Annotated in this window: 45 protein-coding genes, 1 pseudogene and 1 riboswitch; of the genes and pseudogenes, 17 read left to right on the top strand and 29 right to left on the bottom strand. The window is 70.8% G+C overall.

All coding sequences use genetic code 11. The features are described 5' to 3' along the window. The coding region (locus AB3X52_RS15835; RefSeq protein WP_367995062.1) for an FAD-dependent oxidoreductase at positions 1 to 351 on the bottom strand (351 nt) is incomplete at its 3' end. Next, on the bottom strand, positions 351 to 941 hold the full coding sequence (gene thiE / locus AB3X52_RS15830; RefSeq protein WP_367995061.1) for a thiamine phosphate synthase: 591 nt from the start codon (positions 939 to 941) through the stop codon (positions 351 to 353). The genes AB3X52_RS15835 and thiE, both read right to left, overlap by 1 nt. Beyond that, positions 935 to 1,044, bottom strand: a riboswitch (TPP riboswitch). Its footprint overlaps the gene before it by 7 nt. Before the next feature lie 64 nt (positions 1,045 to 1,108). Here thiE and AB3X52_RS15825 point away from each other — a divergent pair. Then, positions 1,109 to 2,806, top strand: coding sequence for a fumarate hydratase (locus AB3X52_RS15825; protein ID WP_367995060.1), 1,698 nt, complete (start codon positions 1,109 to 1,111; stop codon positions 2,804 to 2,806). Positions 2,807 to 2,825: 19 nt separating this feature from the next. Here AB3X52_RS15825 and AB3X52_RS15820 read toward each other — a convergent pair whose 3' ends face one another. Next, positions 2,826 to 3,098 carry a hypothetical protein gene (locus AB3X52_RS15820; protein ID WP_367995059.1) on the bottom strand — a complete coding sequence of 91 codons (273 nt, stop codon included), beginning with the start codon at positions 3,096 to 3,098 and terminating at the stop codon, positions 2,826 to 2,828. 52 nt (positions 3,099 to 3,150) lie between these two features. Here AB3X52_RS15820 and AB3X52_RS15815 point away from each other — a divergent pair, with 52 nt between their 5' ends. After that, the gene (locus AB3X52_RS15815) at positions 3,151 to 3,801 is read left to right on the top strand and encodes a spermine/spermidine synthase domain-containing protein (protein WP_367995058.1); all 651 of its coding nucleotides are present in this window, start codon (positions 3,151 to 3,153) and stop codon (positions 3,799 to 3,801) included. A 14-nt stretch (positions 3,802 to 3,815) separates the two neighbouring features. Further along, positions 3,816 to 5,207, top strand: coding sequence for a class II fumarate hydratase (locus AB3X52_RS15810; RefSeq protein WP_367995057.1), 1,392 nt, complete (start codon positions 3,816 to 3,818; stop codon positions 5,205 to 5,207). Between the two features lie 57 nt (positions 5,208 to 5,264). On the opposite strand, the gene AB3X52_RS15805 is transcribed toward AB3X52_RS15810, so the two are convergent. Beyond that, positions 5,265 to 5,675, bottom strand: a complete 411-nt coding sequence (locus tag AB3X52_RS15805; protein ID WP_367995056.1) for a MarR family winged helix-turn-helix transcriptional regulator — start codon at positions 5,673 to 5,675, stop codon at positions 5,265 to 5,267. A gap of 88 nt (positions 5,676 to 5,763) precedes the next feature. Between AB3X52_RS15805 and AB3X52_RS15800 the strand changes: the two genes are divergently transcribed. Beyond that, positions 5,764 to 6,813, top strand: coding sequence for an ABC-2 transporter permease (locus tag AB3X52_RS15800; RefSeq protein ID WP_367995055.1), 1,050 nt, complete (start codon positions 5,764 to 5,766; stop codon positions 6,811 to 6,813). Positions 6,814 to 6,935: 122 nt separating this feature from the next. Here the strand turns inward: AB3X52_RS15800 and AB3X52_RS15795 are convergent, their stop codons facing one another. The 3 genes from AB3X52_RS15795 to AB3X52_RS15785 form a co-directional block, all read right to left on the bottom strand. Then, positions 6,936 to 7,655, bottom strand: coding sequence for an aggregation-promoting factor C-terminal-like domain-containing protein (locus tag AB3X52_RS15795; protein ID WP_367995054.1), 720 nt, complete (start codon positions 7,653 to 7,655; stop codon positions 6,936 to 6,938). A gap of 198 nt (positions 7,656 to 7,853) precedes the next feature. After that, positions 7,854 to 9,158: an RNA 5'-3' helicase PhoH2 gene (gene phoH2 / locus AB3X52_RS15790; RefSeq protein ID WP_367995066.1), complete on the bottom strand. Its 1,305-nt coding sequence runs from the start codon at positions 9,156 to 9,158 to the stop codon at positions 7,854 to 7,856. A 386-nt stretch (positions 9,159 to 9,544) separates the two neighbouring features. Continuing rightward, positions 9,545 to 10,360 (bottom strand): isoprenyl transferase, encoded by an 816-nt coding sequence (locus AB3X52_RS15785; RefSeq protein ID WP_437440564.1) that lies wholly within the window; start codon positions 10,358 to 10,360, stop codon positions 9,545 to 9,547. A gap of 40 nt (positions 10,361 to 10,400) precedes the next feature. Here AB3X52_RS15785 and trhA point away from each other — a divergent pair, with 40 nt between their 5' ends. Further along, positions 10,401 to 11,147, top strand: coding sequence for a PAQR family membrane homeostasis protein TrhA (trhA, locus tag AB3X52_RS15780; RefSeq protein ID WP_367995052.1), 747 nt, complete (start codon positions 10,401 to 10,403; stop codon positions 11,145 to 11,147). A gap of 42 nt (positions 11,148 to 11,189) precedes the next feature. Here trhA and AB3X52_RS15775 read toward each other — a convergent pair whose 3' ends face one another. After that, positions 11,190 to 13,184 carry a thioredoxin domain-containing protein gene (locus AB3X52_RS15775; protein WP_367995051.1) on the bottom strand — a complete coding sequence of 665 codons (1,995 nt, stop codon included), beginning with the start codon at positions 13,182 to 13,184 and terminating at the stop codon, positions 11,190 to 11,192. Positions 13,185 to 13,311: 127 nt separating this feature from the next. Here AB3X52_RS15775 and AB3X52_RS15770 point away from each other — a divergent pair, with 127 nt between their 5' ends. From AB3X52_RS15770 to AB3X52_RS15745, 6 genes are all read left to right on the top strand, one after another. Then, a complete protein-coding gene (locus AB3X52_RS15770) occupies positions 13,312 to 13,767 on the top strand; it encodes a hypothetical protein (RefSeq protein WP_367995050.1) in 456 nt (151 codons plus the stop codon). A gap of 100 nt (positions 13,768 to 13,867) precedes the next feature. Continuing rightward, on the top strand, positions 13,868 to 14,149 hold the full coding sequence (locus AB3X52_RS15765) for a hypothetical protein (RefSeq protein WP_367995065.1): 282 nt from the start codon (positions 13,868 to 13,870) through the stop codon (positions 14,147 to 14,149). 131 nt (positions 14,150 to 14,280) lie between these two features. Further along, positions 14,281 to 15,531, top strand: a complete 1,251-nt coding sequence (locus tag AB3X52_RS15760) for an ATP-binding protein (RefSeq protein ID WP_367995049.1) — start codon at positions 14,281 to 14,283, stop codon at positions 15,529 to 15,531. Positions 15,532 to 15,553: 22 nt separating this feature from the next. Continuing rightward, positions 15,554 to 16,396 carry a TOTE conflict system archaeo-eukaryotic primase domain-containing protein gene (locus AB3X52_RS15755; protein WP_367995048.1) on the top strand — a complete coding sequence of 281 codons (843 nt, stop codon included), beginning with the start codon at positions 15,554 to 15,556 and terminating at the stop codon, positions 16,394 to 16,396. 373 nt (positions 16,397 to 16,769) lie between these two features. Beyond that, on the top strand, positions 16,770 to 17,498 hold the full coding sequence (locus tag AB3X52_RS15750) for a hypothetical protein (protein ID WP_367995047.1): 729 nt from the start codon (positions 16,770 to 16,772) through the stop codon (positions 17,496 to 17,498). A gap of 12 nt (positions 17,499 to 17,510) precedes the next feature. Further along, complete coding sequence (locus AB3X52_RS15745; protein ID WP_367995046.1) at positions 17,511 to 17,906, top strand: PIN-like domain-containing protein; 396 nt, start codon at positions 17,511 to 17,513, stop codon at positions 17,904 to 17,906. A gap of 16 nt (positions 17,907 to 17,922) precedes the next feature. Here AB3X52_RS15745 and AB3X52_RS15740 read toward each other — a convergent pair whose 3' ends face one another. After that, the gene (locus tag AB3X52_RS15740; RefSeq protein ID WP_367995064.1) at positions 17,923 to 18,537 is read right to left on the bottom strand and encodes a helix-turn-helix domain-containing protein; all 615 of its coding nucleotides are present in this window, start codon (positions 18,535 to 18,537) and stop codon (positions 17,923 to 17,925) included. A gap of 168 nt (positions 18,538 to 18,705) precedes the next feature. On the opposite strand from AB3X52_RS15740, the gene AB3X52_RS15735 reads away from it, so the two are divergent. Beyond that, positions 18,706 to 18,951 (top strand): helix-turn-helix domain-containing protein, encoded by a 246-nt coding sequence (locus AB3X52_RS15735; protein ID WP_367995045.1) that lies wholly within the window; start codon positions 18,706 to 18,708, stop codon positions 18,949 to 18,951. Between the two features lie 3 nt (positions 18,952 to 18,954). Then, positions 18,955 to 19,257 (top strand): hypothetical protein, encoded by a 303-nt coding sequence (locus AB3X52_RS15730; RefSeq protein WP_367995044.1) that lies wholly within the window; start codon positions 18,955 to 18,957, stop codon positions 19,255 to 19,257. Between the two features lie 68 nt (positions 19,258 to 19,325). On the opposite strand, the gene AB3X52_RS15725 is transcribed toward AB3X52_RS15730, so the two are convergent. The 4 genes and pseudogenes from AB3X52_RS15725 to AB3X52_RS15710 form a co-directional block, all read right to left on the bottom strand. Then, positions 19,326 to 20,408 carry a Fic family protein gene (locus tag AB3X52_RS15725; protein ID WP_367995043.1) on the bottom strand — a complete coding sequence of 361 codons (1,083 nt, stop codon included), beginning with the start codon at positions 20,406 to 20,408 and terminating at the stop codon, positions 19,326 to 19,328. Positions 20,409 to 20,481: 73 nt separating this feature from the next. Then, positions 20,482 to 20,622, bottom strand: coding sequence for a hypothetical protein (locus AB3X52_RS15720; RefSeq protein ID WP_367995042.1), 141 nt, complete (start codon positions 20,620 to 20,622; stop codon positions 20,482 to 20,484). Positions 20,623 to 20,762: 140 nt separating this feature from the next. Further along, a complete protein-coding gene (locus AB3X52_RS15715; RefSeq protein WP_367995041.1) occupies positions 20,763 to 20,960 on the bottom strand; it encodes a hypothetical protein in 198 nt (65 codons plus the stop codon). 225 nt (positions 20,961 to 21,185) lie between these two features. After that, a pseudogene (locus tag AB3X52_RS15710) lies at positions 21,186 to 21,308 on the bottom strand (type IV toxin-antitoxin system AbiEi family antitoxin domain-containing protein); the annotation flags it as partial. Between the two features lie 134 nt (positions 21,309 to 21,442). On the opposite strand from AB3X52_RS15710, the gene AB3X52_RS15705 reads away from it, so the two are divergent. After that, positions 21,443 to 21,724, top strand: coding sequence for a hypothetical protein (locus tag AB3X52_RS15705; RefSeq protein WP_367995040.1), 282 nt, complete (start codon positions 21,443 to 21,445; stop codon positions 21,722 to 21,724). Positions 21,725 to 21,731: 7 nt separating this feature from the next. Here the strand turns inward: AB3X52_RS15705 and AB3X52_RS15700 are convergent, their stop codons facing one another. The 8 genes from AB3X52_RS15700 to AB3X52_RS15665 all read right to left on the bottom strand — a co-directional run bounded on the left by AB3X52_RS15700 (position 21,732) and on the right by AB3X52_RS15665 (position 30,829). Next, positions 21,732 to 23,783 (bottom strand): 2OG-Fe(II) oxygenase, encoded by a 2,052-nt coding sequence (locus tag AB3X52_RS15700; RefSeq protein WP_367995063.1) that lies wholly within the window; start codon positions 23,781 to 23,783, stop codon positions 21,732 to 21,734. Positions 23,784 to 24,276: 493 nt separating this feature from the next. After that, positions 24,277 to 24,711 (bottom strand): universal stress protein, encoded by a 435-nt coding sequence (locus tag AB3X52_RS15695; protein WP_367995039.1) that lies wholly within the window; start codon positions 24,709 to 24,711, stop codon positions 24,277 to 24,279. Between the two features lie 201 nt (positions 24,712 to 24,912). Next, positions 24,913 to 26,061: an alpha-hydroxy acid oxidase gene (locus tag AB3X52_RS15690; RefSeq protein ID WP_367995038.1), complete on the bottom strand. Its 1,149-nt coding sequence runs from the start codon at positions 26,059 to 26,061 to the stop codon at positions 24,913 to 24,915. Between the two features lie 126 nt (positions 26,062 to 26,187). After that, entirely contained in the window at positions 26,188 to 26,388 is a 201-nt protein-coding gene (locus AB3X52_RS15685) for a GNAT family N-acetyltransferase (RefSeq protein ID WP_367995037.1), read from the bottom strand. A gap of 59 nt (positions 26,389 to 26,447) precedes the next feature. Beyond that, positions 26,448 to 26,777: a hypothetical protein gene (locus tag AB3X52_RS15680; protein ID WP_367995036.1), complete on the bottom strand. Its 330-nt coding sequence runs from the start codon at positions 26,775 to 26,777 to the stop codon at positions 26,448 to 26,450. A 151-nt stretch (positions 26,778 to 26,928) separates the two neighbouring features. Next, a complete protein-coding gene (locus tag AB3X52_RS15675; RefSeq protein WP_367995035.1) occupies positions 26,929 to 27,390 on the bottom strand; it encodes a hypothetical protein in 462 nt (153 codons plus the stop codon). A gap of 80 nt (positions 27,391 to 27,470) precedes the next feature. Further along, on the bottom strand, positions 27,471 to 28,289 hold the full coding sequence (locus AB3X52_RS15670; protein ID WP_367995034.1) for an HAD family hydrolase: 819 nt from the start codon (positions 28,287 to 28,289) through the stop codon (positions 27,471 to 27,473). Then, a complete protein-coding gene (locus tag AB3X52_RS15665; RefSeq protein ID WP_367995033.1) occupies positions 28,286 to 30,829 on the bottom strand; it encodes a phosphoribosyltransferase in 2,544 nt (847 codons plus the stop codon). Before AB3X52_RS15665 ends, AB3X52_RS15670 begins: the two co-directional genes overlap by 4 nt. Before the next feature lie 135 nt (positions 30,830 to 30,964). Here AB3X52_RS15665 and AB3X52_RS15660 point away from each other — a divergent pair, with 135 nt between their 5' ends. Then, on the top strand, positions 30,965 to 32,209 hold the full coding sequence (locus AB3X52_RS15660; RefSeq protein WP_367995032.1) for a hypothetical protein: 1,245 nt from the start codon (positions 30,965 to 30,967) through the stop codon (positions 32,207 to 32,209). A gap of 13 nt (positions 32,210 to 32,222) precedes the next feature. Here the strand turns inward: AB3X52_RS15660 and AB3X52_RS15655 are convergent, their stop codons facing one another. Continuing rightward, positions 32,223 to 33,401 (bottom strand): HpcH/HpaI aldolase/citrate lyase family protein, encoded by a 1,179-nt coding sequence (locus tag AB3X52_RS15655; RefSeq protein WP_367995031.1) that lies wholly within the window; start codon positions 33,399 to 33,401, stop codon positions 32,223 to 32,225. A gap of 154 nt (positions 33,402 to 33,555) precedes the next feature. Between AB3X52_RS15655 and AB3X52_RS15650 the strand changes: the two genes are divergently transcribed. Beyond that, positions 33,556 to 34,839 carry a TerD family protein gene (locus AB3X52_RS15650; RefSeq protein WP_367995030.1) on the top strand — a complete coding sequence of 428 codons (1,284 nt, stop codon included), beginning with the start codon at positions 33,556 to 33,558 and terminating at the stop codon, positions 34,837 to 34,839. 63 nt (positions 34,840 to 34,902) lie between these two features. Here AB3X52_RS15650 and AB3X52_RS15645 read toward each other — a convergent pair whose 3' ends face one another. From AB3X52_RS15645 to AB3X52_RS15635, 3 genes are all read right to left on the bottom strand, one after another. After that, on the bottom strand, positions 34,903 to 35,982 hold the full coding sequence (locus AB3X52_RS15645; protein ID WP_367995029.1) for a DUF475 domain-containing protein: 1,080 nt from the start codon (positions 35,980 to 35,982) through the stop codon (positions 34,903 to 34,905). Between the two features lie 75 nt (positions 35,983 to 36,057). Continuing rightward, on the bottom strand, positions 36,058 to 36,636 hold the full coding sequence (locus AB3X52_RS15640) for a TerD family protein (RefSeq protein ID WP_367995028.1): 579 nt from the start codon (positions 36,634 to 36,636) through the stop codon (positions 36,058 to 36,060). Between the two features lie 44 nt (positions 36,637 to 36,680). Beyond that, a complete protein-coding gene (locus AB3X52_RS15635) occupies positions 36,681 to 37,262 on the bottom strand; it encodes a TerD family protein (protein WP_367995027.1) in 582 nt (193 codons plus the stop codon). A gap of 168 nt (positions 37,263 to 37,430) precedes the next feature. On the opposite strand from AB3X52_RS15635, the gene AB3X52_RS15630 reads away from it, so the two are divergent. Continuing rightward, on the top strand, positions 37,431 to 38,006 hold the full coding sequence (locus AB3X52_RS15630) for a TerD family protein (protein WP_367995026.1): 576 nt from the start codon (positions 37,431 to 37,433) through the stop codon (positions 38,004 to 38,006). Positions 38,007 to 38,024: 18 nt separating this feature from the next. On the opposite strand, the gene AB3X52_RS15625 is transcribed toward AB3X52_RS15630, so the two are convergent. The 4 genes from AB3X52_RS15625 to AB3X52_RS15610 all read right to left on the bottom strand — a co-directional run. Beyond that, entirely contained in the window at positions 38,025 to 38,720 is a 696-nt protein-coding gene (locus tag AB3X52_RS15625) for a DUF4396 domain-containing protein (protein ID WP_367995025.1), read from the bottom strand. 42 nt (positions 38,721 to 38,762) lie between these two features. Next, the gene (locus AB3X52_RS15620) at positions 38,763 to 39,914 is read right to left on the bottom strand and encodes an enolase C-terminal domain-like protein (RefSeq protein WP_367995024.1); all 1,152 of its coding nucleotides are present in this window, start codon (positions 39,912 to 39,914) and stop codon (positions 38,763 to 38,765) included. After that, complete coding sequence (locus AB3X52_RS15615) at positions 39,904 to 41,694, bottom strand: thiamine pyrophosphate-requiring protein (RefSeq protein ID WP_367995023.1); 1,791 nt, start codon at positions 41,692 to 41,694, stop codon at positions 39,904 to 39,906. Before AB3X52_RS15615 ends, AB3X52_RS15620 begins: the two co-directional genes overlap by 11 nt. Continuing rightward, on the bottom strand, positions 41,691 to 43,430 hold a 1,740-nt coding region (locus AB3X52_RS15610), incomplete at its 5' end, for an FAD-linked oxidase C-terminal domain-containing protein (protein WP_367995022.1). The genes AB3X52_RS15610 and AB3X52_RS15615, both read right to left, overlap by 4 nt.

Below are 43,430 nucleotides of genomic sequence, written 5' to 3'. Positions count from 1 at the left end.
TTTCTCGCCGTGCCGCTCGAGCAGCGCGAGCTGCCGCTCGACCTGCTGCAGGTCGCCGTGGTCGGCGGCGGCGAGGAGGGTGCCGCCGGTGCGGAGCGGGACGCGGAGTCGGGTGGCGAAGCCCGGCCACAGATCGGCCGAGCGCCGACCGAGGGTGAGCACGTCGGTCTCGCCGTGCCAGAGCTCGCCGGCCGGGCTGAGCATCCCGGCTGCGGCGTGGGAGGCCCCCGAGCCGGGAGCCGGGTCGACGACCTCGACCGGGTGGCCGCGCCCGACCAGCTCGTCCGCGACGGCGAGCCCGACGATCCCGGCACCGAGCACACGGACGAGCCCCCGGACCTGGCCCGCCATCAGGCCACCGCCGTGACGAGCTCCTTCGCTGCCACCAGCGGATCGGGTTGTCGCCACAGCCCGCCGATGACGGCGACGCCGTGGGCGCCTGCCGCCCGCGCACCCCCGGCCCGCACGGCGTCGATGCCGCCGATGCCGATGAGCGGGAGGACGCCGTGGGCGGCGGCGAGCGCGCCGAGGCCGAACGGGTCGGGCAGGCCGCTCTTCGACTGCGTCGCGAAGAGCGGTCCGAAGCCGGCGTAGTCGGCGCCGTCGTGGGCGGCCGCGGCGACCTGCTCGCGGTCGCGGCAGGTCGCGCCGATCAGCAGTCGCGGCGCGATCCGGCGCGCCTCGCGGACCGGCAGGTCGTCGGCGCCGAGGTGGACCCCGGCCGCGCCGGCCGCGAGGGCGACGTCGACGCGGTCGTTGACGACCACGGTGGCGTCGTACATCTCCACCGACCCGCGCACCACCCGGGTCAGCTCGACCAGCTCGCGCGTGGTCGCGCTCTTGTCGCGGACCTGGAACCCGTCGACGCCGGCCTCGGCCAGCGCAGGCAGCAGCGCGAGGTCGTCGCTGGACGAGACCAGACAGAACAGCTTGGGCACCACGGAGGCTCACTTCCTTCGCCGGCATGACCCGGATCAGGTTCGACGGTCGGAGCGGCTCCAGCTCCCTCTCAGTCCGCTGCCGCGGACTCCCGTGTGGGTTGACGTCTCGACCATAGCGACCGACCTCCGGTCGGTCCAGCCCCGGGGGCGGCGTACGATGCGGGCTCGTGGCCGACGCTGTGACTCCTGGGTTCCGTTATTCCGATCTCCTTCCTGCCCACCACGACGACACGCCCTACCGGCTGATCACGACCGAGGGCGTCTCGACGTTCGAGGTGGACGGGCAGACGTTCCTCAAGGTGGACCCGGAGGCGATCCGCCGCCTCACCTACGAGGCCGTCCACGACATCCAGCACTACCTGCGCCCGGCCCACCTCGCCCAGCTGCGCAAGATCATCGACGACCCGGAGTCCTCGGGCAACGACCGCTTCGTCGCCCTCGACCTGCTCAAGAACGTCAACATCTCCGCCGGCGGCGTGCTGCCGATGTGCCAGGACACCGGCACGGCGATCGTGATGGGCAAGAAGTCCGAGGGCGTCATCACCGGTGTCGACGACGCCGAGCTCGTCGCCAAGGGCGTGTACGACGCCTACACGAAGCTCAACCTGCGCTACTCACAGATGGCGCCGATCTCGACCTACGAGGAGAAGCCGACCGGCAACAACCTCCCCGCGCAGATCGAGCTCTACTCCACCCCGTCCCACGACGGGACGCCGGAATACCACTTCCTCTTCATGGCCAAGGGCGGCGGCTCGGCCAACAAGTCGTTCCTCTACCAGGAGACCAAGGCGATCCTGAACCCCGATCGCCTGCTGAAGTTCCTCGACGAGAAGATCCGCTCGCTCGGGACGGCCGCCTGCCCGCCCTACCACCTCGCCGTGGTCGTCGGCGGTACGTCGGCGGAGCACGCCCTCAAGACGGCGAAGCTCGCCTCGGCGCACTACCTCGACCACCTCCCCACCGAGGGCGACCTCTCGGGCCACGGCATCCGCGACCCGAAGCTCGAGGAGGAGATCTTCGAGCTGACCCAGTCGTTCGGGATCGGCGCCCAGTTCGGTGGGAAGTACTTCTGCCACGACGTCCGCTTCGTGCGGCTCCCCCGTCACGGCGCCTCGCTGCCGGTCGCGATCGCGGTCTCCTGCTCCGCCGACCGGCAGGCGCTGGGCAAGATCACCCCCGAGGGCATCTTCCTCGAGCAGCTCGAGACCGACCCGGCGAAGTATCTCCCCGACACCACCGAGGAGCACCTCATCCAGGGCGGCGAGGTCGTCAAGATCGACCTGACCCAGCCGATGGACGAGATCCTCGCCGAGCTGTCCAAGCACCCGGTCAAGACCCGGCTCTCCCTGACCGGCCCGCTGGTGGTCGCGCGCGACATCGCGCACGCCAAGATCAAGGAGCGCCTCGACGCAGGCGAGGAGATGCCGCAGTACCTCAAGGACCACCCGGTCTACTACGCCGGGCCGGCGAAGACGCCCGAAGGCTACGCGTCCGGCTCCTTCGGCCCGACCACGGCGGGCCGGATGGACTCCTACGTCGAGCAGTTCCAGGCGGCGGGCGGCTCCAAGGTGATGCTCGCCAAGGGCAACCGGTCCAAGGTCGTCACCGAGGCCTGCCACGCGCACGGCGGCTTCTACCTCGGCTCCATCGGCGGCCCGGCCGCACGGCTCGCCCAGGACTGCATCAAGTCCGTCGAGGTGCTGGAGTACCCCGAGCTCGGCATGGAGGCGATCTGGAAGATCGAGGTCGAGGACTTCCCCGCCTTCATCGTCGTCGACGACAAGGGCAACGACTTCTTCACCGACCCCGCCGGCACCACCACGATCCCGCTCACCGGCGTCCGGGTGCGCTCCAAGGAGCGCTGAGCCGGGCGCCGGACTGGGCTCAGGGCAGCTTCTCGTCCTCGATGCTCTGCCCGGGACGACGGTGGCCCGAGCGGCTGTTCTCGTTGTCCCGGCGGTTCTCCGGCGGGCTCGACTCGGGCCCGGCGGCGCCCTCGTCGGCGCCGCCGGACTCGCTGTCGGGGTAGCCCGCCGTCGAGTCCTCGGGCGCCTGCGGCGTCCCCGTCGTGTCGTCGCCCAGGCGTTGGACCTCCGACACCTGGCCCTCGCTCTGGTCGTCGCTCTGGTCGTCCTCGGGTCGCTGCTTCTCGGTCATGACCTCCGGTAGCCCGCACGGGCCGGCGTACACGTGCTGTGAGAATGGCCGCGTGGAGACGGTGGCGCAGGACGGCGGGCTGGTGTTGCGGCGCCGGGAGGACGACAGCCTGGAGCTGCGGGCCAACGGCGTCTTCGTGATGGACACGGTCGAGACGAGCACCGAGCGCGCCCTGGCGTCCCGGGCGCTGGCCCTGCATCCCGCTCCGCGGCGCGTGCTCGTCGGCGGGCTGGGGCTGGGCTTCACGCTCGAGGCCGTGCTCGCCGACCCGCGCGTCGAGCACGCCACGGTGGTCGAGCTCGAGCCGGCCCTGGTCGGCTGGATGCGCGACGGCACCATCCCTCACGGGCCGTCGCTCCTGGCCGACCCGCGGGTGCACGTCGAGGTCGCCGACGTCGCGGTCGCGCTGCGCGACAGCCCGCCGGCGGCGTACGACGTGGTGGTGCTCGACGTCGACAACGGTCCGAGCTACCTCGTGCACGACGGCAACGCCGGGCTCTACCAGGCACCACTGCTGCGGGAGGCCGCACGCGCGACGGCGCCGGACGGCCGCGTGGTGATCTGGTCGGCCAGCGAGGAGCCGGCGCTGGTCGCGGCGATGAGTACGGTGTTCGTGGAGGTGGAGGAGCTGTCGTTCCCGGTCGATCTGCAGGGCCGTGACGAGCGCTACTGGCTCTTCGCCGGAACAACCGCCACTAGTTGAAGGTTGAATCAAACATGACTGAAGACCAGGCGTTCCGCATCGAACACGACAGCATGGGCGACGTCCGCGTCCCCCAGGACGCGCTCTGGCGGGCGCAGACGCAGCGAGCGGTGGAGAACTTCCCGATCAGTGGTACGCCGATCGAGCCGGCGCTCATCCATGCGATCGGCCACGTGAAGGCCGCCGCCGCGAAGGTCAACGGCGCACTCGGCGTCATCACGGCCGAGCAGGCCGACGCCATCGCCGAGGCGGCCGCCAAGGTCGTCGCCGGCGAGGTCGACGACGCCTTCCCCATCGACGTCTTCCAGACCGGCTCCGGCACCTCGTCCAACATGAACGCCAACGAGGTGATCGCTTCGCTCGCATCCCGCGCCGGGGTCGAGGTCCACCCCAACGACCACGTCAACGCCAGCCAGTCCTCCAACGACACCTTCCCGACCGCCATCCACGTCGCCGCCGCGGTGGCGGTCACCGAGCAGTTGCTGCCGGCCATCGACGTCCTGGCGAGCTCACTCGAGCGCAAGGCCGAGGAGTTCCAGGGCCTGGTCAAGAGCGGCCGCACCCACCTGATGGACGCGACGCCCGTCATGCTCGGCCAGGAGTTCGGCGGGTACGCCGCCACCATCCGCTACGCGAAGGAGCGGCTCGACGCCGTCCTCCCCCGCGTGCGTGAGCTCCCGCTCGGCGGCACCGCCGTCGGCACCGGCATCAACACCCCGGCCGGCTTCCCGCAGCAGGTGATCGCGGAGCTGTCGGCCGCGACCGGCCAGGAGTTCACCGAAGCGCGCGACCACTTCGAGGCCCAGGGCACGCGCGACTCGCTCGTCGAGCTCTCCGGCGTCCTGAAGACGCTGGCGGTCGGCCTGATCAAGATCAACAACGACCTGCGCTGGATGTCGTCGGGCCCGACGACCGGCCTGGCCGAGATCCACCTCCCCGACCTCCAGCCGGGTTCCTCGATCATGCCCGGCAAGGTGAACCCGGTCCTCCCCGAGGCGACGCTGATGGTCGCCTTCCAGGTGATCGGCAACGACGCGGCCGTCACCGCCGCCGGCGCCTCGGGCGCCTTCGAGCTCAACGTCGCGATGCCGGTCATGGCGCGCAACCTGCTCGAGTCGATCCGGTTGCTCTCCGCCTCGATGACGGTCCTCGCCCAGCGCACCGTCTACGGCATCACCGCCAACGCCGAGCGCATGCGCGCCTACGCCGAGTCCTCGCCGTCGGTCGTCACCCCGCTCAACAAGTACATCGGCTACGAGAACGCCGCCAAGGTCGCCAAGCAGGCGCTCGCCGACGGCGCGACGATCAAGGAGACCGTGCTCAGGCTCGGCTACGTCGACCGGGGCGAGCTCACCCTCGAGCAGCTCGACGCCGCGCTCGACGTGGAGTCGATGACCCACCCCTGACACCGAGGTGGTGAGCGTCGGCGTGGGACATGGTCCGCGCCGACACTCACCACCGGGTCACTCCCCGACGTTGTAGCGGCGCAGCAGCTCGGCGAACGTCCGCCGCTCGGCGTCGGTCCATCGCTCCAGCCGCCGGGCGAGCATCGCACGCTGCTGGTCACGCGCGCCCTCGAGCAGGCGGGCGCCCGCCGGGGTGACGTGCAGCGCCTGGACGCCACCGTCGTCGCGCTGGACGAGACCGCGGCGTACGAGCGCGCCGATCTGGCGGCTGACCGTCGACTTGTCCAACCCGTAGACGCGGGCCAGGTCGACCGCGCGGCAGCCGTCCTCGTCGTACACATGGCTCAGCATCGAGTAGGCCACGAACGAGAGGTCGGGGTGGGCACGCTCGACGACGGCCCGCACCCGGCGGCCGTAGAGCGTGAGCTCGTGGAGTATCTGCTGCGTCACGTCTTCCTGCGCCGCCATTGGCATCTCCTTCCGGTTGGTTGTAATATACAACTATTCGCTGAGTTGCAAAGTACAACTCGCTCCGAGTCTCGATCCGGAAGGTTCCATGTCTCACCCCAGCTCCGTCTCACGCCATGAGCGGCACGTCCTCAAGCACGCCGGCATCCACCTGCTCATCCCGCTCTTCCTCGGCGTCGGCATGGCCCTCGCCTACCTCGGCGCGTTCCACCAGCCCAGCCCGCACGACGTGCGCATCGACGTGGTGGGCAGCTCGGCCGAGACCAAGGTGATGGCCCAGACCCTGCAGGACAAGCTCGGCGACATGGTCGCCATCCGGACCGTCGCCGACGCCGGCACCGCGGAGCAGCAGATCAAGCACCGTGAGATCACGGCGGCGCTGGTGCCCGACGCCACGGCGCCGCAGCTGCTCTACAGCGACGCTGCCTCCGCGACCACCTCCCAGGTCGTGGTGTCGATCTTCGAGGAGGTCGCGGCCTCGCAGCACGTGCCGCTGCAGCTGAGGAACGTCGTCCCCGTCGCCGCCGACGGCGACCCGAGCGGCCAGAGCATGTTCTTCTACCTCGTCGGTCTGACGGTCGGCTCGTACGCCGCGGGCGTCGCGATCGGCGCCGCCGGAGCGGCCCTGCGCCACCGCTTCCGCGTGGGCCTGGCGGTCGTCTCCTCGGCCGTCACCGCGCTCCTCGTCACCGTCGTCGCCGGTCCCGTGTACGGCGCCCTGCCCAGCCACGTCGTGGAGATCGGCCTCCTGGCCTGGCTCTACAGCGTCTCGATCATGCTGATCGGCGTGGGCCTGCACCCATTCCTCGGCAAGGTCACGACGCCCACGATGACGATGCTCTTCGTGATGCTCAACTTCACCACCGCCGGCGGTGTCTATGCTCCCGAGCTGCTGCCGGGCTTCTTCGGCGCGCTGCACTCCTTCTGGAACGGCGCCGCGCTCCACGAAGCCGGCCGCAACCTGATCTACTTCCCCGACCTCGGCATCGGCCGCCAGGTCTGGACCCTGCTGCTCTGGCTCGTGGCCGCCTCCGGGCTGGTCTTCGCGTCGTTCGTCTACGAGCGGAGGCGCAACGCCCCGCTCGTCTCGGAGTCGGCCGAGGACGAGGAGCTCGAGGAGGTCGTCGCAGCGGCCTGACCCGCTGCGAGAGACGCGACCGTCACCACCCCCATACGGCCGCGCACAGCAACGGCGGCGCACCCGATCGGGTGCGCCGCCGTCGTACGTCTCTGCGCTCGCGCCGTGGGCGCCGGCGTCTCTCAGTACCAGTTGTAGGACTCGGAGTGCGCCCACGCGCCGCAGGGCGAGCCGTAGCGATCCTGGATGTAGCCCAGGCCCCACTTGATCTGGGTCTCGGCGTCGGTCTGCCAGTTCGGGCCGGCCGACGACATCTTGGAGCCCGGCAGGGCCTGCGGGATGCCGTAGGCGCCCGAGGGGTTGTAGGCGTTGACCCGCCAGCCGGACTCCTTCGTCCACAGCGAGTCGAGGCAGCCGAACTGGCTCCCGCTCCAGCCGTACGACGACAGCAGGGCGCTCGCGACGGACTTGGGGTCACCCTGGGCGAGGTCCTCGCGCTTGGTGATCGCGTCGCCTCGGTCGGTGGTGACGGCCGCGAGGGCGGCCTGCTTCACCGGGTCGGTGGCGGCGCGGCGGTCGGCGGAGCGCGAGAGCGGCGCGTCGTCGCCGCGCGCGGCGACCAGCGCGGCGCGCTCGGCAGCGTCGGTGCCGTCAGCCTGGGTGGTGGACGATCCCGAGGGGGCGGTCGCACCGTCGGCGGACTGGCCGAAGGAGCTGGCGACCGGAGTCACCTGGTCGGAGGGGGCGTGGAGGGCGATCCCGCCGGCGACCGCCGTACCCGTGCCGCCGACGGCCAGGGTGGAGAGCAGAAGCGTGGTCTTGGCGACCTTCTTGGGGGCCTCTGCGAGGGGTCGCTGCGGTGCCTTCCGATGCTTCGGAACGTGCGGGGCGTGCTTCGACAAGGTCTCGTCTCTGGGTCTTGGGGGCTCAGGGCGACCTGCCTACCCTGCATGACGGGGCAAGGCAGAGCAAACCGAACTCCCCATGTGTCGGAAGATCGGGGTGGCTTTGCCGTCACATCAGTCACAGGAGCCTCAAGGACCGCAGCAGTCGCCGAGTCGGCGTACAGGAACGCCGACCCGGCGACGACGGCACGGCCTCTAGAGGACGACGTTCTCCAGCATCTCCGTGACGAGCGCCGCGATGGGCGAGCGCTCGGACCGGGTGAGGGTGACGTGGGCGAAGAGCGGGTGCCCCTTCAGCTTCTCGACGACGGCCACGACGCCGTCGTGCCGCCCGACCCGGAGGTTGTCGCGCTGGGCGACGTCGTGGGTGAGCACCACCTTCGAGTTGGCGCCGATGCGGGACAGCACGGTGAGGAGCACGTTGCGCTCCAGCGACTGCGCCTCGTCGACGATGACGAAGGAGTCGTGCAGCGACCGGCCGCGGATGTGGGTCAGCGGCAGCACCTCGAGCATCCCCCGGTCGAGGATCTCGTCGATGACGTCCTGCGAGGTCATCGCCCCGAGCGTGTCGAAGACCGCCTGCGCCCAGGGGTTCATCTTCTCCGCCTCCGAGCCGGGCAGGTAGCCGAGCTCCTGGCCGCCCACCGCGAAGAGCGGACGGAAGATGACCACCTTCTTGTGCTGCCGGCGCTCCATGACGGCCTCGAGCCCTGCGCAGAGCGCGAGCGCCGACTTGCCGGTGCCGGCCCGGCCGCCCAGCGACACGACGCCGACGTCGGGGTCGAGGAGCATCTCGAGCGCGATCCGCTGCTCGGCGGACCGACCGTGGATGCCGAACGCCTCACGGTCGCCGCGGACGAGGTGGACCTGCTTGTCCGGACCGACCCGGCCCAGCGCCGTACCTCGCTCGGAGAGCAGGACCAGGCCCGTGTGGCACGGCAGGTCCTTCGCCATGTCGTGGTCGAGGACTCCGTCGTCGTAGAGCTCGTCGAGGTCGGCCGCCGAGACGTCGATCTCGGCCATCCCGGAGTAGCCCGGGTCGGAGTCGGAGATGGTCTCGCCGCGGTACTCCTCCGCGGTCAGGCCGACCGCGGAGGCCTTGATCCGCATCGGCAGGTCCTTGGAGACCAGGGTGACGTCCGCGCCTTCGGCGCGAAGGTTGCACGCGACCGCGAGGATTCTCGAGTCGTTGTCCCAGCTCGCGCCCTGGGGGCGGAACCCGCTGGGCAACGTCGAGGGGTCGGTGTGGTTGAGCTCCACCCGGATGCTGCCGCCGGCTTCGCCGACCGGCACCGCCTCGTCGAGGCGCCCGTGGATGATGCGCAGCTCGTCGAGCATGCGCAACGCCGTACGCGCGAAGTAGCCGAGCTCGGGGTGGTGACGCTTCCCCTCGAGCTCGGTGATGACGACGACGGGCAGGACCACCTCGTGCTCCGCGAAGCGCCGCAGCGCCCCCGGGTCGGAGAGCAGCACGCTCGTGTCGAGGACGAAGGTCCGGATGCCCGGTCCCGTCTCCCCCGGTGCCGCCTTCCTCCTGGTCGTGCGCTCGGTGCTAGAGGCCTGGGTTGCCACGCGGTTCACCCCTCAGCGACCTGGACGCGCACCCACGTCCCGGTCCTTGTTCACACAGTCGGACCGGGAGGGAGCCCGCAGGTCGGGGTGCCGACCTCGTCCCACACGGGAGGCGGACCGGGGTCCGGCGCCTGCCGCGTGTTCCAGACGTGAGCAATCACGTACGAGCCTCCAGGTGCGGCGGGCTTCCCCACCCGCCGTTGCTGTCGAAAGTACGCCGCCGGTGGAGGCCGCAAGGGCGACACGCGCGAATTGGCCGGTGAACAGTTTGTTGCGCCCGAGCGGCGGGCAGGTCGCGCTCGCGCTGGAGCGGCTCAGCGACCCATGCGGCGCTCGCGCTGCGCGTAGGCGCGGAGGGCGCGGAGGAAGTCGACCCGGCGGAAGTCGGGCCAGAGCGCCTCGCAGAAGTAGAACTCCGACTTGGCCGACTGCCAGAGCAGGAAGCCGCCGAGGCGCTGCTCGCCCGAGGTGCGGATGACGAGGTCGGGATCGGGCTGGCCGGCGGTGTAGAGATGGGCCGCGATGTGCTCGACGTCGAGCTGCTCGGCGAGCTCCTCCAGGCTGGTGCCCTTGGCGGCGTGCTCGTTGAGCAGCGAGCGTACGGCGTCGGCGATCTCGCGGCGGCCGCCGTAGCCGACGGCGATGTTGACCAGCATGCCGTCGACCTCGCGGGTCGCCTCCGCGGCGGCCTTGAGCCGCGCCACGGTGGTGCTGGGCAGCAGGTCGACGGCGCCGACCGGATTGAGCCGCCAGCGGCCCTGGTCGGCGAGGGAGTCGACAGCCTCCTCGATGATCGGCAGCAGCGCCTCGAGCTCCCGGGGCGAGCGGTTGAGGTTGTCGGTGGAGAGCAGCCAGAGCGTGACGACCTCGATGCCGACCTCGTCGCACCACGTCAGCAGGGGCTCGATGTTCGCGGCGCCGGCCCGGTGGCCGTGGGCGGTGTCGCGGCCGACGGCCTTGGCCCAACGGCGGTTGCCGTCGAGCATGACGCCGACGTGCTTGGGCAGCCGGTCGGTGTCGAGCCGGCGCAGCATCCGCGCCTCGTACGCCGGATAGAGGACCCGGCGTACGCCCCGCTTCCAGTCAGCCACGGTCGAGAGTTTACCGAGGGTCGGTGAACGGGCACCCACTTCCCAGAGTCTCCTCAGCATGACCGGGTACCTTCAGGGCATGCACGAGACGAGCGAGGCCGTACGCAGCCGCATGGATGACCTTGCCGGCTCGATCTCCGAGACGCTCCACAGCACGCTGGAGGAGATCAAGCCGCGACTGCGCGGCTGGCTCCACCTCGCGACCGCTCCCCTGACGCTGGCGGCCGGGGTCGTGCTGATCGTGCTCGCCCCGGACGGACGCCCGCGCATCGGGGCGATCGTCTTCACCGTCGCCGCGCTGCTCCTCTTCAGCGTCTCCGCGACCTACCACCGTGGCGCCGGCCACTGGACCCCGCGCGTCCACGGGATGCTCAAGCGCTGGGACCACGCCAACATCATGCTGATGATCGCGGGCACCTACACGCCGTTCTCGCTCATGCTGCTGCAGGGCGCCGCCCGGGTCACGCTGCTGTCGGTCGTGTGGAGCGGGGCGATCCTGGGCGTGCTGTTCCGGGTCTTCTGGACGAGCGCCCCGCGCTGGCTCTACGTCCCGATCTACATCGCCCTCGGCTGGTCGGCGATCTTCTTCATCCCCTCGTTCTTCCAGGGCGCGACCGCGCTCGGCCTCGGGATCGGCGTCGCGGTCTTCACCTTGATCTGCGTCGGCGGCACGCTCTACACCCTCGGCGGCGTGGTCTACGGCTTCAAGCGCCCCAACCCGTGGCCGCGCTGGTTCGGCTTCCACGAGGTCTTCCACAGCTTCACGATCCTGGCCTTCGCGGCGCACTACACCGGCGTCTCGCTGGCGGTGTACTCACTGCGCTGACGCGCGCCACAACCCGCGACTCGACGCGCCACAATCCGGGACTCAACCCCTCGGGAGGTCGTCCGGGTCGGTGACGGGCCGCTCGCAGACGAACCCACGACAGACGTACGCCGCCGGGCGGCCGTCGACCGCCGTACGACCGCTCAGCAGGGGGATGTCCGGCGCCTTGCCGGCCGAGGGCTCGTCCGCCACCACGACGACCGCGCCAGGCAGCCGACGCGCCCGGTCGGCGAGCGCGTCGCGGGCCTCCCCTGCCGGGCCGACGACCGCGACCTCGAGGGGCCCTTCGGCCATGGTGACGGCGGCGGCGAGGGACCAGCCCGCGAAGCGCGGGGCCTTGGTCATGAGCGGGGCGAGCGTGGCGAGCGCCTCCTCGGCGGCCGTGCGGTAGCGGCCCTCGCCGGTGAGCGCATGGGCGGTGACGAGCGCGTGGATCATGCTGCTCGTCCCGCTGGGCGAGGCGTTGTCGGCCGGGTCGCGCGGACGGCTGACCAACGTCTCGGCGTCGGCGGCCGTGTCGTAGAAGCCGCCGTCGTCGGCGCGGAACTCGGCCAGGGCGGTGTCGAGAAGCGTGGTGGCCCGGCTCAGCCAGCGACCGTCCGCGGTCGCCTGGGCGAGGCTCAGGAACCCGTTCGCCACGCAGCCGTAGTCCTCCAGCACGCCCGCGTGGCGACCGGCCACGCCGTCGCGGCTGACCCGCACCAGCCGTCCGTCGCGCAGGTGGAGGCGGACGAGCAGCTCACCCGCGGCGAGCGCGGCATCGACGTACGACTGCTCGTGGAGGAGGATCCCGGCGTCGACGAGCCCGCTGATCGCGAGGCCGTTCCAGGCGGCGACGACCTTGTCGTCACGGGCCGGGCGGACGCGGCTCCCGCGGGCCTCGAGCAGCCGTGCGCGGACCCGTGCCAGGCGCTCTTGGTCGTCCGGCTCGTGGCGCAGCTGGAGGGTGGATGCGCCGTGCTCGAACGTGCCCTCTGTCGTGACGTCGAGGACCTGCGCCGCCCAGGCGCCGTCCTCCTCGCCGAGGACCTCGACGAGCTCGGCCGGCGTCCAGACGTAGAACTTCCCCTCGACGCCCTCGCTGTCCGCGTCGAGCGCCGAGGCGAACGCGCCCTCCGGCGTCCCGAGCTCGCGGATCATCCAGTCGGCGCTCTCGCGGGCGATGCGCGCGCCGAGCGCCGACCCGTCGCCGGCCAGGCGGGCGTAGAGACCGACCAGCTGGGCGTTGTCGTAGAGCATCTTCTCGAAGTGCGGCACGACCCAGCCGCGGTCGACGGCGTAGCGGGCGAACCCGCCGCCGAGCTGGTCGTACATCCCGCCGCGCGCCATCGCCGCGACCGTGCGGTTGAGCATGTGGGCCACGCGGGAGTCCGGCTCGGGGCCGGCGGCCACTCGCCGGAGAAACTCCAGCACCATCGACGGCGGGAATTTCGGCGCCCCGCCGAAGCCGCCCGCCATCGGGTCGAACTCCCCCGCGAGCGTCTCGATGACGGCCGCGATGTCGACCTGGCGGTCGCCCGAGGGCGCCGACGCCACCGAGGAGTCGGCGAGATGGCGTCGTACGTTGTCGGCGACACGACGCACCTCCTCGCCGCGGTTGACCCACGCGTCGGAGAGCGCCTGCAGGACCTGGGTGAAGGCCGGCATGCCCTGCCGCGGCTGGTCCGGGAAGTAGGTGCCGGCGAAGAACGGGTTGCCGTCGTGGTCGAGCACAACCGTCATCGGCCAGCCGCCCTGGCCGGTCATCGCGGTCGTCGCCGCCATGTAGACCGCGTCGACGTCCGGCCGCTCCTCACGGTCGACCTTGATGCTGACGAAGTGCTCGTTGAGGTACGCCGCCGTCGCCTCGTCCTCGAACGACTCGTGCGCCATCACGTGACACCAGTGGCACGCGGCGTACCCGACGCTCAGCATGATCGGGACGTCGCGCCGCCGAGCCTCCTCGAAGGCCGCCGGCTCCCACTCCCACCAGTCCACCGGGTTGTCGGCGTGCTGGAGCAGGTACGGGCTCGTCGCGTCGGCGAGGCGGTTGGCCATTTCTTGTGACTCCTCAAGATTGGCACGTGTGTCACTTTCATCCCGGTGATACACGAGGGTGATACGCGAAGCGGATTCTCACGGCTCCTGATCGAGCCCGCGCGCTCCCAGCCTAGGAGGGACGCCGATGGCGACGCGTAGGACGCCGGCGAGGGCGCGCCGTGGAAGCGAGTGCTCCGGCGGGAAGGCGACGCAGACGATCGCCGCCCTCGGAGCGAAGTACGTCGAGGACAGCCGGGAATGCGCCAAGGCGGTCCGGACCATCCAGGTTCGCGAGTCGCGGCTCAACGCCCACATCATCCCGACGATCGGCGAGGTCCCCGTCGGGAAGTGGCGGGTCGAGCACAGTCGCAAGGTGATGGAGCGGGCGTCGGCGACTCTGTACTCAAGGCGCGGCAAGGAGGACCTGCGCGGCGCTATGGCCGCGATGCGCAAGCTGGCCTGGCGGGTGGGCTGGCTCGACAGGTCGATCGGCCCCATCGACGGCCTCGACATCGGACGATCGACGGTGCTCTCCGCGGTCGACCTGGAACCGTTCACCGAGTCCTTCTCGAACCGGTTGTACTCCAGCATCGTCTGGTAGTCGAGGTCCTTGCGGTCGACCACGAAGAGGTCCTGGATCCGTCAGCAGCGACTGGCCAGCAAGCCCTTCATCGGCCGGCCGAAGGGGGGGTGTGAGCCTCATGGACGGCCCCCGGCACGTCTTCCTCAGCGCCGGCGTGGTGATGGCCCGCTACGGCTGGGGCAAGACCAAGGGCTACCAGAACCTCAAAGACCGCACGCTGACCCCACCGCCGGTGATGACCCACCCCGACCGGTGGCGGCTCGACCAGCTGCTGGCCTGGGAGGAGAAGCGCATCGCGTCGGCCGAGGCGGCACTGGAAGCGTTGCTCGCACCTGGACGGGAGGAGGTCGGGCTCGCCGACCTCCTCCCCAAGCCCAAGCGACGGCGGCGGGCGGGGTGACGCACATTGTCGCGTCAGCGTCGCGACAATCTGGCCGAGCGCACAAAAGGTCAGATAGAGAATCCGCAAAAGGTCGAGCGCACAAACCGCAAAAGGTCGACTCGATGTTCAACAAACGGTAAACTGATGCAGTGGTGAGCTACCTGCCCCGGATCGCCGACCAAGAGCTCGGCGAGCGCCTTGGGTACATCGGCGCGGTCCTGATCGAGGGCCCGAAGGCCTGCGGCAAGACCGCGACGGCGACCCGGCACGCCCAGACTGTCATCCGTCTCGACGAGGACCAGCGAGCGCGCCAGTTGCTGGAACTCTCCCCAGATCGGCTCTTCGAGGGCCCCACACCGATCCTGTTCGATGAGTGGCAGGTCGCGCCGTCGATCTGGAACAAGGTCCGGCGACAGGTGGACGATCGCGAGGGCAAGGGCCTCTTCATCCTCACCGGGTCGGCGACGCCCACGGACGACGCTTCGCGGCACTCAGGGGCAGGGCGCTTCTCCGTCATGAAGATGCGTCCAATGAGCCTGTTCGAGTCAGGTCACTCGAACGGAGAGATGTCGCTGCGTGCCCTCTTGGAGGGGCAGCCGCAGACGGGCTTCGACGCACACCTCTCGTTCGATGAGTTGCTCAAGCGCATCGTGGTGGGGGGATGGCCCGAACTGGTCGACGTCGACGAAGCCAGCGCCCGACGTTGGCTGCGCGACTACCTCACCAACCTCGTCGAGGTCGACATCCAGAAGCTCGGCTCACGCCGCGACCCCTCGAACCTCCGACGGCTCCTCGAATCCTTGGGGAGATCCGTCGCGCAGGCCACCAAGGCCGCTGAACTCGCGAGGGACGTCGGCGGAGAGGATGGACCGATTGCCAAGGAAACGTTGACCGCGTACCTCAACGCCCTCGACCGGCTCCACCTCCTCGACAACTCCCCGGCCTGGCTCCCCCATATGAGGTCTCGCGTCCGCCTTCGCACTGCGCCGGTCCGCTATTTCGTCGACCCGTCCATCGGCACCGCCGCGCTCGGCATCGGCACGAGCGACCTCACCAACGATCTCGAGGCGCTGGGGCTCCACTACGAAGCTCTCGTCATCCGCGACCTACGGATTTATGCCCAACTGCTCGACGCACGCGTGGACTCCTGGCGAGACGCCGACGGCCATGAGGTCGACGCCATCGTCAGCATCGGACCCAACAAGTGGGGAGCCTTCGAGATAAAGCTCAATCCGAGTGCCGTCGATGAGGCGGCGGCCTCACTACTGCGCTTCAAGGCCAAGGTGGACACGAGTCGGCACGGCGAACCGTCCTGCCTCGGCGTCATTACCAGCACCGGCGCCGGTGGCCTCCGCCCGGACGGCGTGCACGTTATCCCCGTCGGGACCCTCGGACCCTGATCCCAGCCACGAGGACGCGATCATGACTGATCTCCAGGCAGAGATCGAAGAGCTGCGACGAGAGAACGTGCGCCTTCGCAAGCTCCTCAAGCTCACCGACGCTGAGGCTGCTCCTACTCGCGGCACCCAGACGGCATGGTTCGAGAAGACGCCCAGCCCGGTGGATGCACGATCTTCGTCGCAGGCCAAGGTCGAGTTCTACGCCGCGTTGTTCGGAGCGCGACGCGACGTCTACGCCATACGCTGGGAGAACGCCCGGACCGGCAAGTCCGGCTGGATGCCAGCCGTCGAGGGCGGATGGCGCAAGGGCCGGGCGGCCTCCGACATCCGACACCTGCCGCTGACGCCCGAGGTGGTCGCCGCTCACCTGACCGGTGACATACACATCGGCCTGTATCCGATGCTCCGCGGCGACCAGACCTGCTGGCTCGCCGCCGACTTCGACGGACAAGCCGCGATGCTCGACGCCCTCGCCTACCTCAAGGCCGCACGGGCAATCGGCGCCCCGGCCGCACTGGAAGTATCGCGATCAGGCATCGGCGCACACGTGTGGATCTTCTTCACCGACCCCGTGCCAGCAGCCACAGCCCGCCAACTCGGTACGGCGTTGGTGCGCGAAGCAATCGCCATACGCGGGCGGATAGACCTGCGCTGTTACGACCGCCTCTTCCCCTCCCAAGACGTGCTCCCCGGCCAAGGTCCCGGGAACCTGATCGCCGCGCCACTGCACGGCAAGTCGCGCAAGCTCGGGACCACCGTCTCGCCTACGCCACCACGGCGTACGGTGCCCAGGGCGCCACCGTCGACACCGCGCACGTCCTCGTCGGCGAGCACACCGGCGCCGCCTCCGCATACGTCGGGATGACCCGGGGTCGTGAACGCAACGTCGCCCACCTCGTCGCCGAGACCGTGGAGGACGCCCGCCGGCAATGGGTCGCTGTGTTCGGACGCGACCGCGCCGACCTCGGACCCTCGCACGCCGCCGGCATGGCGGCCGAAGCCGTTGAGCGCTACGGCCCGATGCAACGGCCCTACGTCCGCCGGGTACGCCGTCCTGCACCACCGAGGCAGAGCCCGCCCGCGCCAGTACCGAGTCCGGCCTACCGGCCCCCGGTATCCACGCCGCCGCCCGGCCTCGGGCTCTGATCCCGATGGACCGCGCCGGCCCAGAATCCGGCACCTGTCGGCAGCCTGCGGCATGATTGAGGCGTCCGCTTCCCTGTCGAGAGGAGACTGTCGTGACCGCTCTCGCACCGGAGATGTCGGCCGTCGACCGGTTCGCCGACCCGCTCTACTCTCTCGCCGAAGCGTCTCGTTTCCTCGGCCTCTCGGAGTCGACATTCCGCTCCTGGGCACGCGGCTACGACGTGCGCGTCAAAGGACGCCGCGTCGTGGGCAACCCGGTCGTCACTTCGCTTGGCACCCCGGGCCAACGCGCTGCCTCCATCCCCTTCGTCGGACTCGCCGAGGGCTATGCGCTCGCCGCGATCCGGCGCGCGGGTGTTCCACTCCAGCGGATCCGGCCGGCGCTGGAGCAGCTGAACAAGGAGATGGGCATCGGCCACGCGCTCGCCTCGCAGCGTCTCTACACCGACGGCGCCGAGGTGCTCTATGACTACGCGCAGCGCAGCGACGGCGAGCAAGCCGAGGCTGTACGGGACCTGGTCGTCGTACGCCAGAACCAGCGGGTGTTCGCCGAGGTGGTCGAGAGCTACCTCAAGCGGATCACCTTCGGCGCCGACGGCTACGCAGTTGCCATTCCGCTCCCGGGCTTCGAGCAAGCCGAGCTGATCGCCGACGTGAGGCGAGGGTTCGGACAACCCACCTTCGCCCACGGCGGGGCCCGTCTCGAGGACGTGCTCGGCCTGTTCGACGCCGGCGAAGCGATTGCGACGGTCGCGATGGAGTTCGGCCTCACCGTGCTCGAGGTCGAGGATGCGATCCGCAACCGGGACAAGAAGAGCTGACCGGAGCGATGCGTGGAGTCGCCTCACTTCTTCGTTGACCGAAGTCTCGGAGCAGTGCAGGTGCCGCAGCTACTCCGACAGGCGGGCTGGAATCTGACCACGCTCGTCGAGCATTACGGCAAGCCAGCCGACGAGATGGTGGCGGACGTGGACTGGCTGGCCTTGTGCGGCGAGCACGGGTGGCCCGTCCTGATGAAGGACGAGAAGATCCGCTACCGCACGGCCGAGCGGGAAGCCCTCGTTTCAGCGGGAGTGACCGCGTTCTGTCTCGCATCCGGGAACCTGAGGTCGACAGAGATGGCCGAGGTCTTCATCAGGCACCGCGACGTGGTCTGGGAGAAGGCGGTCGCAGGCGGGGCGGCGATCTGGGTGCTCTCGCGGCAGCAGGCGCGGCTCACGGAACTCTGAATCGGACATCGGGCGCTCACGGCGGCGGTGGGCGCGGATCGAACCGTGAGCGCCTCGGTGGATGTGGTGGCGTTGGAGATGACGCAGTGGGCGGAGGGGGCAGCCTGCTGGTGCTCCCGATCCGCGCCGACGCCGCGACCCAAGACGTTCCTCCCATGAAACGCAGCGCGTCGTCTCGCGGCGCCTCCGTGGCGGCACGGATCGCGGGCCCCCACGCCGTGCGCACCGGATCGGGCAGATCGAGCTCGTCCCACACGTCGACCAGGAGGCCGCCGTCGATCCAGCGGATCATCTGATGCGGCAAGCCGCATCGGATCAACTGCTCGTACGCTCCGATGCGAGCGGCGCGATCGAGCAGGTTCCATTCGTCCCTGCCGCTGCCCCGGATCAGGTCGGGCATCATCGTGATCGTCGCGAAGCACATCGGCGGCGCCACCGCCCATAGCCGGTCCGGGACGGAGAAGTCATCGATCCCTGGCGCCCGATGCTCGGTCCAGTCGACGTACGTGCGCAGCGTCAGCTCGTGACCGGTTGCGGCCAGGATCCGACTCGCCACCTTCAACGAAGGCGACTTCAGGCCACGCTCGTACGCCGACAGCGTCGCCTGCGACGTACCGGCTCGTGCGGCCAGCTGGACCTACGTTAGGCCGCGCGCTCGGCGCGCCTTCGCGATCAGGTAGGCCCGATCCATCCAACGACCATAACTCCGATCGAACGTATTTGACCCCTCGATTGGCACGGCTCTCGCACCTACCAGTCAGGAGCGGATCACGCGGACCCGCGCCAACCAGGAGGAACCATGCACAGCAACAGCGAGATCCCCTTCCACGCCCGGCACGACGACGAACTCCTGACGCTCGACGACTTCGCCGAGATCCTCATGACGCCGGTCAACACGGTCCGCTGGTGGCGCCAGGTCGGCACCGGCCCGGCGTTCTTCAAGATCGGCCGGCGGCTCTACACCACCGTCGGCGACCTGCGCCGCTTCATCCGCGAGCAGCGCCTTGCGAGCAAGCCCGTCATCGGGCGGCCGAAGGCGGTGTGAGCGATGCACCCGGTGCGCGACCTGGCCGGACTCGACCCGAGCCACACCTTCCTCGACGCGACCGATGTCATCCAGCGCTACGGCTGGGGCAAGACGAAGGGATATCAGAACCTCAAGGACCGCACCCTCGTGCCGCCGCCGGTCGTGACCCACCCGGACCGCTGGCGGCTCGACCAGCTGCTGGCGTGGGAGGAGAAGCGCATCGCGCTGGCCGAGGCCGCTCTGGCAGCGCTCGTCGCTCCCGAACGACAGGATGTGACCGTGACCGACCTGCTGCCGCAGTCCAAGCGGCGACGCCGATCGTGATGAGCAGTCCGCGCGAAGTTGTCGTGTTGTGCTTACTTCGAGCCAACCTCAACAACTACTGGGACGAGTCACTCCGGACGCGTCAGCACGTCCAGGAAGTCATGGTTGACGAAGAGGAGCTCTCGACCGACCTTGACGTCGCTGAGGAGCCTCGCCTCGACCAGGGCGTGCAGCCAGGTGGACGCGGTCTGACGAGAGACGTCGCATCTGTCTGCGACCGTGTTGATGCGGCAGTAGGGCTGCTCGAACAGTACGGCCAGAAACTGGGCGTCGCGCCCACCCGGGGTAGCGACTCGAGCTCGCTCGGCGATGTCTTCCTGACACGTTCGGATGGCCGCGATCTTCCTCGTGGTCGACGTGGCGGACTCCCGGACGATGTCGAGCATGTAGAGGATCCAGTCGATCCACGCGTTCTCGGCAGTCACGGCCCGGAGAAGCCGGTAGTAGTCGTTCTTCCTGGCGATGATGGCCCGCGACAGGTAGAGGATGGGCTCCTGAAGCAGACCGGCCTCGATCAACATCAGGATGTTGATGACACGCCCGGTACGCCCGTTGCCGTCATGGAAGGGGTGGATCGCTTCGAACTGGTAGTGCGCCACGGCCATCCGGACCAGCGGGTCAAGATCGTCTTCAGCGTGGATGAAGCGCTCCCACGCCGACAGTTTCTCGCGAATGAGATCCGCTCCCTCGGGCGGGGCGTAGACGATCTGCCGCGTCGTCGGGTTTGCGATCCGGGTGCCAGGCACAGCACGAACCGCCATGTCGCGTCCCTGCAGCTCGGAGCAGATCCGAGCTGCCGTCGCGGCTGTAAGCGGTCTCTCTCGGATCGATCCCACCCCCGCGAACAGCGCGCTGCGATACCGCAGAGCCTCCTTCGTTGCATGATCTCCACCACCCGAGTCAGCATGCTTGAACAGCTCATCGGCCGTGGTCACGATGTTCTCGATCTCGGAGCTCGCCTGCGCTTCAAGCAAAGGAACAGCATGAATCAGGATGTTCGGGTTCGGCAGCAGCTGACCCGCTTGGGCAAGCGTCGCGAGCGCCGTCCTCGCTTCGACGGTCGCCTTGAGCACTGGCTTGGGCTCCAGGTCGAGGCCTTGCGGCGGTAGCGGCGGCAGCTCATTGAAGGGAACCTCGGGGCTCCAGGGCATGTGTCAGGTCCTTCAACTCATCCGGGTAACGCGTCAAGAATTCCTGGAAAACCTAACACGTTCCAGCAACATGTCAGAAGAGCCGACATGTTTCCAGAAACAGGGGCGCGCGCTGGCCGTCCGCAGGAGTTGAGTAGATCGATTGGCAACCCGATCGACTGCTCAACTCGGTCGCCACGCGCCGCCCCAGCATGATGTCGGCCTGCTCAGCCATCCGGTCGATCCCCCCGTAGGGCATCGATGATCACCTGATCGCGGGCCGCCACCGTCACACCAGCGACCTCCGCGCGGCCGATCTCGCACACCCCGTCGAACGGCGACGCAGGTTCGATGCCGACGAGTCGTATCGCGCGCTCATGCCCGGCTCCTCTCCTCGGGGCCCCGGCGGTCGACCGCTGCAGTCAACTCCGCAGCCTCGCGAGTCCGCAGGGTTCCGTCGGCCGTCGCCTGGTCGAGGGCCTTGCGCAACTGTGCCGGATCCGTGCCCGCGGCCATGCAATCGCGGATGGTGCGCCCGACTGTCGTCACCGGAACGTCGTCCTGCTCGGTCACGTCAGCAGCCGACAGGTTGCGGCGGTGGAGTCGGTAGAGCTCTCCGCCGGCGCCCCGCGGATGGTTGTCTCGCGGGACCGTCAGGTGGATCCGAGACGGGTTCACGTCCGAGAGGCCGTGGAGAACCAGCGCCGACTCGTGCGAGATCACGCCCCTGCCCAAGGTCCACGCCACGGCCTCGGCCAGCTCGTCATGCTCCGAGCGCGGCAGGACAGGGACCCGATACACGCCACGGGTCACCCGCTCCAGCCGACCGCGGGCCGCCATCAGCCGCAGTTGCGTCGGATCGATGCCGAGCTCGCGCGCGTCGCGAGTCGTGACGTACCCGTGCTGATCGACGGCACGCTCGAGGACTTGATCCCGGAGGTCATGTGCTAGAACGCATCATATTGATACGGAAACGCACACAGAACCGCCGGCTCATCGAGGGAGCAAGTGCTCGTCGTTCTGGCCGAGGCCGGCGAAGCCGATAGCCTGACGTCGTGTCCAGCAAGGCCGAGCGTCGGGCCGCACGCGAGAAGGTCGGCGCCTACCACGAAGCACAACTGAGCCGGCTCGTCGAGCATGTCGCCGGCGCCGTCGACCGCCACCGTGCGGGCGAGTTGGACGCCTTCGATGTCGACGCGGTGATCTTCCAGTACTCGCGCGCCGCCAAGGAACTGTGGAAGTTCTGCAACCTGACCAACGTCGAGATCGCCGCCCGCGTCATTGATGATCACCCACCCGCAGACTGGTGGGAGCGCGGGGCGCCCCGGGAACGATAGGGGCGCCTCATTCCCCTCGCAGCCATGCCAGGTCCGCCGCCGCCTGGCGACGTTGCGCGGCTTCGCGTTCGTGGAGGTCCGGCTGCTTGACGAGGCGCAGGGTGTAGGGCCTTCCCTTGCGCATCGTGTGGTGGGTGACCGGAAGTTCGGCGGAATCGATGCGCTGGTGGACGTGCTGGCGCCGGTCGGTCCGCAGCGGCCAGTCGAGCTCGGTGGCGTGAGCGTCGGCGAGGAAACTCTCCAACGTCTGGCAGAGATCGCATCCGCAGCCCGACCACGCGATCGACCAGTCATCGGCGGGGCGAGGCGCGGCGACGAGCAAGGACTCCAGCCGGCGAGCGGCGTCGTCGATCAACGAGGAGGGCGCATCGTCGCCGAGGCGACGCGCCAGTGGAAGCTCAAGATCGAGCACGCCGTCGCCGGAGGCTGCGAGGGAGGCGGCGAACTCCTCGACCAACTCCGCCTCGGCAGCCCTGAAGAGTGCCTCTGCAGGGCCCACGAGCGACGCAAGGCTCGCTGCGCGGGATCGTGGCCCCGCTGTGAGGGCCGCAGCGACCGATACCGAGAGGCCGGTCCAGATGCGTCGGGACACAAGCCTGACGACACTGATGGCGCCGACCTGCAGGAGCGCCGAAGCCAGGCCAGGCAATGCGTCGCTCACCCATTCCGAGCGCCCGTGCCGGTAGCCCCCTGCCGGGAACCAGGACTCGATCAGCCTGCGCGTCCAGGAGTGTCCGTACCGCGCTGCGACCGCCGCGAGTGCGGCGGCGTGATCGGCACTCAGCTCCTCGCCACCGAGCCGGGCGAGCAGGTCGGAGGCGAGGTCGGCGTCATCGAGGGCGTAAGACACCGACAGGAGCGGAGCGAGCAGACCCGTGCCGCAGGCGCCGAGAAGGCCGACCAGCTCTCGGGCATCGGCCCGCGCTTGATGGAGATCCTCCCCGCCGTTCAGGCGGGCGTCGAGCTCGGCGATCGCGTTGGGCAGGTCGGCCTCGGCCCGAGCGATGAAGTCACGCGCCGTCGGCCAGAGCACGATCGCCGCTCGGCGATACCAACGGTCGAGCGTGTTGCCGTAGTTGCCCATGTAGCCCTCGTACTCGGACTGATACGGCTTGAGTGAGGCCGTCGGCGTGACCGCACAGACCTCGCTCTCGTCGACGCCCAGGCCGATCCGCTCCCCGCTGCCGACCCCGGCACGCTTCCACCAACCCAGCGAGATCTCGTCCTCGATCAGCTCACCGACGTCGTATGACGACGACTCCTCGTCGTCATACTCCTCGTCGTCCTCGTCATCGTCGTACCGGTAGCGCCAGGAGCGGTCATCCTCATAGGCGCTCCACGTCTGGCGGATCTCCCCGAGAGCGAGTGCGCTCAAACAGCCGGCCTGCGCGGCGGCGGCCCGCAATCTGCTTACCCACTCGACGTCACGTCCTTTGAGACGACCGGCGGCCAGCCCACGCTCGCTGTACTGATGATCGAGCAGGACCACCAGACGATCAGGCGCGGGCATCGGCTTGTCGGACCAGCCTCGAGTCACGGGCGTGGCGAAGTGCTCGCCGACCAGGCGCGCTAACTCATCGTCGGGGTCGGTCTCGGTCTCTTCGGAATCGCGCGTGACGAGCAGGTTGAACGTCAGCGTCACTCGCCGCCCCGACCGGACGGGTCGCACCTCGTGAACGCAGTCGGCGTAGAAGGCGGTGAAGCCGATCGCATGGCGGTCGGCGTGGCGGTAGGTGCGCGTCTCCCCGCCGTGGCTCACCACCAGCTCCCCGCCGGTGTGGACCGAGGGCAGCGAGACAACCAGCGTGGCCACCATCTCGTCGTCCTTCTCCGAGTCCTGATGTGGCGCGAAGAACTGGTCCGGCCCATAGACCAGGAGCGCATGCAACTCGGCCCGGAGGCGCGCGCCTCTTGGAAGACCGAGTCCCTCATGCACCTCGACCAGCGCATCGTCGAGGACGCGGTCCCACGTCCCGCCCAGCCTCACCTGGTCGGCGGTCAGCTCCCAGGTGTCACGCACCGAGGTGTCGGTCAGCGTCTCCTCCCCCAGCCCGAACATGGCCGGCCGTGCGACCGACACCAGCGCACGCTCCTGCGGCGCACCGACCGGAAGCTTCACCGGGCCGACCCCGTCGACCGACAGGGTGACGCCCGTGGCCGGAGCCGACGTCTCGACACTGAACGACCCCGCCAACTCACCGCCCTTCAACAACAAGGCGATCTTCTCCCGCGCCGACCTGACCACGACTGACAACCTATCGATACCGACGAGGCGTAAGTTCGGTTGACGAAGCCCCCGGAACGATCACTGGCCGCAGACGCCGCATCGCCGGGGTTTCGCCGTACTCAGTGATGCACACTCTGATGCCGATTGCCCTGAAAACGGCGTCAAACGGCGAACCTTGCCAACAAGCAGCGTTCCATAAAACGCCGTCTGACCTGCGCAAACGTCGACGGCCGCTAACAAGCCTCGAACCTGAGCCGTCGCGGCATCAGTGGCACGCGGCGTACCCGACGCTCAGCAGGATGGGGACGTCACGCCTCCTCGGGCGTCACCGATCGACGGTGTGCGCGATGAAGACGTCGCACGGCGCGTGCTGGGCGACGTCTCGGGCGATGCTCCCCAAGACCCGGGAGATGCCCTGGACGCGCTTGTTGCCCACCACGATCACGCTGGCGCCCACGCGCCCGGCCGCCGCGAGGAGTGCCTCGGCGGGCTTGCCGTACTCGGCACGCGGGGTCATGGTCAGGTCGGGGTGGTCACGCCGCAGGCCGTCGATCACGTGCTGCGCGAGCTCGGCCGCGGCATCGCTGGCCGTGAGCGGGACGACATCGGTGATCTCGGCCGGCACCGGGTCCCCGGGGCTGTCGAACGCGTGCACCACGACCAGCTGGCCGCCCAGCGCGGACGCCAGTCTGGCGGCCTTCGCGGCCGCCTTGGCCGCGGTCTCGCTCTGATCGACTCCCACCACAACGACGTCGTCCACGACGCGACCTCCGATCTCGAGCACGACTCCGCCGTGCTTTGCCTCTCACCGCGCACCGCGCGGCGTCATCTGACCGCCGCGCGGCCAGACTACTCATCTCGCCCATCCGGGCGCATGGTTCGGCGCGCGCGTCCGGTCGCCGGATTGCTCCACGGACGGATCGTGACGACGGTCGAGTAGGCGCCGAGGCGGGCGTTGCCGCTAGCCCCGCGGCCGCGGGATCAGACAGCCGGGGTCAACCTCGTCCAGGTCCGCGAGACCCATGAGACTCATGGCCCGCTCCAGCTCCATCCGGAGGATGTCGATCGCGCGCTCGACGCCGGCCTGACCGCCGGCGGCGAGGCCGTAGAGGTAGGGACGGCCGACGAGGACGGCGTCCGCGCCCGACGCCAGGGCGACGAGCACGTCGGTGCCGCGCCGAATGCCGCCGTCGAGCAGCACGACCGTCCGCTCGTCGGCGGCGCGCACCACCGCCGGGAGCGCGTCGAGCGTCGCGGGCGCGCGGTCCAGCTGCCGGCCGCCGTGGTTGGAGACGATCACGCCGTCGGCGCCCGCGCCGACCGCGACCTTGCAGTCCTCGCCGTTCAGGATGCCCTTGACCAGGAGCGGCCCGTCCCAGTTCGCACGGATGAACTCGAGGTCCTCGAGCCGGACGGGATAGGCGCTGCGGAGGATCTGGCGCTGCGTCGAGAACGGCGAGGACCGACCGTCGAGGGGCGAGCTCTGCGGGAGGTTCCCCCGGAGGAAGTCGAAGCCCCACCGTGGGTGAGCCACACACTGCGCCACCGTCTTCGCGGTCGGCCGCATGGGGACGGTGAGGCCGTGTCGCCGGTCCCGCTCCCGGTTGCCGATGACCGGAAGATCGACGGTGACCACCAGGGCGCGGACATCGCAGTCCGTGGCCTGCTGGATCACCGCAGCGACCTCGTCACGATCGCTGGAGAGATAGAGCTGGAGCCACAGCGGGTCGGGTTCGACCGCCGAGATCTGGGTGAGCGGGTGTCCCGAGACGACACCGTGGACATACCCGGTCTCGCGACTGCGCGCGGCTCTGGCCACGGCGAGCTCGGCGTCGCGGTGCAGGACGCGGGCGGCACCGGTCGGGGCGAGCATGACGGGCCAGCTCAGCCGGTGTCCGAACAGCGTCACGCTGGTGTCGGGGCTGCCCTCTCCCTTGCTGAATGCGCGGGTCGCCAGCCGGTAGTCGCTGAACGCCCGCTGGTTGTCCGCCCGGGTGACCTCGTCGTCGGCTCCCCCGGCGACGAGGTCGTAGATCGGTCCAGGCAGCCGGCGACGGGCCATGCGCCGCAGGTCCTCGAGGTTCACCGCGCGGTTCGTCGTCGGACTCACGTGATCTCGACACCTCTCGCTCTCGGACCGGTCGGTCGGGCCAGCGGGCACGCCCGGAGAGTCGACCGTATCCGCGCCGACCCACCCGAGGAACGCATCCTGCCGTTGTCCGGTTGACGCCTCCTGCTAGGACTGCGTCGTGAACGGCGAGGTGCCGGACTCCTGGGTGTTCGGGCTGCTCAGGCGGGAATGGCGGCCGTCCGAGCGGTCCCAGTAGCGCAGCACCTCGGCGTTGCTGTGCAGGGCGAAGAGCGCATCCGCGTCCGCCTCGGTGAAGGGGCGCAGGCGCAGACGTGCGGTGGACAGCGTCGGCGTAGACAGGGGCACGGGTGCCATGGTGCCCTGTCTCCGGCGAGGCTCCAGGACCACAGGCTCGCCGCACGTCGTCAGCCGCGCACGCCGCGACGGGCCAGCCAGGAGTCGGTCACGAGCTCGGCCAGCTCCTGCTCGTCCAGGCGCTCGAGCAGCGCCCACAGGGATGCCTTGACCTTGAAGGTGTCGACGCGGACGAAGGTGTCACGGCGGTCGGCGTACATCGCCACGGTGTCGGGCTCCATGGTCCAGAGCTGGACGATCTCGCGACCGGCGTCGTCCCGGCGCAGGCGCGCGAAGGGGTGCCGTCCGACGTCGTACGACGGCGCCCCGTCGGGCGCCTCGCCCCGACGCGCGCCCGCGAGACCGCTCGCGATCCGCTCGACGTCGCGCCACGTCGCCATGGAACGAGTATGCGCCGCCGCCACGCGGCGCGTGAGGTCGGCGCCGGGGGGACGCCGGGATGAACAGAAATCTGTTCGGGCACGACGTTCTCCCCGGACCGGCGCGGACCGGACCAGCCCGGACCGGACCGGACCGGCGCGAGCGGTCCGATCACTCCCGGCGATGCGCCCCGTACGTCGACCCGCCCTCCTCGGATGGCCCCGTCGGAGGCTCCGGCCCGTCGGCCTCGGACAAACCGTGACGCGGTGTGCTGGCGCCGGGCCGGTAGTCGTCGGCCTGATGGTCGACCTCGGGATCGACACGGTCGGCCTCGCGCAGCCGGTCCTCCCGGGTGGCCTCCTCCTGGGCGAGCACACGGCGGGCGCGGGCGGCCTCGTCCTCGGCGCGCTCCGCCTCGGCGCGAGCGAGCTGGGCGCTCGCGTCCGACTCGGCGGCCTGCTGTCGCGCCGCGCCGACGTCGGGGCCCTTGTCGAGCGCCTCGGCACGCAGCTCGGAGGCGCGTGCGACGCGCTGCTCACGCTGCCGCCGGCGGAAGCCGACGACGAGCGCGATCAGTGCTGCGATGACGGCCACGAGGACGATGGCGACGATGATCCAGGCGATGGTGGACATGGGTGCTCCTTCCTTCGGGGCAGGAGGTACCCGTCGACGTGCGCCACCGATCCTCGGCGGTCCAGACCTGCCGCCGATGCTCAGAGCGCCAGCGCCACCATCCAGTCGACGATCTCCTCACCGGCCGCGGCACCCCGGCCGCGCGTGACGGTGAGGTGGGGCGCGGTCCAACCGGAGTCGGCGAGCTCGCCGTGCGCCGGCCGGATGGCGACATCCGCGGCCTCGAGCAGCTCGCGGTCGAGGAGCGAGTCGCCGGCGGCCGCGACGGTGCGACTGCCCAGCATCACGGCTACCTCGCGCATCGCGGTGCCCTTCGAGAGGCCGACCGGGACGCAATAGACCTTGCGGCCTTGGACCGAGACCGTCCAACCGCGCTCGGTGCAGTAGCCGCCGAGCTCCTCGACCCAGCCGGCGGGGAGCGCGTCACGGTCGACGACGGCGTAGCAGAAGAGTCCGTCGGCGCCGCGCGCCTTCTCCACGAAGGCGCTCCCGGCCTCCGACCCCGCCAGCTCTTGGAGGTGGGACCAGACCTCGTCGTACGGCGCCCCCTCGCCCGCCAGCCGGGCGTCGAGCGCAGCGGTGTAGTCGAGGTCCTCCTCGCCGTCGCGCAGCAGCCGGCCGCCGTTGGCGGTGAGGGCGAACTTGGGGGTGGGGCCGGGGAGGTGGATGCGGCGGTACTGCTCGGGCGTGCGCGTCGTCACCGGGACGAGGACGCCGGCCTCCGTCAGTGCACCGATCCCACCGGCCGCCCGCTCGGTCACGAACGAGAGCGGCCGGCCCTGGTAGACCTCGACGCACAGCAGCCGTGGAGCCTCCTCGTCCGGCATCGTGAGCAGCAGTGCGCTCGGTGAGTAGACCAGCGTCCGGTCGAGGTCCGAGAAGACCGCGACCCCGCTCACGCGCCGGTCCCGCGCCCGTCGGCGAGCACGGCACCCCGGGTGAAGCGCGGGTGGATGAGACCGATGCAGGAGTACGGCAGCCCGGGCACCTCCTCGAGCGGCACCCCGCGCTGCTCGGCGAGGACGCGCACGTGGGCGAGCTCGCCGGCCCGCTCCGGGTTGACCAGCACCTTCCACGGCACCCGCCGCAGCAGCACGCGGGTCGTCTCGCCGACGCCGGGCTTGACGAGGTTCACCTCGCCGATGCCGTACGACGCCGACACCTCCTCCACGACGCGCCAGCCGTCCCAGGTGGGACGGTGCTCACCGCCCCGGAGCGCGGCGAGCCGGCCGGGCAGGTCGCTCAGGACGCTGGTCCGCACCGCGGCGAACCGCGCGGCGACGGTGTCGACGAAGCGCCGGGACACGTCCGCCTCGGCGAGGTCGGCGTAGAACTTCGCGCCGTGGAAGTCGCCCGGGCCGATCAGTTCGTCGTTGAGCACGGTCCGCGAGACCAGCCCGGAGACGGTGGAGTTCAGGCAGGCGGACGGGATGAGGTAGTCCTCCCGCGTCCCGAAGACCTCGACGCACCGGCCGGGGTCGGCCAGCACCGCCAGGTCCGCGGAGAACGTGCCGCCGGGAGCGCCGCCACCGAGGAGCCGGGCGTTGGCCTTCTCGACCGACGCCGCCAGCTCGCGGGTGATCGCCCCCTTGCCGGTCCAGCCGTCGACGAACATCACCGTGTCGGGGTCGTGGTGGGCCGCCAGATAGGCGAGCGCCACCTCGTCGATGCCGCGGCCGCGCACGATCGAGATCGCGTAGTGCGGCACGTCGAGGCCGTGCACCGCGCGCGCCCAGCGCCGCATGAGGACGCCGACCGGCGTGCCCGCTCGCGCGAGACTGACGAGCACGGTCTCCCGCCCGCGGAGCGCCAGCACCTGCTCGGTGACCAGGCCGACGGCGTACGCGAGACGGTCGGCGGACTCCGTGAGCGCCTCGGCGAAGAGCGCCTGGTAGGCCGCGTCGGGCTGGTACTCCACCGGCAGGGACTCGGCATAGTGGGCCCGGCCCGCTTGGATCGCCTCCTCGCGCTCCTCGGTCGGCGCCTCGAGCTCGGCGTCCGAGAGGTCCTTCAGCAGCCAGGCGACGTCCTCGGCCGGGTAGGAGCCGAACGCCGGGCCGCGCAGCGGCGCGGGCAGGTGCTGGGGCTGCGCGACGGGGGCGTCGTCAGCGGAGTTCGGCGCGGGCACGGCCGGCGTCGGGGCGTACGCCGGCAGCGTGACGACCACGACCCGGTCGGTCACCCCGCGGAGCCGGTCGACGAGGCCGCCCGCGGAGAAGAGCTCCGGAGTGTCGGCCGGCTCGTCGACGACGACCACCACGGCGTCGTACGCGCCCGGACGGAGGTTGTAGGCGAACCGCGGGCCGGGCCCGTCGGCCGGTGCGTCGTGGGCCGGGAAGGTGAGCGCGGTGCGGATGGCGTAGCCGGGCTCGTCGACGGCGAGGACGGGCGTGCGCGACGTGGTGGAGAACGTGACCGCGTCACCGCGACGGGCGGCGAACGCGCCGGCGATGCGCAGCGGGGCGTAGATCAGCTCCTCCGTGCCGAGGACGTGGACGGCCCCCTCCGGGAGCGCCTCCGCGAGGACGGTGCCGGCCTCCTCCACCGCGGCGTCGAACGCCGGGTCGTGCGGGGTGAAGCCGTGGCGGCCGCCCTCCCGGACGTTCGCCGGCCAGTGCACGTCGAGCCGGGTGACGACGCCGTCGCGCGCGCCGGGCGGCGCAGCGTCGGGCGGCGCAGCGTCGGGCGGCGTGTCCAGCTCGGCGACGAGCGCCTGGCCGGCCTCGAGGACGCCGTCGGGCAGCTCGACCCGGCCGGAGGCGAGCGCCACGGCTTCGATCGTCACGCCGAGCTCCGCGGCGACGGCGTCCATCCGCGCGACGTCGTCGGGCGAGCGCAGGTCGACGAGGGCGGCGATGACGTAGCGCGACCGCGGGTGGAGGGAGTGCAGCGTGCGGATCGTGTTGAGCAGGGTGGTGCCGGTCGAGAACTCGTCGTCGACGAGTACGAGCGTGCGGTCGTCCTCCAGCAGCGGCAGGTCCGGCAGCAGCAGGTGGGAGGTCGCGTGGGAGTGCTCCTCCTCGAAGCCGCCGACCGGCGCGACGCCGAGCACGGGCCGGCGCGTCGAGTGCAGGATCGGAGCACCCAGGGCGTCGGCCACGCTGTGGCCCAGCCCGGTGGCGGTCTCGGCGTACCCGAGCACCACCGCCTCGCCCACGCCCAGCGCGCGCACGAGCCCGCCGAGACGCATCCCCGTGCCGAGAACCCGCAGCGGATGGACGGGCACGTGCTTGCCGAGCACGCGCGACACCAGCAGCTGAGCCCGGCGCGGGTTGCGGCGTACGGCGACGCCGACCAGGTCCTCCAGGCCGAGCCCGACCGGGGCCGCGGTGGTCGTCAGCGTGATCCCGAGCCGCTCGGCCGCCCACGCCCCCGACCACAGCTCCGCCGGCGCAGCAGGCTGCGCCCCTCTCGACTCAGGACCCGGCTCCGTCTGCACGGGTGACATCATCACCCACGCGCCCCGGATCCGGGCGAACCGCATCGACGGCCACGCCCGGTGGCGGAGCTCTCGACTACGCTGTCCGAAGCACAGTCAGGCTCTGGAAAGCGCGGGACGAGGAGGGACGCACCGGTGTTCTCCTCCCGCGCGCGCCAGGAGCGGATCGAGCAGGCCAGGCAGGGTGCGAGCGCCGCGAAGGACTCCGCGGCCGGCGCGTTCCTCGCCCTCGACGACGCCCACAAGATGACCGCCGCGCTCGTCGAGGCCTACGCACAGGTCGAGCCCGGGCCGAAGGCCCAGCGGGTGACGAGCACGCTCGCTCCCCTGCTGAGCGCCAGCGACCGGGCGGCGCAGGACTACATCGCCGCGCTCGACCAGTACGACGGCGTGCTGACCGCCCAGGCGCCCGACGTCGACACGCTGGTCAACGCCCACCGGGCATTCCACGACGTCTACGGCCGACTCGAGTCGGCACGCCAGCAGATCGACCAGTTCCGCGCGCGCAACGCCGAGCTCCAGGACCGCCTGCAGGACGTGCACAGCCGCGTCCAGCCGGCGGTCAACAAGGCGACGCAGGCGCTCGCACGCGCGCGGCAGGCCGCCGCCGACGCGCGCGCGGCCGGCATCGTCTCCCCCGACCTCGACACGCGTCTCGCCCGCGCCGAGCAGCTCGGCCAGGTCGCCGCCGGCGGGGCGTTCCGCGCCGGCGCGCAGGCGGCGATCGACGCCGCCGCCGAGCTCGCGACCGCCGCGGACGACGTCGTCGAGGCCGCGACCAGGCTGCAGTCGCTCAAGACCTCCGGCGGCGGCCGGCTGGCGTCCTCGCGGACCCGTCTGGACGGCATCGCGGGCCGCATCCCACAGGTCCGCGAGACCCTCTCCTACCTGCGTCGCACCTACTCCCTGGCCTGCTCCGAGGACCTCGACCACGTCCCCGAGACCGCCGAGCGCGAGCTCGAGCAGGCGCGCGGGCTCCTCGCCCAGGCCGCCGCGGCGCAGAGCTCCGGCGACTGGGACGCCGCCGCCCGCCACCTCGAGGAGGGTCGCGGCCACCTCGCGGCCGCCGAGGAGGGCGTCAACGGTGTCGTCGCCCGGCGGCGCGACCTCGACGCGCTCGCCGAGGATCCCGCCGCCGAGCTCGACCGGGTCCGCTTCGTCGTCCGCGACGCCCAGCGGCTCGTCGTCTCCGCCGGCACCAGGGCCCCCGCCGGGGAGCCCGCCATCCTCGACGGTCTCATGGCGCGCCTCGACGCCGCCGCGGGCCGGCTCGAAGGCACCCACCCGGACTACTGGAGCTACCTCGTCGAGCTCCGGGCCGTCCGGGACGTCACCGCCGGCGTCGTACGCCGCACGCGGGAGGCCATCGCCGGCGCCTGACTCCGTCGCCGCGTCAGCGGGTGGCGGAGACCCCCGCGACGAGCAGGTCGACGAAGCCCACGTCCTCGGCGGCGACCCCGAAGAGGCGGGCGCGGCGCAGGGTGCGCTCGGCCCAGGCGCGGTGCGGCTTCGCCTCGTTCATCTTGTTGCGGTAGGCCGAGGCGCGGACCCCGCCGCCGGACATGTCGTGGCCGAGGATGTCGCAGGCGTCGGACCACTCCTCATGGGTGACGACCGAGAGCGCGTGGACGGCGAGGACGTGGGTCGGGTGGATGACGGTCTTGCCGGTCAGGCCGTTGGCCTTGTCGAGCACGATCTCGCGGATGAGGCCGTCGAGGTCGCGCGTCACGAGCGTCTGACGCAGCCGCGCCGCCCCCTGCTCCACGAACGGCGTCTGGCGCAGCCGCGGCTTGAACAGCCGGTCCTGGTCGACGAAGTGCTCCCAGACGGGACCGGTCACGACGTAGCCCGTCCCGTCGGCGCGGCCCAGCACGTTGACGACGTCCATGATGACCTCGGCGACGAGCGGGACGTCGTAGACGGTGAGGTCGCGGCTGCGCCGCAGGCCGTACGCCGAGGACAGGTCGGTCGCCCCGAGCCGGACCGCGAGCACGAGGTCGCGGTGCTTCGCCAGGAGCTGGGCGACCCCGAGCAGGGTGTCCTGACGGCTCTCCCGATAGATCGCCCCGGGCGACTCGATCACGGGCATCGCGAGCAGCGGCAGGCCCGTCGCCTGCCGCACGTCCTCGAGCGCGTCGAGGAAGGCACTCCCGGTCTCGTCGGTGAACTTCGGCAGCACGAAGCCGGACAGCAGCCGGGCGTGCTCGCCGAGCCCGGTGGTGATGTCGCCGATCTGGTCGGGATGGCGGACCCGCACGAACGTGAGCGGGAACGACTCGGCCTCTGGGTCGCGCCGACCGAGCTCGGCGAGCTGGCGTACGACGTTGTCCTGCGCCGCAGGGAGGTCGCTGTCCGCGATGGCGTCCTCGAGGCAGACGACGCTGCTCATGACCCCCTGGGCGGCCTGCTTCACCAGGTCGTCGGCCAGGCGCGGCCGGGTCGCCGGCATGTAGAGCGTCGCGCCGAGCGCCATCGCGAGCGTGTCGAGGTCGGACTGACGGCCGAAGGGCTGGGGGACGCGGTGGAAGAGCGCGTCGAGGTCACGCTGGGCGAGCTGCGGGAAGTGGCGCATGACAACCTCGGGGACGACGGGCTCGGGTCGCGCGACGGCGGTGGTGCCCGGATGGCGCGGACGGTATCACCCGCATCTTGACCGTTGGTACGTCGTCGAAACCTGCCGCGCACCTCCGCCTCGCGCCGCTTGCCGACTGTGGCACGATCCGAGCATGACGACGCTGTCCAAGGGCGCCAACACGCCGATCGCGAGCGAGTCGGTCCTCGTCACGCTGACCTGGACGGGTGGCCCCGGCGTGCCCGACCTCGACCTCTCCGGCCTGCTGCTGGGCCCGACCGGGAAGGTGCGCGACGACGCCGACTTCGTCTTCTACAACCAGCCCACCCACGCGTCGGGGTCCGTCGCCCACCGCGGCAAGACCGGGACCGTCGACACGGTGGCCGTCGATCTGGGTCGCGTCCCGGCGGAGGTCGAGAAGGTGGCGCTCGCCGCGTCCGCCGACGGCGGCACCTTCGGCCAGGTCCAGGGGCTCTCCGTCGTCGTCGCCGACGCCGCCACCGGCGCCGAGATCGCTCGCTTCGACGAGATGGGGGCGACCACCGAGACCGCCTTCGTCGTCGGAGAGCTCTACCGCCGCGACGGCGCCTGGAAGTTCCGCGCCGTCGGCCAGGGCTGGGACTCCGGGCTCGCCGGTCTTGCCACCGATTTCGGCATCAGCGTCGAGGAGCCGGCCTCCGCCGCGCCCGCTCCTCCGCCGCCCACGCCGCCCTCCTCCGTCCCGCCTCCGCCGCCGCCCGGCGCCGGCTGGAGCCCCACGCCCACGCCTCCCCCACCGCCCGCACCGGCGAGCGCCGCGCCGCCAGCTCCGGCCGCACCACCGGCTCCGCCCGCGCCCCCGGCCCCGTCGGGCCCGCCGACGGTCAACCTCGACAAGGGTCGGGTCAGCCTGGTCAAGGGCCAGAAGGTGAGCCTGGTGAAGACCGGCGCGCCCGCGCTCGACCTGGTCACCCTCGGCCTGGGCTGGGACCCGGCGCGACGGGGACGGTCGATCGACCTGGACGCGTCGGTGATCGGCTACGACGCCTCGGGCAACCCGGTCGACCTCGTCTACTTCGGCCAGAAGTCCGGCTTCGGCGGCGCCGTGCAGCACAGCGGCGACAACCTCACCGGCGCCGGCGAGGGCGACGACGAGCAGATCCGGGTGCGGCTCTCCGCCGTCCCTCCCCAGGTCACCGCGCTGGCCTTCACCATCAACTCCTACGGCGGCCAGCGGTTCACCGAGGTCAGCCGGGCGTTCTGCCGTCTGCTCGACGACCGCGGCGCCGAGCTGGTCCGCTATGACCTGACCCACTCACAGCCGAGCACCGGCGTGGTCATCGCGGCCCTCCTGCGCACCCCGGGCGGCACCTGGGAGATGAAGGCCCTGGGCGTGTACGCCGACGGCAAGACCGCCCGGGTGATGGTCGGCCCCGCCTGGCAGGCCCTCCGCGCCTGATGGAGTCGGCGCAGATGGCGCGCCGAGTCGGCGTCCGTGGACGCCGACTCGGCGAGGAGTGGGTCAGCCGACCGTGAGGGTCTCGTTCTCCCGCTCCTCGGCCGGCTCGTTGCGGCGGCGGATGAGCGAGGAGATGAAGGCGAGGGCGATGAAGCCGACGCCGATGAGACCGGTGACGATCTCGGGGACTTCGTACTTGATGGTGATCAGCAGGATCACGGCGAGGGCGCCGATGGCCCACATGGCGCCGTGCTCGAGGTAGACGTACTCCGACAGCGTGCCCCTGCGGACCAGGAAGACCGTGAGCGACCGGATGTACATCGCCCCGACCCCGAGGCCCACGGCGATGATGAAGATGTCCTGGGTGATCGCGAACGCGCCGATGACGCCGTCGAAGGAGAACGACGCGTCGAGGACCTCGAGGTAGAGGAAGAGGAAGAACGCGGCCTTGCCGGCGGCCTGCACGGCGCTGCCCGGACCACCGTCTTCGACCTCCTCATGCTCCCCGGCCTCCTCGAAGAGGTCGCCCAGCCCACCGACGAGGAGGTAGACGAGCAGGCCGAGGACGCCGGAGACCATCACGGTGTCGGGATGCTCGGCGATCGTCTGCGCCACGACCACCAGGGCGGCGAGCGCGACGACGACCGAGAGCTGGTCGAGCTTGCCGACCTTCGCCAGCGGACGCTCGATCCACGCCAGCCAGGCGATCTCACGGTCCTCGAAGACGAAGTCGAGGAACAGCATCAGCAGGAACATCCCGCCGAACGCCGCGATCGCCGGGTGGGCGTCGTGGAGCAGGTGGGCGTAGGTCCCCGGGGTGTCGACCGAGCCGCCGTCGAGGGCCTTCTGGACGACCTCGATCGGGTTCAGGTGAGCGGTGATCCCGACGATGATGAGCGGGAAGATCAGCCGCATCCCGAAGACGGCGATGATGATGCCGATCGAGAGGAAGATCTTCTGCCAGAACGGGTTCATCCGCTCGAGGACCGTGGCGTTGACGACCGCGTTGTCGAAGGAGAGCGAGATCTCGAGGACGGCGAGGATCGCGACCAGCCCGAAGGCCGTCGGACCACCGAGGATGAACGCGCCGACGAGGGCGACGACCGTGACCGCGAGCGGCCACTTGAAGGTCTTGAGGAGCAACAGGGGGTTCCTTGATGTCGGGCTGCGCAGGCAGCCTGGCGGGGGTGAACGGGTGGCGGACGACGGAGCGCGGGCTCAGCCGACGTTGACGCCGTAGTCCTTGGCGATTCCGGCCAGGCCGGAGGCGTAGCCCTGGCCGACGGCCCGGAACTTCCACTCCCCCTCGCGCCGGTAGAGCTCGCCGAAGATCATCGCCGTCTCGGTGGAGGCGTCCTCGGAGAGGTCGTAGCGGGCGAGCTCGGCGCCGTTCGCGGTGTCGACGATCCGGATGAAGGCGTTGATCACCTGGCCGAAGGACTGCTGCCGGGTGTTGGCGTCATAGATCGAGACCGGGAAGACGACCTTGTCGACGGTCTCGGGCAGCGCGGTGAGGTTGACGTTGATGACCTCGTCGTCGCCCTCGCCCTCCCCGGTGAGGTTGTCACCGGTGTGCTCGACGGCACCGTCGGGCGAGGTGAGGTTGTTGAAGAAGACGAAGTGTTGGTCGGAGAGGACCTTGCCGTTCGCGCCGCAGATGAGCGCGCTGGCGTCGAGGTCGAAGTCGGCGCCGGTGGTGGTGCGGACGTCCCAGCCGAGCCCCACCGCGACGTTGGTCAGGCTGGGCGCGATCTTGGACAGGCTGACGTTGCCACCCTTGGTCAGGGAGACGGACATGTGGAGTACCCCTTCTCTCGCGAGCTGGTGAGCGGCCGGCGCCGTCAGACGTTGACGCCGAAGTCCTTGGCGATCCCGGCCAGGCCGGAGGCATAGCCCTGGCCGACGGCGCGGAACTTCCACTCGCCGCCGTTGCGGTAGACCTCGCCGAAGATCATCGCGGTCTCCGTCGACGCGTCCTCGGAGAGGTCGTAGCGGGCGAGCTCGGTGCCGTCGGCCTGGTTGACCACCCGGATGAAGGCGTTGCGGACCTGGCCGAAGTTCTGCCCGCGGGCGTCGGCGTCGTAGATCGAGACCGCGACGACGATCTTGTCGACCTCGGCCGGCACGGCGGCGAGGTTGACCTTGATCTGCTCGTCGTCACCCTCGCCCTGGCCGGTCAGGTTGTCGCCGGTGTGCTCGATCGAGCCGTCGGCGCTGACGAGATTGCCGTAGAAGACGAAGTGCTTATCGGAGAGCACACGGCCCTCGGCCGTCACCGCGAGCGCGGAGGAGTCGAGGTCGAAGTCGGCGCCCGTCGTCGTACGCACGTCCCAGCCCAGGCCGACCGTGACGGCCGACAGGCCCGACGGCCCGGCCTCCTTCGTGAGCGAGACGTTGCCACCCTTGGTGAGCGAGACGGGCATGGCGCTTCTCCTTCGTCCTCTGGTCAGATCGCGCCCAACGGGCGTCTGTCGCCTGCGAACTTACCGTGCACAACCCCCAACGAAACCTCGGATCGAAACGTCCCCCGGTTTCGACCTCGCTAGGGTGTGGAAACTCAGCGCCGATCATCCCCGACCCGGAGGAGTCCGATGTCCGTCTCACTGTCCAAGGGCCAGACCGTCTCGCTGAAGAAGGGCGACGGTGGCACCCTCACCCACGTCCGGATGGGACTGGGCTGGGACGCGGTGAAGAAGCGCGGCCTCTTCGGCTCGCGCGCGCAGTCGATCGATCTCGATGCCTCCGCGGTGCTCTACGACGCCGGCAAGCGCGTCGTCGACCAGGTGTGGTTCCGCCAGCTGAACAGCAAGGACGGCGCGGTCCGTCACTCCGGCGACAACCTCACCGGCGAGGGTGAGGGCGACGACGAGTCGATCACCGTCTTCCTCGACCGGCTTCCCGCGACGGTGTCGACGATCGTCTTCACGATCAACTCCTTCACCGGGCAGAACTTCTCCCAGATCGAGAACGCCTTCTGCCGGCTGGTCGACGAGACCACCGGCCAGGAGATCGCGCGCTATGAGCTCACCGGCTCGGGCTCCCACACCGCGCAGATCATGGCCAAGGTCTCCCGCGACGGCGCCGGCTGGTCGATGACCGCGATCGGTGCGATCGCGAACGGCCGGACGTTCCAGGACCTGCTGCCCGCGATCGCCCCCACGCTCTGACCCGGGGCCCGTCCGCCGTCACATCGCCTCCTTGATCCCCTTCCGGATCAGCCACGCGTTGACCGGATAGGAGGTGAGGAAGCCGAGGCACATCCCGATCTGCATCCCGAACCAGTAGACCGGGCTGTCGGGGTGCAGGTGGTGCGGCGCCGGGAAGATCACCATCGCCTGGAGGATCATCCACGCGAAGAGGCCGACCTCGAAGGCGGTCAGGGAGAGGATGTCCGCCTTGGCCGCGGCGATGAGGCCCTCGCGGAGTCCGAGGCCGCGCATCGGCGCGATCGCGAAGTATTGGAAGACCAGCCCCAGGGCGACCGCGAGCACGTAGTCGCCGATGAGCTCGGGGTAGAGCGCCTCGCCGGCGATCGTCAGGCCGAGCGCGAAGACGATCCACTCCGCGACGATGTCGCCGAGCGTGCAGCCCGCGCCGCAGTGGCTGACCCCGACGGCGACGGTCGCCCACCGCGGCTTCGACGGCGGCTCGTCGAGGTCGTGCTCCGCGAGCCAGCGATGACTCGTCGGCCGCCCGAAGCGGCAGTAGCCCCAGACGGCGAGCGGACCGGCGTACAACGCGGTGATCGGCCAGACCCAGGCCATGACGGGCATGTGCGGGCGGAAGCGGCGCACGTCGACGAGGATCCAGGCGGCGCACGCGAGGGCCCCGCCCAGCGCGACCCAGGCGACGACGTCCAGCCAGAGCGGCGGGCTGGTCACGGACAAGGCTCCTTCCCTGCGGCGGTCAGGCGGACAGGTGACTCAGGCGACGCGGTGCTCAGCGAGCCGGCCGGGCCGCACGTCCCAGCCGTGCCCGGGGCGCTCGCTCGGCGCGAGCAGGCCGCCGGGGGCGCCGTACGCCGGCTCGAGCAGGCGCTGCTCGATGCGGACGTGGTCGTGGAACCACTCGACGTGACGCAGGGCAGGTGTGGCGGCGGCGACCGGCGCGTGGAGGTACGGCGCGCAGTGGCCCGAGACCTGGAGGCCGCGGGTCTCCGCGAGCGCGGCGGCACGGAACCAGCCGGTGTAGCCGCCGCAGCGGGTGGCGTCGAGCTGCAGGCAGTCGACCGCCCCGGCGTCGAGGAGCCGAGCGGCGTCGCGGGGCTCGTAGCAGTACTCCCCCGCGGCCACGTCGCAGTCCAGCGCCCGCCGGACCCGGCCCAGCCCGTCGGTGTCGTCGGAGCTCACCGGCTCCTCGAACCAGGTCACACCGTGGTCCGCCAGCCGTCGGCCGACCCGGACGGCCTGACCGACCTGATAGCCGCCGTTCGCGTCGACGAAGAGCCCGGTCCGCTCGCCGGCGACCCGCCGGGCCAGCGCCACCCGGTGCAGGTCGCGCTCGACGCGCGTGCCCCAGGACTCGCCGATCTTGATCTTCACGCTGCCGAACCCCTCGGCGAGCCACCCCTCGAGCTGACGGGCGGTCCGGTCGTCGTCGTACGTCGTGAAGCCACCGCTGCCGTAGACCGGGACCGATGGCCGGGTCGCGCCCCAGAGCCGGTGCAGCGGCAGTCCGCGCAGCCGGCCCTGGAGGTCCCAGAGCGCCACGTCGAGGGCGGAGATCGCCATCGCGCCCAGACCGGGGCGACCGGCGTTGCGGAGCGCGGCCCGCATCGCCGTCCATGCCGCCGTCACGTCCCCGACGCTGCGGCCGACCACGACGGGCGCGAGCAGCTCCTGGATGAAGGCCGCCGCCGCGGCGGGCGCATAGGTCCACCCGGTGCCCGCCGGTCCGCGCGGATCGGCGGTGCGCACCGTGACGAGGACGAGCGTGGTGGCGTCCCAGGCGAAGGTGCCGTCCGCCTCGGGCGCGTCGGTCGGGATCCGGAACGCGGCCGTCTCGACGGTGGCGACCTGCGTCGCCTCGTCGGTGGCGGCCGCCTTCGCGGCGGGCTCGGTGGGCTCAGGACTCACGGTGGGACAGCAGCTCCTGCGCCTTGGTCTTGATCCCCTCCTTGAGGACGCCCCAGCGTGAGGTGTCGCCCTTGATGAGCGCCTTCGACATGTTGAGCACCTGGTCGAGGTCGGCGTGTGGCGGGATCGGCGGGATGTCGGCGTCGCAGTGCACGTCGAGCACGTAGGGGCGGTCGGCGGAGAGCGCGTGGCGCCAGGCGCCGGCGAGGTCCTCCGGGTCGGTCACGGTGAGCGATCCGAGCCCGATGGCGGCGGCGACGTCGGCGTACGACAGGTCCGGGAGCTGCTGGGACTCGATGAAGTCCGGCGTGCCGCCCATGGCGCGCAGCTCCCAGGTGACCTGGTTGAGGTCATTGTTGTGGAGGACGGCGACGACGAGCCGCGGGTCGCTCCAGGTCCGCCAGTAGCGGCTGATGGTGAGCAGCTCGGCGAGACCGTTCATCTGCATCGCGCCGTCGCCCTCGAACGCGATCGACGGTCGATCCGGGTGGGCGAACTTGGCGCCGATCGCATACGGCACCGCCGGCCCCATCGTGGCCAGCGTGCCGGAGAGCGAGCCACGCATGTCGGCCCGGAAGCGGATCTGGCGGGCATACCAGTTCGCGGCGGAGCCGCTGTCCGCGGCGATGAGGCAGTCGGAGGGCGCCTGCGCGGAGAACTCGCTGAAGATCCGCATCGGGTTGATCGGGTCCGCGGAGACTTGCGCCTCCTTGTCCATCGTGTCCCACCAGCGGCGCACGCCGGCCTCGATGCCCTCGCGCCAGCTCCGGTCCTCCTTCCGGGTCAGCAGCGGCTGGAGCGCCTGGAGCGTCGTCCGCGCGTCCCCGACGAGGTTGACCTCGTAGGGATAGCGCATCCCGATCATCGCGCCGTCCAGGTCGATCTGGACGGCCCGGGCCTGGCCGAAGTCGGGCAGGAACTGGCTGTAGGGGAAGTTCGACCCGACGGTCAGCAGCGTGTCGCAGTCGCGCATCATCTCATAGCTCGGCCGGGTCCCGAGCAGCCCGATGGAGCCGGTCACCCACGGCAGCTCGTCGCTGAGCACGTCCTTGCCGAGCAGCGCCTTCGCGACCCCGGCTCCGAGTACGTCGGCCACGGCCGTCACCGCGTCGGCGGCGGCGCGCGCGCCCTGACCGACGAGGATCGCCACCTTGGAGCCGGCGTTGAGGACGTCGGCCGCGCGCCGCAGGGCGGCCCCGTCCGGGACGGCGGTCGGCTGGTTGATGTCGAGGCTGGAGGGCACCATCTTGAACGCGTGCTCGGGCGGGGTGTAGTCGAGCTCCTGCACGTCGTTGGGGATGATCACCGCGGTCGGCGCCCGCCGCGCGAGCGCGATCCGGATCGCCCGGTCGATGACGTTGGGCACCTGCTCGGGCACGGTGACCATCTGCACGTACTCGCTCGCCACGTCCTTGAACAGCGAGATCAGGTCGACCTCCTGCTGGTAGTTCCCGCCCATCGCCGACCGGTTGGTCTGGCCCACGATGGCGACGACCGGCACGTGGTCGAGCTTGGCGTCGTACAGACCGTTGAGAAGGTGGATCGCGCCCGGCCCGGAGGTGGCGGCACAGATCCCCACCTCGCCGGAGAACTTCGCGAACCCGACCGCCTCGAAGGCGGCCATCTCCTCGTGCCGTGCCTGGATGAACCGGGGCTGGTCCCCGGCGCGCGAGAACGCGCCGACGATCCCGTTGATGCCGTCCCCGGGGTATCCGAAGACCTGCTCGACCCCCCACTCGCGGAGCCGCTCCAGCAGCTTGTCGGCGACGGTGGTGCTCATCGTGGACCTTCCTCTCCCTGGGTGGATCGGTGCGTGGGTCGATGCGTGGACGCGTCCGCGGGCTCGGCGGTCGCAGCGCCCGCGGAGGGCGAGAGGCCCTGGGCGAGCAGCTGGGCCAGATGGAGCGGCCGGTGGCCGCTGCGGTCGAGCTCGTCGATCTGGGTGCGGCAGGAGAAGCCGTCGGCCAGGACGACCTCGTCCGCGTCCGCCTCCGCCAGCCGCGGCAGCAGCACCTGTTCGGCGCAGGCCCGGCTGACCTCGCCGTGGCCGGCGGTGAAGCCGAAGTTGCCGGCGAGGCCGCAGCAGCCGGAGTCGAGGTGCTCGACGTCGGCGCCGGCGCGGCGGAGCAGCTCCTGGTCGGCGTCCCAGCCCATGATCGCGTGCTGGTGGCAGTGGACCTGCGCGAGCCCGTGGACGGGCAGCGGCGGCGGCTCCCAGCCGTCGGTGTGCTGGGTCAGGAGCTCGGCGAGCGTCACGGTGTGGTCGCGCAGCCGGTGGACGTCCTGGTCGCCGGCGAACAGCTCGGCGGCGTCGGAGCGGAACACCGCCGTACAGCTCGGCTCGAGGCCGACGACCAGGCCGCCGGCGCGGACATGGGCGGCAAGCGCGTCGACCGTACGACGCAACTGCCGCTTCGCCTGGTCGAGCTGGCCGGTCGAGATCCAGGTGAGCCCGCAGCACAGCGGCCCGGCCGAGGCGGGCGGCAGCGTGACGCCCCACCCGGCGGCCTCCAGCACGGCGACCGCGGCCTTCCCGACGTCGGGGTGGAACTGGTCGGTGAACGTGTCGGGCCACAGCATCACCCGGCCGCGTGGGCCGTCGGCACGGGGCTCCCGCCGGGCCCACCACTCCTGCAGCGTCTCGGTGGCGAAGGCCGGGACCGACCGGTCCTCGAGCCCGGCGGCGCGCGTGCCGAGCCGTCGCAGCAAGGGCATGCGCGCGAGGATGTTGCCGACCCGCACCAGGCCGGTGCGACGCACCAGCCGGGCCACGACCGGCAGCCAGCCGAGCGCGTAGTCGGCGCGTGGGCGCAGCCGGTGCCGATAGTGGTGGAAGAGGAACTCCGCCTTGTAGGTCGCCATGTCGACGTTCGCGGGACAGTCGGTCTTGCAGCCCTTGCAGGCCAGGCACAGGTCGAGCGCATCGCGCACCTCGCGGGAGCGCCAGCCGTCCTTGATGGGCCCGTCGCCGTGGCCGTCGAGCATCTCGAAGAGCAGCCGCGCGCGGCCTCGGGTGGAGTGCTCCTCCTCACGGGTGACCTGGTAGGACGGGCACATCACCGTCCCGCCCTCGTTCTCGAGCTTGCGGCACTTGCCGACGCCGACGCAGCGGTTCGCCGCCTCGCGGAACGAGCCGCCGTCGTGCGGGAAGGTGAACTGCAGCGGCTCGGGCTGGCGGGGCGCCCAGTCCCGGCCGAGCCGGAGGTGGGCGTCGAGCGGGGCCGGGTGGACGACCTTGCCGGGGTTCATCCGGTCGTCGGGGTCGAAGAGGCCCTTGACCTGCTCGAAGAGGCGGACGACCTCGTCGCCGAACATGCGTGGCAGCAGCTCGCCCCGGGACTGGCCGTCGCCGTGCTCCCCCGACAGCGAGCCGCCGTAGGAGGCCACCAGGTCGGCGGCGCGCTCCATGAACGCGCGATAGTGCGCGACGCCCTCGGCCGAGTAGAGGTCGAACGGGATCCGGGTGTGGACGCAGCCCTGGCCGAAGTGGCCGTAGAGCGCGGGTCCGGTGTCGGA

Origin of the sequence: Nocardioides eburneus, assembly GCF_040838215.1 — a bacterium.
GTDB lineage: Bacteria > Actinomycetota > Actinomycetes > Propionibacteriales > Nocardioidaceae > Nocardioides > Nocardioides eburneus.
Note: the sequence above shows the minus strand (reverse complement) of the source record. Positions and strands in the feature narration are given on the sequence as shown.

Coding starts and splice junctions, on each gene's coding strand:
- AB3X52_RS15655 (WP_367995031.1), bottom strand. CDS start 33,401: ATGCGCCACTTCCCGCAGCTCGCCCAGCGTGACCTCGACGCGCTCTTC.
- AB3X52_RS15630 (WP_367995026.1), top strand. CDS start 37,431: ATGTCCGTCTCACTGTCCAAGGGCCAGACCGTCTCGCTGAAGAAGGGC.
- AB3X52_RS15635 (WP_367995027.1), bottom strand. CDS start 37,262: ATGCCCGTCTCGCTCACCAAGGGTGGCAACGTCTCGCTCACGAAGGAG.
- AB3X52_RS15730 (WP_367995044.1), top strand. CDS start 18,955: ATGCACCCGGTGCGCGACCTGGCCGGACTCGACCCGAGCCACACCTTC.
- AB3X52_RS15640 (WP_367995028.1), bottom strand. CDS start 36,636: ATGTCCGTCTCCCTGACCAAGGGTGGCAACGTCAGCCTGTCCAAGATC.
- trhA (WP_367995052.1), top strand. CDS start 10,401: ATGCACGAGACGAGCGAGGCCGTACGCAGCCGCATGGATGACCTTGCC.
- AB3X52_RS15735 (WP_367995045.1), top strand. CDS start 18,706: ATGCACAGCAACAGCGAGATCCCCTTCCACGCCCGGCACGACGACGAA.
- AB3X52_RS15725 (WP_367995043.1), bottom strand. CDS start 20,408: ATGCCCTGGAGCCCCGAGGTTCCCTTCAATGAGCTGCCGCCGCTACCG.
- AB3X52_RS15755 (WP_367995048.1), top strand. CDS start 15,554: ATGACTGATCTCCAGGCAGAGATCGAAGAGCTGCGACGAGAGAACGTG.
- AB3X52_RS15675 (WP_367995035.1), bottom strand. CDS start 27,390: ATGTCCACCATCGCCTGGATCATCGTCGCCATCGTCCTCGTGGCCGTC.
- AB3X52_RS15770 (WP_367995050.1), top strand. CDS start 13,312: ATGGCGACGCGTAGGACGCCGGCGAGGGCGCGCCGTGGAAGCGAGTGC.
- AB3X52_RS15805 (WP_367995056.1), bottom strand. CDS start 5,675: ATGGCGGCGCAGGAAGACGTGACGCAGCAGATACTCCACGAGCTCACG.
- AB3X52_RS15765 (WP_367995065.1), top strand. CDS start 13,868: ATGGACGGCCCCCGGCACGTCTTCCTCAGCGCCGGCGTGGTGATGGCC.
- AB3X52_RS15820 (WP_367995059.1), bottom strand. CDS start 3,098: ATGACCGAGAAGCAGCGACCCGAGGACGACCAGAGCGACGACCAGAGC.
- AB3X52_RS15720 (WP_367995042.1), bottom strand. CDS start 20,622: ATGGCTGAGCAGGCCGACATCATGCTGGGGCGGCGCGTGGCGACCGAG.
- AB3X52_RS15800 (WP_367995055.1), top strand. CDS start 5,764: ATGTCTCACCCCAGCTCCGTCTCACGCCATGAGCGGCACGTCCTCAAG.
- AB3X52_RS15700 (WP_367995063.1), bottom strand. CDS start 23,783: ATGTTCGGGCTGGGGGAGGAGACGCTGACCGACACCTCGGTGCGTGAC.
- AB3X52_RS15680 (WP_367995036.1), bottom strand. CDS start 26,777: ATGGCGACGTGGCGCGACGTCGAGCGGATCGCGAGCGGTCTCGCGGGC.
- AB3X52_RS15810 (WP_367995057.1), top strand. CDS start 3,816: ATGACTGAAGACCAGGCGTTCCGCATCGAACACGACAGCATGGGCGAC.
- AB3X52_RS15775 (WP_367995051.1), bottom strand. CDS start 13,184: ATGGCCAACCGCCTCGCCGACGCGACGAGCCCGTACCTGCTCCAGCAC.
- AB3X52_RS15615 (WP_367995023.1), bottom strand. CDS start 41,694: ATGAGCACCACCGTCGCCGACAAGCTGCTGGAGCGGCTCCGCGAGTGG.
- AB3X52_RS15650 (WP_367995030.1), top strand. CDS start 33,556: ATGACGACGCTGTCCAAGGGCGCCAACACGCCGATCGCGAGCGAGTCG.